At 59.2% G+C, this 57,671-nt stretch carries 47 protein-coding genes, 1 tRNA gene and 3 pseudogenes (1 of these 51 cut by a window edge); 29 read left to right on the forward strand and 22 right to left on the reverse strand.

The features are described from left to right. Positions 1–495: 495 nt before the first annotated feature. Positions 496–870, reverse strand: coding sequence for a hypothetical protein (locus AC1RT6_RS06590; protein ID WP_472791326.1), 375 nt, complete (start codon positions 868–870; stop codon positions 496–498). A gap of 215 nt (positions 871–1,085) precedes the next feature. On the opposite strand from AC1RT6_RS06590, the gene AC1RT6_RS06595 reads away from it, so the two are divergent. Together AC1RT6_RS06595 and AC1RT6_RS06600 are read left to right on the forward strand one after the other, a co-directional pair. After that, a complete protein-coding gene (locus tag AC1RT6_RS06595; protein ID WP_472791325.1) occupies positions 1,086–1,352 on the forward strand; it encodes a hypothetical protein in 267 nt (88 codons plus the stop codon). A gap of 137 nt (positions 1,353–1,489) precedes the next feature. Then, on the forward strand, positions 1,490–1,789 hold the full coding sequence (locus AC1RT6_RS06600) for a hypothetical protein (protein WP_493029324.1): 300 nt from the start codon (positions 1,490–1,492) through the stop codon (positions 1,787–1,789). A gap of 45 nt (positions 1,790–1,834) precedes the next feature. Here AC1RT6_RS06600 and AC1RT6_RS06605 read toward each other — a convergent pair. From AC1RT6_RS06605 to AC1RT6_RS06635, 7 genes and pseudogenes are all read right to left on the reverse strand, one after another. Then, positions 1,835–2,681, reverse strand: a pseudogene (locus AC1RT6_RS06605) (SDR family oxidoreductase). 408 nt (positions 2,682–3,089) lie between these two features. Beyond that, positions 3,090–3,575: a low affinity iron permease family protein gene (locus tag AC1RT6_RS06610; protein ID WP_472791323.1), complete on the reverse strand. Its 486-nt coding sequence runs from the start codon at positions 3,573–3,575 to the stop codon at positions 3,090–3,092. A 108-nt stretch (positions 3,576–3,683) separates the two neighbouring features. Further along, positions 3,684–4,358, reverse strand: a complete 675-nt coding sequence (locus AC1RT6_RS06615) for a hypothetical protein (RefSeq protein WP_472791322.1) — start codon at positions 4,356–4,358, stop codon at positions 3,684–3,686. A gap of 284 nt (positions 4,359–4,642) precedes the next feature. After that, entirely contained in the window at positions 4,643–4,843 is a 201-nt protein-coding gene (locus tag AC1RT6_RS06620; RefSeq protein WP_472791321.1) for a hypothetical protein, read from the reverse strand. 41 nt (positions 4,844–4,884) lie between these two features. Then, positions 4,885–5,238, reverse strand: a pseudogene (locus AC1RT6_RS06625) (DUF3597 domain-containing protein). A 66-nt stretch (positions 5,239–5,304) separates the two neighbouring features. Next, entirely contained in the window at positions 5,305–5,793 is a 489-nt protein-coding gene (locus AC1RT6_RS06630) for a YciE/YciF ferroxidase family protein (protein WP_472791320.1), read from the reverse strand. A gap of 46 nt (positions 5,794–5,839) precedes the next feature. After that, on the reverse strand, positions 5,840–6,331 hold the full coding sequence (locus tag AC1RT6_RS06635) for a ferritin-like domain-containing protein (protein WP_472791319.1): 492 nt from the start codon (positions 6,329–6,331) through the stop codon (positions 5,840–5,842). A gap of 844 nt (positions 6,332–7,175) precedes the next feature. On the opposite strand from AC1RT6_RS06635, the pseudogene AC1RT6_RS06640 reads away from it, so the two are divergent. Together AC1RT6_RS06640 and AC1RT6_RS06645 are read left to right on the forward strand one after the other, a co-directional pair. Continuing rightward, a pseudogene (locus tag AC1RT6_RS06640) lies at positions 7,176–7,517 on the forward strand (DUF3147 family protein). 2 nt (positions 7,518–7,519) lie between these two features. Then, positions 7,520–7,963: a hypothetical protein gene (locus tag AC1RT6_RS06645; RefSeq protein WP_472791318.1), complete on the forward strand. Its 444-nt coding sequence runs from the start codon at positions 7,520–7,522 to the stop codon at positions 7,961–7,963. Positions 7,964–7,974: 11 nt separating this feature from the next. Here the strand turns inward: AC1RT6_RS06645 and AC1RT6_RS06650 are convergent, their stop codons facing one another. Continuing rightward, the gene (locus AC1RT6_RS06650; protein WP_493029476.1) at positions 7,975–9,003 is read right to left on the reverse strand and encodes an ATP-dependent DNA ligase; all 1,029 of its coding nucleotides are present in this window, start codon (positions 9,001–9,003) and stop codon (positions 7,975–7,977) included. A gap of 11 nt (positions 9,004–9,014) precedes the next feature. Beyond that, complete coding sequence (gene ku, locus AC1RT6_RS06655) at positions 9,015–9,866, reverse strand: non-homologous end joining protein Ku (protein WP_472791316.1); 852 nt, start codon at positions 9,864–9,866, stop codon at positions 9,015–9,017. A gap of 75 nt (positions 9,867–9,941) precedes the next feature. Between ku and ligD the strand changes: the two genes are divergently transcribed. Beyond that, entirely contained in the window at positions 9,942–12,623 is a 2,682-nt protein-coding gene (gene ligD / locus AC1RT6_RS06660; RefSeq protein ID WP_472791315.1) for a DNA ligase D, read from the forward strand. 383 nt (positions 12,624–13,006) lie between these two features. Then, complete coding sequence (locus AC1RT6_RS06665; protein WP_493029477.1) at positions 13,007–15,112, forward strand: ATP-dependent helicase; 2,106 nt, start codon at positions 13,007–13,009, stop codon at positions 15,110–15,112. Positions 15,113–15,124: 12 nt separating this feature from the next. Here AC1RT6_RS06665 and AC1RT6_RS06670 read toward each other — a convergent pair whose 3' ends face one another. Continuing rightward, positions 15,125–15,712, reverse strand: a complete 588-nt coding sequence (locus AC1RT6_RS06670) for a cupin domain-containing protein (RefSeq protein WP_472791314.1) — start codon at positions 15,710–15,712, stop codon at positions 15,125–15,127. Between the two features lie 792 nt (positions 15,713–16,504). Then, a complete protein-coding gene (locus AC1RT6_RS06675) occupies positions 16,505–17,224 on the reverse strand; it encodes a hypothetical protein (protein WP_472791313.1) in 720 nt (239 codons plus the stop codon). A gap of 190 nt (positions 17,225–17,414) precedes the next feature. On the opposite strand from AC1RT6_RS06675, the gene AC1RT6_RS06680 reads away from it, so the two are divergent. The 6 genes from AC1RT6_RS06680 to AC1RT6_RS06705 all read left to right on the forward strand — a co-directional run bounded on the left by AC1RT6_RS06680 (position 17,415) and on the right by AC1RT6_RS06705 (position 23,319). Continuing rightward, the gene (locus tag AC1RT6_RS06680) at positions 17,415–18,731 is read left to right on the forward strand and encodes a site-specific DNA-methyltransferase (protein WP_472791312.1); all 1,317 of its coding nucleotides are present in this window, start codon (positions 17,415–17,417) and stop codon (positions 18,729–18,731) included. A 59-nt stretch (positions 18,732–18,790) separates the two neighbouring features. Next, complete coding sequence (locus AC1RT6_RS06685; protein WP_493029328.1) at positions 18,791–19,213, forward strand: DUF5681 domain-containing protein; 423 nt, start codon at positions 18,791–18,793, stop codon at positions 19,211–19,213. A gap of 24 nt (positions 19,214–19,237) precedes the next feature. After that, positions 19,238–20,401, forward strand: a complete 1,164-nt coding sequence (gene terL / locus AC1RT6_RS06690; protein ID WP_493029329.1) for a phage terminase large subunit — start codon at positions 19,238–19,240, stop codon at positions 20,399–20,401. A 566-nt stretch (positions 20,402–20,967) separates the two neighbouring features. Continuing rightward, entirely contained in the window at positions 20,968–21,309 is a 342-nt protein-coding gene (locus AC1RT6_RS06695; RefSeq protein WP_472791309.1) for a DUF3489 domain-containing protein, read from the forward strand. Beyond that, positions 21,306–21,803: a DUF2924 domain-containing protein gene (locus AC1RT6_RS06700; RefSeq protein WP_472791308.1), complete on the forward strand. Its 498-nt coding sequence runs from the start codon at positions 21,306–21,308 to the stop codon at positions 21,801–21,803. Before AC1RT6_RS06695 ends, AC1RT6_RS06700 begins: the two co-directional genes overlap by 4 nt. Further along, on the forward strand, positions 21,793–23,319 hold the full coding sequence (locus AC1RT6_RS06705; RefSeq protein WP_472791307.1) for a recombinase family protein: 1,527 nt from the start codon (positions 21,793–21,795) through the stop codon (positions 23,317–23,319). Before AC1RT6_RS06700 ends, AC1RT6_RS06705 begins: the two co-directional genes overlap by 11 nt. Before the next feature lie 216 nt (positions 23,320–23,535). On the opposite strand, the gene AC1RT6_RS06710 is transcribed toward AC1RT6_RS06705, so the two are convergent. Beyond that, entirely contained in the window at positions 23,536–27,966 is a 4,431-nt protein-coding gene (locus AC1RT6_RS06710) for an NACHT domain-containing protein (RefSeq protein WP_472791306.1), read from the reverse strand. A gap of 397 nt (positions 27,967–28,363) precedes the next feature. On the opposite strand from AC1RT6_RS06710, the gene AC1RT6_RS06715 reads away from it, so the two are divergent. Next, positions 28,364–32,959 (forward strand): hypothetical protein, encoded by a 4,596-nt coding sequence (locus AC1RT6_RS06715; protein WP_472791305.1) that lies wholly within the window; start codon positions 28,364–28,366, stop codon positions 32,957–32,959. Positions 32,960–33,831: 872 nt separating this feature from the next. Here AC1RT6_RS06715 and AC1RT6_RS06720 read toward each other — a convergent pair. Next, positions 33,832–33,906 (reverse strand) — tRNA-Gln (locus tag AC1RT6_RS06720). 260 nt (positions 33,907–34,166) lie between these two features. Here AC1RT6_RS06720 and AC1RT6_RS06725 point away from each other — a divergent pair. From AC1RT6_RS06725 to AC1RT6_RS06760, 8 genes are all read left to right on the forward strand, one after another. After that, positions 34,167–35,951, forward strand: coding sequence for an acyl-CoA dehydrogenase family protein (locus AC1RT6_RS06725; RefSeq protein WP_079445775.1), 1,785 nt, complete (start codon positions 34,167–34,169; stop codon positions 35,949–35,951). A 29-nt stretch (positions 35,952–35,980) separates the two neighbouring features. Beyond that, complete coding sequence (locus AC1RT6_RS06730) at positions 35,981–36,739, forward strand: enoyl-CoA hydratase-related protein (protein WP_079445774.1); 759 nt, start codon at positions 35,981–35,983, stop codon at positions 36,737–36,739. A gap of 190 nt (positions 36,740–36,929) precedes the next feature. Continuing rightward, complete coding sequence (locus AC1RT6_RS06735) at positions 36,930–37,859, forward strand: histone deacetylase family protein (protein WP_079445795.1); 930 nt, start codon at positions 36,930–36,932, stop codon at positions 37,857–37,859. Positions 37,860–37,925: 66 nt separating this feature from the next. Beyond that, positions 37,926–38,174 carry an exodeoxyribonuclease VII small subunit gene (locus tag AC1RT6_RS06740; protein ID WP_079445773.1) on the forward strand — a complete coding sequence of 83 codons (249 nt, stop codon included), beginning with the start codon at positions 37,926–37,928 and terminating at the stop codon, positions 38,172–38,174. A gap of 531 nt (positions 38,175–38,705) precedes the next feature. Then, a complete protein-coding gene (dxs, locus tag AC1RT6_RS06745) occupies positions 38,706–40,634 on the forward strand; it encodes a 1-deoxy-D-xylulose-5-phosphate synthase (RefSeq protein WP_079445772.1) in 1,929 nt (642 codons plus the stop codon). Between the two features lie 197 nt (positions 40,635–40,831). Next, positions 40,832–41,587: a TlyA family RNA methyltransferase gene (locus AC1RT6_RS06750; RefSeq protein ID WP_079445770.1), complete on the forward strand. Its 756-nt coding sequence runs from the start codon at positions 40,832–40,834 to the stop codon at positions 41,585–41,587. Positions 41,588–41,709: 122 nt separating this feature from the next. Then, entirely contained in the window at positions 41,710–42,948 is a 1,239-nt protein-coding gene (locus AC1RT6_RS06755; RefSeq protein WP_079445769.1) for a class I SAM-dependent RNA methyltransferase, read from the forward strand. A gap of 136 nt (positions 42,949–43,084) precedes the next feature. Beyond that, entirely contained in the window at positions 43,085–44,143 is a 1,059-nt protein-coding gene (locus tag AC1RT6_RS06760; protein ID WP_079445768.1) for a class I SAM-dependent methyltransferase, read from the forward strand. Positions 44,144–44,280: 137 nt separating this feature from the next. Here the strand turns inward: AC1RT6_RS06760 and aroC are convergent, their stop codons facing one another. Next, a complete protein-coding gene (aroC, locus tag AC1RT6_RS06765) occupies positions 44,281–45,387 on the reverse strand; it encodes a chorismate synthase (protein WP_079445767.1) in 1,107 nt (368 codons plus the stop codon). Between the two features lie 129 nt (positions 45,388–45,516). Then, the gene (locus AC1RT6_RS06770) at positions 45,517–46,110 is read right to left on the reverse strand and encodes a histidine phosphatase family protein (RefSeq protein WP_079445766.1); all 594 of its coding nucleotides are present in this window, start codon (positions 46,108–46,110) and stop codon (positions 45,517–45,519) included. Between the two features lie 612 nt (positions 46,111–46,722). On the opposite strand from AC1RT6_RS06770, the gene AC1RT6_RS06775 reads away from it, so the two are divergent. The 3 genes from AC1RT6_RS06775 (at position 46,723) to AC1RT6_RS06785 (ending at position 48,461) form a co-directional block, all read left to right on the forward strand. Further along, on the forward strand, positions 46,723–47,448 hold the full coding sequence (locus tag AC1RT6_RS06775; RefSeq protein ID WP_079445765.1) for a helix-turn-helix transcriptional regulator: 726 nt from the start codon (positions 46,723–46,725) through the stop codon (positions 47,446–47,448). Between the two features lie 78 nt (positions 47,449–47,526). Next, positions 47,527–48,159, forward strand: coding sequence for an acyl-homoserine-lactone synthase (locus tag AC1RT6_RS06780; protein WP_079445764.1), 633 nt, complete (start codon positions 47,527–47,529; stop codon positions 48,157–48,159). A 95-nt stretch (positions 48,160–48,254) separates the two neighbouring features. Further along, positions 48,255–48,461, forward strand: coding sequence for a hypothetical protein (locus AC1RT6_RS06785; RefSeq protein ID WP_079445763.1), 207 nt, complete (start codon positions 48,255–48,257; stop codon positions 48,459–48,461). A gap of 191 nt (positions 48,462–48,652) precedes the next feature. On the opposite strand, the gene AC1RT6_RS06790 is transcribed toward AC1RT6_RS06785, so the two are convergent. Together AC1RT6_RS06790 and AC1RT6_RS06795 are read right to left on the reverse strand one after the other, a co-directional pair. Then, positions 48,653–49,609: a DnaJ C-terminal domain-containing protein gene (locus AC1RT6_RS06790; protein WP_079445762.1), complete on the reverse strand. Its 957-nt coding sequence runs from the start codon at positions 49,607–49,609 to the stop codon at positions 48,653–48,655. 121 nt (positions 49,610–49,730) lie between these two features. Next, a complete protein-coding gene (locus tag AC1RT6_RS06795) occupies positions 49,731–50,210 on the reverse strand; it encodes an RT0821/Lpp0805 family surface protein (protein WP_244553408.1) in 480 nt (159 codons plus the stop codon). A gap of 41 nt (positions 50,211–50,251) precedes the next feature. Between AC1RT6_RS06795 and pdxH the strand changes: the two genes are divergently transcribed. From pdxH to AC1RT6_RS06810, 3 genes are all read left to right on the forward strand, one after another. Continuing rightward, entirely contained in the window at positions 50,252–50,893 is a 642-nt protein-coding gene (gene pdxH / locus AC1RT6_RS06800) for a pyridoxamine 5'-phosphate oxidase (protein WP_079445761.1), read from the forward strand. After that, positions 50,890–51,681, forward strand: coding sequence for an SDR family NAD(P)-dependent oxidoreductase (locus AC1RT6_RS06805; RefSeq protein ID WP_079445760.1), 792 nt, complete (start codon positions 50,890–50,892; stop codon positions 51,679–51,681). Before pdxH ends, AC1RT6_RS06805 begins: the two co-directional genes overlap by 4 nt. 94 nt (positions 51,682–51,775) lie before the next feature. Next, complete coding sequence (locus AC1RT6_RS06810; RefSeq protein WP_158081494.1) at positions 51,776–51,961, forward strand: hypothetical protein; 186 nt, start codon at positions 51,776–51,778, stop codon at positions 51,959–51,961. 200 nt (positions 51,962–52,161) lie between these two features. On the opposite strand, the gene AC1RT6_RS06815 is transcribed toward AC1RT6_RS06810, so the two are convergent. After that, entirely contained in the window at positions 52,162–53,142 is a 981-nt protein-coding gene (locus tag AC1RT6_RS06815; RefSeq protein WP_079445759.1) for a magnesium transporter CorA family protein, read from the reverse strand. Positions 53,143–53,279: 137 nt separating this feature from the next. Beyond that, entirely contained in the window at positions 53,280–53,519 is a 240-nt protein-coding gene (locus AC1RT6_RS06820) for a hypothetical protein (RefSeq protein ID WP_493029335.1), read from the reverse strand. A gap of 119 nt (positions 53,520–53,638) precedes the next feature. Between AC1RT6_RS06820 and AC1RT6_RS06825 the strand changes: the two genes are divergently transcribed. After that, entirely contained in the window at positions 53,639–54,304 is a 666-nt protein-coding gene (locus AC1RT6_RS06825; protein WP_079445758.1) for a L,D-transpeptidase, read from the forward strand. Between the two features lie 199 nt (positions 54,305–54,503). On the opposite strand, the gene AC1RT6_RS06830 is transcribed toward AC1RT6_RS06825, so the two are convergent. Next, complete coding sequence (locus AC1RT6_RS06830) at positions 54,504–55,556, reverse strand: extensin family protein (RefSeq protein WP_079445757.1); 1,053 nt, start codon at positions 55,554–55,556, stop codon at positions 54,504–54,506. A 128-nt stretch (positions 55,557–55,684) separates the two neighbouring features. On the opposite strand from AC1RT6_RS06830, the gene AC1RT6_RS06835 reads away from it, so the two are divergent. Further along, on the forward strand, positions 55,685–57,313 hold the full coding sequence (locus AC1RT6_RS06835) for a fatty-acid--CoA ligase (protein WP_079445756.1): 1,629 nt from the start codon (positions 55,685–55,687) through the stop codon (positions 57,311–57,313). 79 nt (positions 57,314–57,392) lie between these two features. Here AC1RT6_RS06835 and AC1RT6_RS06840 read toward each other — a convergent pair whose 3' ends face one another. Continuing rightward, a protein-coding gene (locus AC1RT6_RS06840; RefSeq protein ID WP_079445755.1) for a hydrolase crosses the window boundary here: on the reverse strand, positions 57,393–57,671 show its final stretch. 363 nt of this gene lie beyond the right edge of the window; the window shows 279 of its 642 coding nt (coding positions 364–642); the start codon falls outside the window, past its right edge; it ends in the stop codon at positions 57,393–57,395.

Consider the following 57,671-nt stretch of genomic DNA (forward strand, 5'->3'; position numbering starts at 1 on the left):
CGGCATCGCCGTCGTAATCGTCACGTTAACCCGTAAGCGTGGCCGCGCGCTGGCAGAGACGGATCACGCAGCCCTGTGCAGGCGCTTGATCTAATCCGAATTGGCGTCGTTCGTCATTGTCGGAATGAGTCTGCCTCGATCGACGCGCAGCCCCCTCCAAAATTCTTCCAGGGTGTTGCCGCTGGGCGGGAAAAGGTCGCCGTAGTCTCACGTGCGTCGAATGCGACCCGTTTCGAGATGAGAAGGTAATGGGCTGGCTGGCTGGCGATTTGAGCCGAGATCTGCCGAAGATATGGATCTTCGTAGTGCGTACCACCGGCTGCTAACTGACGCCTCAGTAGTGCCGAGAACCTTAGCGATAACGGCGATGGGTTTTCCGCATTTCTTCATATGGCAGAGCTTCCGGTCATCATCGGTCGTCCATTGTCTTGCCATGGCTGAGACGCCTATCGTTTAAAACGAGACGCCCCCGATATTTCGGGAGCGTCGCACGCGTTACCTCGGGCTGGAGGGGCTGGACGACCCTGTCCCCGTTTGGCCCGATGAGCGTGTGGATCCCGAGCCTTGTTCACCCAGCGGCTGACCGAGTCGTCCAGGTGCGCTGTCGGTCGAAGTGCCAGGAGTATTGGTGCCTCCCATGCCACCGGTGCTCGTGCCGCCGGTGCCGGCGCCACCCGTCATGCCGCCAGTACGGGCCGATCCTCCACCCGTGCCAGTATTCGCACCAGCACCGCTACCGCCTGTTCCAGCACTTCCGCCACCGGCGCCACCTGCCCCACCACCACCTCCGCCGGCCTGCGCGAAAGAAACTTGAGCGGTACCAAGAGCCAGCATGAATGCCAGCGCCGTCATTACGATTATCTTTTTCATGGTTCTCTCCCTGACTCGATTTTCGCGCGAGTCAAAGTCATGCCGGCCGGCTCCGTTCCAAAATTCCCTGCGATCAGTTGCAGTCAGTCGACTGTCCGACCTGGACTTTTGGGTACGCCCTCGATCACCAAGTTGGCGGCTATCTTGCAAAGTCGTCATCGAGGCCCGCGTGGACCCGCGATTTGTATCAAACCAGTGCAGCCAGGAGTATTCAAATGGCACAAAGCTTCGGTTCTGGGACGACGGACGGCATGTTAGATGCGGCACGGGTAGCGTCGTTGATCGGCGACCTTGATAGGACACTTCGACAGTTGGATTTCGAGATACGGGCGGAGGAACAACGAACCAAGTCGTTCGATCCCGACAGCATTGCTTACCCGCCGCTGGCGCGATCGCTACGTATACGGCGTGGCAATCTCACAGCAACCATTGCCACGCTCGAACTGAAAGCTGGTTCACCCGCGATCCAAACAGCCGCCTGATGATTGAGGGCTAGCTTTCTCGGTTCCATTTAAGAATTCGTAAACTATCAATGTTTTCTAAATGTATAGATTCAAATCATCGGCTGTTGTCGTGCCCTAGCCCGCCTACAACCAAAAAGAAAATGGGGATCGGCACGATGCAGCAATATTCGATTCACAAGACGGAAAGCCTGGGCGGGCTTCAAGACGCGAAATCGGCGGGGATTGCCGATGAGTCCTCACCTCGCAGCAATGCCGATGTGCTCGCAAAGGTGCTTTTGGATATCAAGCTCATGTTGGACATTGAGAGGGTGCTGACCGAGGAGCTCGATCTCGAAATGCCTCGAAAACGGCGACCGGTTCATGATCAGATATTGAAGATTATCGATGAGGCTGGCGCTGTCGGTGCCGCCGAGCGAATACAGCGGGGCTTTCGCGGTCTCAGAGTGGTGGAGTAACTTCAAGCCAGATACGATCTTCCGTCGAAGCCGGCACTGCTTCGCTTACAGCAGCGGCTTTCCGCCCGTGACCGGATAGATCCCCCCGTTCATGTAGCTGCCCTCATTTGACGCGAGCAGGACAAAAATGCCCGCTAGCTCACTGGGCTGACCGACGTGGCCGAGAGGCGTGTCCTTGCCGAAGTTCTTCACTTTCTCAGGCGGCATGGTCGAGGAGATCAAAGGCGTCCAAATCGGACCGGGTGCTACCGCGTTGACCCTGATGCCCTTGCTGCCCAACATCTGAGCCAGTCCCGCAGTGAAGTTGGAGACTGCACCCTTTGTCGCGGCATAGGCCAATAGCATCGGGTTGGGCTTGTCCGACTGGATCGAGGTCGTGTTGATGATCGACGAGCCAGGTCCCATGTGAGGCACCGCGGCTTTTGCCGATAGAACATCGCTGCGATATTGGTCTTGAAAGTGTAATCCCACTCTTCTTCGGAGATCTCATCCAACGACTCGTAGGTGCGCTGGAACGCTGCGTTGTTGACCAGGATGTCGATGCGTCCGAACTCGGTCACCGCCCGGTCGACGATCGCCCGGCAATGAGCCGCCTCACTGATGTCGCCGGACATCAGCACGCAGCGACGCCCCGCAGCTTCGACGTGGCGCGCCGTCTCCCTGGCGTCTGCGTCCTCTTGCTCGTTGAGGTAGCTGATGAGGATGTCCGCGCCCTCCCTCGCAAATGCGATAGCCACGCCCGGCCGATGCCGCTGTCCCCTCCTGTGATCACAGCCACCCGCCCGGTGAGCTTGTCACAACCGCGATAGCTCTCCTCGCCGTGGTCGGCCTGGGGCGTCATCTCGGCCTCAGTACCCGGCGGCTCTATTTGGTCCTGATCAGCCTGGCTCATTCGACGCTCCTCTTCGGAACGCAACAAGCGCGGTTCTCGCCGGAGGTTCCAATTTCTCGGCAGATAGCGGTGCCACTAAGGGCTTCCAAACGATCCGAGGCTCGCGAGGCGGCTCAAATCAGTAAGCCGACGGCCAAGCAGCGACGTTGCTGCTGCCGCTATCTTAATGAGATGTCAGACAACAGCTCTGTCATAAGCTGATCGATTTAATTGTTCTCATCCGGCTCTTCATTCCGGCCGATCTCTGCAACGATCAGTGCGCACACCATCAAGTCTCAAACGTCGTTGCGCCCAGCCGCTGCAGCCGGAGACTTAGAACGTGCCAAAGCGATGCTCGGAGCGCGGTCCTCGGTGGACAGCATTTCCTCCGAAGCGCTTTCTCCCGCTGTCAATCAACACCGTACCGGTTTAATCGCTAACCCGGTCGGCGGCCTGTCCGGCTTTTTTACCGGTCAGTTGGACCGCCCTTTCGCTGATCTTTTCAGCCTTAGCGAGATGCTCGCATCGCGCTCGGATCTCGTCTAGTTCCTCATCAGTCAGATGCTCAATGCCGACGAACGAATTTCTTGCCGTACTCACGCGGATCAGCTCATCCAATTTGGCTTGAATGGCCGCGCCGTCCCGATTCTGAGAGTTTTGGATCAAAAACACCATCAGGAAGGTGACGATGGTGGTGCCGGTATTAATCACGAGTTGCCAAGTGTCGGAGAAACCAAACAACGGACCGGTGATAGCCCAGATAAGGACAACAGCGACGGCCGCGACAAAGGTCGGAGCGCGGCCCGCGGCTCGTGACGTAGTGTTTGCGATCTCGCCGAACAGCTGCGAGCTTTTGCTGCGCTTGTTTTCCTGACACTGACCCTCTGCCTTCTCTGCGCGCGCGGTTCTAGCCATTGGGCACCAATCGTTCCACTGTGGTTGCGGACAGAATGACGCACCACCGGATGGGTAGGTTCCTGCGGAACCGCATGAACGATCAAAACGAGGTAACAAATGTGTCGTCTACAATTGTTCTGTCGATGCGAGTGGGACGCACCGCATAATCTGCCGCTCCCGGACAGTGAATCTATTAACAGCAATTCGGTCAGGAATGACTGGCTTTCTATGCCAAGGCCACCAAAGCACAACGCCAGCTCCAAGCGTCACGGAAATCACCAGAACTACGAGCAATGCGGAGGCCTTAATCCACGCAATCGCCGGAACGCTGAGGGCCATCACGAGTCCTAGGAGGCAAATCTGCCAAGAAGCAACATGGATGCCGGCGGTAACAGTACCGAGCGCTAACAATGTAAAGATGGCGATCCCAGTTACGCTGGCATTGAGGATTCTCTGAGCGCTAGGAAGCAGTATCATGTTCATCACGAGCAGAAATGCAGCCCAATGCAGTACTTGCGTTGAAAATAATCGCAATCGCGCTTCTTTGTCATTCGCGGTCTGCCATCCGGTTACGATACACATAACGCTAATCGCGAGCGCCAGAAACTCCCAATAAATAACAAGGGGCTCATCCGATAAGCTGGTATACGCGACGCCGATAAGGGTCAGAACGAGAATCAGGGTATAGGGTAGCTCTTTGATCCAAATGCTAGTCTTTCGTTGACCAGCCGTTTCAATTCCGGGATCTGCTGGTGGCACGTGATGATGATCAGTCTCTATTCCGGATGGATCATCGCTCATATGGATCACCCGAGGTGATAATCGCCGCGCCTTAAATGGATTGTAGGGCCCGATTGGGCTTAACTCCGAACCTCAGTTCCCAGTTCCACTCAGCCACGAAATAGGAAGGTTGGTCATTTTCAATGACTGCTGCCGAGTTGGCGTTCCAATCCATATTGAGCCACCCAACTAAACCGCTCAGCCGGATTGCGGTCCTTGGGAGTAGACGCGCTTTTTCAGCGCACCCGGTACCTGCTGCCACCCTTTGTCGGCTCGGTGCGGAATGCTAGAGTCAGCATTTCTCGCTAAGCTTCCTCGGAAGGTCGCGAGAAGATAATGAGGAAAAAGCCGACCACCGCCATGCCCGCACCGTAATAGATCCACTCGGTGTGCCCGACCATGAGGCTGTTGTTGCCCGATAGGGAGAAATAGCGAAACCCCTGCCCCATAAAACCCAAACCCGCGATTAGAATGATGATACCGACAATCCTCAGTAAAGCGTGCATGAAGATATCCTTCTCGTTTTATGTTCGCCTCGCAGCTTTCGTCATTGGCTTATGTCAGCCGGCAGACGGCCTCCGTTAGCTGAGAGCTGCGCTATCATCTGCTTTGTGAAGTCAGATGTTCACTGCCGCAGAGTCATCGAGACCGCCCGGATATCTGAGCTCCTTCGCCAGTTCCTTGCGAGCACAAAAACTAAAGTCACCATCAAGCGCCTTCATTAGATCGACGATAGAGGTCCGCCATGCCTTCTACGGGCAACGGCCTTGTCGAGAATGACCGCGACGTCGGCCTCCGCTTTCGATGAGGATGTGACATCGCCGCTCGCCTCAGGCGCCGGGGTCGCTGCTTCGGCGTGGCTCCCAAAGATGGCACCCATAATTTTTCCAAATAAACTCATTGCCGCTCCGATGAAAGTGACCCGGTCGATGGCTAGAGCGATTTTCGTCTATGTCCTCGTGATGCATCATCCAGCTTCAGCGTTCACCGCTGTTTCAGCAATCTTTGTCAGGGTGTCGTCGGTCTTCTTCTCTTCTGTGAGCGTCTGATCAAGCAACTTGGCTGCATCTTTCATTCCGAGCTTAGTTGCCCAAGCTTTTAGCGTGCCGTAGCGCGAAATTTCATAATGCTCGACTGCCTGCGCTGCAGCCAGAAGGCCAGCGTCAAGCGCGGGCTCGTCTTCGTACTCCTCCATAATTTCCTTGCCTTCGTCTAAAATACCCTCGATCGCATCGCACTTTTTGCCGCGCGCAGGTTTACCGAGAAGTTCGAAGACTTGTTCAAGCCGTTCGATCTGTCCTTCCGTTTCATCGTGGTGTTTTTCGAAGGCAGCGCGCAGGTGCTCAGACGCTGCAGCTTTTGCCATTTTTGGTAAGGACTTATAGATTTGCTTTTCGGCGTAATAGATGTCCTTCAAAGTATCGAGAAACAAGGCATTCAAATCTTTCGCGGGCATGGTGGCTCTCCTTTGTGAGAAGTTAAGGCTCCGACAATCTGCCTGTCTAATAGGCGCTCAATCGGTTGAGATATTCGCGCGTCAAGATCGGCAGTTGGCGCTCCAAATCGGACGCCATCGCAAGCTCTTCCTGCAAGATACGCTCGCAAACAGCTTTGGTTTGCGTGTCGCCGACGGCTTCGGCAGCAGCGATCAAGGCGCGGTAGGCCGCCGCCTCCATGTGTTCGAACGTGTAGCTTGCCATAGCCCCTTTGACGATATCGTCCTCTACGAACATTCCGCTTATGCCTTGGCCTAAAGCGACAATCTTCGCGGCCACGTCCTTCAAGGTTGAAGTCTCACCGCCGCGGCGCTTGATGCACTCCTCCAGCGCTTCAATCTGCCTGCGCGTTTCAGCCAGATGGCTCTCGACACGAGTCTTGACTTCGGGATAGTCGCGAGTCCGGCTTGCCAAGCTCGTCAACATAGTTACGGCCTGCTCCTCCATCGCGTGAGCGTTATGAAGCCACGCCATGAAGTTCTCCTCGATCTTGCTCATTTTGAAAACTCGCTATGCGCCTCAAATGGAACGGCGGAATGGGGAGCCGGAGGATGACAGTTGCGCACGTCCTCGGACGCTTCAATGCCGGCGGTCGAGGAACGTTCCATTACCGACCACTACGAACAGTTTGGTTGAGCCAGCCGGCTCTCCTCTTCCACGTTGAGGCCGATGTTCCCGGAACGAGGGCCTTGGCCGGAACTAATTTGTGCGACGGCGAATTGGCGGGTATTCTTTGATTACGAGTGGATTGGCGTGATGGTTTTCTTTCGCGTGAAACCCACATCGGTCGACGAAGACCTTGCGAACGAGATCGCGTCGAAAGGCGAAACCGGTGCCGGAAGAAGTTGCTGGGGTTTTGACCTGGGGCGCGGACGAACATCTAATACTGGGCTGTGCGGCGGCGGCATGGATCGCCCTGACGATCAGCCGATCGCCACTTCGCCCGGCGAGCAGCCACTTGCTCCTGGTCGCGGCGGCGAGTGCCGCACTCCCGCACGGATTGAAGCTTGTCTTCGATCAAGTTCGTCCTGATCGAAAGACATTAAGAGGTCATCTCCAGGGCATCCCATTGTCCGGAGACGGCCTCGACGCACTTCCGTCGGGCCATGCGGTTCATATGGGCGCTCGCTTCGGTCGCCTCAGTGCTTCCCCCACGTTACAAGCTACCGATCTGGGGCGTTGCCGTAGGGCTGTCCGCGACGAGGGTCGCGATTTCTTGCTCATTGGCTCTCTGACGTTGTCGTCGGTTTCACGATCGGCGCCGTTCTGGAGCGCGCGGCTCGTCGCTTCACCGGCTACCGGATGCATACTTCCGTCGTGTTCTTTCGCGGGGGCGGAAGCGATGACCGAATATATGGTGCGCTTTATCGTTGGCGGCCTCTTAGTCTCGCTGTTCGCCATCATCGGAGACGTTGTTCGACCCAAGAGCTTTGCGGGACTATTCGGCGCCGCTCCATCCGTCGCGCTTGCCACGCTTGGCATCGCCTGGGCTCAACACGGCTCCCTGTATGCCGGCGTTCAGGAAACCTCAATGGTTTTCGGAGGCATCGCCTAGCTCTGCTACAGCATCGCTGTTTGCCAGATCTTGATGCGTACCTGCGCCGGTGCCCTGAGAGCAACACTGGCCTTGCTTCCGCTCTGGCTGATCGTTGCCCTTGGATTACATGTGGTTATTCGGGGATAGTGATGCAGATCCAGCTCTCGACATCATCGCTTTCCGATGGACGGTGGTACGAATATCTCATCCGCTTCGCGTTGGGCGGAGTCGCCACTGTGCTCACCGGACTTATCAGCTCCGCGTTTGGCGCCTCAATTGGAGGCCTCTTCCTAGCACTTCCGGTGATATTCTGCGCCAGCGCAACGTTGATCGAGCGACATGAAATTCGTCGCAAGCGGAACGCGGGAGGCCGCGGAGAGTGCCGGGGCCGGAAAGCCGCTGCACTGGACGCCGCAGGCGCTGCGCTCGGCAGTGTGGCGATGGTGGCCTTTGCCATGGTTTTTCTAGCCGTCTCGCCTTATGGCGCGGTGGCCGCGTTTCTCTGTTCGGGGATTTTGTGGATCCTGACCGCGGTCAGCTTATGGTACGCGAGATGGGGATTGAAATCTTTGGTGCGGCGGCTCTGTTCATGATCCGGGGTGAGCTATGGGATAATGATGGCCATCAGCCGACGGTCGATCTTTTGGTCGAGCTGTTCGAAGGTACATTGACGCGGCTTCTTGTCCGGCCGCCATCTCAGGATTGACGTGCCGTGCCGAAAGCGTCCGCCGGTGAAGTGATCATAGGAGATTTCAACCACATATTTCGGTTTCAGGGGCTGCCATTCCGACGAACGCTTTGTGGACCATCGGCTCGGGCCACCTGGGGCATTTCCCGTAAAACTCCGATCAGTTGCGACGGCCTCGAGCTTGTCGGTAAGCGCGGGCTTATCCTTTGCTTTGATGCCAGACGAAAATCCCACGTGGTGGAGCAGGCCCCCGTCATCGTACAATCCGAGCAGTAAAGATCCAACGACCTTTCGACCACCTTGGAGGTTTTCTCCGTATCGAAACCCGCCGATCACACAATCAGCACTACGATAGCACTTTATCTTCTGCATACCGTCGCGATTGCCGGCTTGGTATGGAAGATCTAGCCGCTTCGCGATGACGCCGTCGCTTCCGCCTCCTGCCGCCGCAAGCCAGCGTTCGGCGTCCTTCAGTTTCAGGCTGGCCGGCGAAAGGCGAAAGAGCTTGTCGTTCGAGAAATGACTGTCCGCGAAGCCTTCCAGTCGCGAACGTCGCGCCGATAGGAGGTCATCGGTGAGCTCAGTCTTGCCTTTCTTTAAAAGATCGAACGCCAGAAACAATGCCGGCGTTTGCTGCGAAAGCTTCTTTACGCGGCTGGCAGCTGGATGAATGCGCTGCAAAAGAGCGTCGAAAGAGAAGCCCCTCCCATCGGGGACGACGATCTCACCGTCGAGCACGAAGCGCTTCTCGCGCAAGGAAAGTGCCGCGGCGACCACTTCCGGAAAGTAGCGACTTAAATCCTGCCCTGACTTCGAATACATGGCCACAGTGTCGCCGTCCCGCGACAACAGGCAACGAAATCCGTCCCATTTGGGCTCGTACTGCCACTGTGTGCCTGTGGGAATCATATCGACGGAACGCGCTTCCATCGCTTCAACAGGAATGCGGCTCGTCCTCACGCGGCTTTTCGCTTGCGGCTGCGGCGCGCCGATGTCCGCTTCTTGGCTTTGACCGGAGCCGGCCTGGCTTTCTTACCGCTCAAACTCTGTTTCAGCGCATCCATCAGGTTGATGACGTTGCTTTCCGGCTCTTTCTCTTCCGGCACTTCAATCGTCTTGCCGGCAGCCTTGCGCTTGACCAAGGCCTTCAGCGCAGCCTCGTACTTGTCCTTGAATTTGTGCGGATCGAATTTCGAGGCCTTCTTGTCGAGGATATGAGAAGCAAGTTCGACCATGTCCTTGGATATACGGGGGCTCGGAATGTCGTTGAAATAGTCATCCTCGTCCCTCAACTCGTAGGGATAGCGAAGGGTGGTTCCCAACAATCCCTTGCCCAGGGGCTTCAACGCAATGACATGCTCCCTGTTGGCAAGCACAACGCGCGCCAGCGCAACCTTGTCCTTTCTCTTCATCGCGTCGCGAATGACGACAAACGCATCGACTCCTGCCTTGCCGTTCGGAACGATGTAGTACGGCTTGTCGAGATACCGCTCGTCAATCTCATCAACGGGTACGAAATCGTCGATCTCGATGGTATGAGTGCTGTCGAGTCTCAAAGCCTCGAGCTCTTCCTCCTCGATCGCGACGTACTTGCCCTTCGAGAGTTCGTAGCCTCTGCCCTTATGTTCCGGGTCAACGACCCTACCGGTCTGTTCGTCGACCATCTGCTGTCTGAGCCGATGGCCCGACTGGAGGTTGATCTGGTGGAAGTGAGTTCTTTCCGCCTGGGTCGAAGCCGGAAAGAGCGCGATCGGACAAGTCACGAGCGAGAGCTTGAGCGAGCCCTTCCAATAGGCACGAGGCGCCATTTGATCCTCCGTGATAGGCGGAACTTTAACCGAGCCGGTAACTTTCAGTTCCGTGGAGATTGGAGCGAGGTGCCTATGGCCAAAAAGCTGCTGGCAAAATACCGCGCCAAGCGCGATTTTTCGAAGACGGCCGAACCGAGCGGAAGCGCCACGGTCAAGCCTTCAAATGGGCTTCGCTTCGTTATTCAGAAGCACGCAGCATCGCATCTCCATTACGATCTGAGGCTCGAACTCGATGGCGTCTTCAAATCGTGGGCGGTCACCAAAGGGCCTTCGCTGGATCCGCACGACAAGCGGCTCGCTGTTGAGGTCGAGGATCATCCCCTCGATTACGGCGACTTCGAAGGCACCATCCCGAAAGGCCAATACGGCGGCGGCACAGTCATGGTTTGGGATCGTGGCTACTGGGAATGCGACGACCCGAAGCGGGCATACGAGAAAGGCAAGTTGGACTTTACCCTGACGGGTGCAAAACTTCACGGCGGCTGGATCCTGACTCGGATGCGGAAGCGAGAGGGAGAGAAGCGGACCAATTGGCTCCTAATCAAACATCGAGATGAATTTGCTCGGGAAGGGACGAAAAATAATATCTTGCAACAGGATACGTCGGTGGCCTCGAGCCGGTCGATGGCGCAAATCGCGACTGGCACAGGCAAACGTCCAAAGCCTTTTGTTGCGGCCATGAGATCAAGAGCGCCGGCAAAGGCCGAATGGAAATCGAACCGCGCTTCGGCTCAAGCATCAAAGCCCCGAAAGAGGTCAGGTCCCGACACCTCTCGGAACAAGAAAATTGGAACGAAGGGCAAGGGGAATGCTGACCGCAGCATGCCAACTTTCATCGCGCCTCAGTTATGCTCTTCGGTCGAGCGTCCCCCGACCGGTAGCGAGTGGATCCACGAGATCAAGTTCGACGGCTACCGCATTCAGATGCGGGTCGAGAGGGGCGAGGTGTCCTTGAAGACCCGCAAGGGCCTAGATTGGACGCCAAAGTTCGGCGCAATTGCGAGAGCCGCGGAGCAATTACCCGATTGCATCGTGGATGGGGAAATCGTTGCGCTCGACCATAGAGGCTCGCCTGATTTCGCGGGCTTGCAGGTCGCCTTGTCGGATGGAAAGAGCGACGACCTCGTCTTTTTCGTCTTCGATCTCTTGTTCTTAAAGGGCGATGACCTCCGCCCGCAGAGTCTCGCCGACCGCAAACTGAAGTTGAAGACAATTATCGAGAAGAACTACGGGCACGATCAGGTCGAAATTCGATACGTCGAGCATTTCAAAAACGGTGGAGAGGCCGTGCTTAGGTCGGCTTGCCGAATGTCGCTCGAGGGTATCGTTTCGAAGCAAGCTGCCGCCCGTTATGTATCCGGGCGAACCAACTCCTGGTCCAAAGCCAAATGTCGCGGAGGGCACGAAGTCGTCATCGGCGGCTGGAACAGTAACGGCAACCAATTCAAATCCCTGATGGCCGGCGTGTATCGGGGTGATCACCTCGTCTACGTGGGTAACGTCGGGACCGGCTACGGGGCCGAGAAAGTCGCGAACCTGATGCCAAAGCTCAAGGCCGCCGCTTCGCAGACAAACCCGTTCGGGGGCAAGAATGCGCCTCGCAAAAAGAAGGAAATGCGTTGGTTGAAGCCCGAATTGGTCGCGGAAATCGAGTTCGCGGGATTCACCGGCGCGGGCATGATCCGGCAAGCGGCCTTCAAGGGTCTCCGCCAAGACAAGCCTGCAAAGGAGGTTGAGGCCGAGACGCCGGCGCCAGCTGACAGCACCGGCGTCGCAAGGCCTGTACCGACGCAGCGGTCCAAACCCGCTATCAGCCGCCCCTCCGCAGCTCATGGCGGCATCGTCATGGGTGTGCCTTTGAGCCGGCCGGATAAGGTCCTGTGGCCCGATGAGGGGCAAGGTCCGGTCACCAAGATCGACCTCGCTTTGTATTACGAGAGCGTCGGCGCCTGGATGATGGAGCATCTCAAGGGTCGTCCCTGCTCGATCATCAGGGCTCCGGACGGTATCGGTGGACAACGCTTCTTTCAGCGCCATTCGATGAAGGGCGGCTCCAGCCTACTTGAGGAGGTCACGGTCTCCGGCGATCGAAAGCCCTATGTGCAGATCGATCGTATCGAGGGTTTGGCCGCCGTAGCGCAGAGTGCGGGTGTCGAGCTGCATCCTTGGAACAACCAGCCCGGCGACCCTACCCTTCCCGGACGGTTAGTCTTCGATCTTGATCCCGCGCCGGACGTGGACTTCGGGGTCGTGATCGACGCCGCAAAGGAAATGCGCGACCGCCTGTCCGAGCTTGGCCTCGTCTCGTTCTGCAAGACCACCGGTGGCAAAGGCCTGCACGTCGTTACCCCGCTCGCGCGCCCGAAAAGAGGACAACAGCTGGACTGGGCCACAGCGAAGCAGTTCGCCCGCGACGTTTGCAGCCGGATGGCTCGCGAAAGTCCGGACCGATATCTCATCAACATGAGTAAGTCGAAAAGAGTGGGAAAGATATTTCTCGACTATTTGAGGAACGATCAGTTCTCAACCGCGGTGGCACCTCTCTCTCCCAGGGCGCGCGCGCATGCACCGGTGTCGATGCCGATCACGTGGGTTCAAGTCAAACACGGCCTTGACCCCATGCAATACACCATCGGTACCGTGCCCCAGCTTCTCAAGAAGTCGAAGGCCTGGGTCGATTACTGCGAAGGTGAACGCCCGCTTTCGGAAGCGATTGCTAGACTGGCAAGACTATCGACAAAGCTGGCAGCTTGATGCTTCCTCGTTTAAGCAACGAGCGCCTGTCGAACCGTCCTTGGGGCGCCAGTACCACTCTCGGAGACGAATAGCCGGAGCGGTTCTTCGCGGCATAGGAGCCTCCCAGGCACTCCGCTTTCAAATTTTGCCAAACTCAATCCCGTGAATGCAAAGACCCCCGCGATCGATCTCGTCGATTACCCCAACGATGAGACGACTCTTGAAGACAATTTCCAAAGCAGAGTGCTCCGGGATCGCTGCCGAAACCGGCATCCAAGGCACCTGGCGATTGCGACAAGCCGAGGCAGTTCTCGGCAACCACGGTTCGTGTAGCAGACGGGGTCGACTTAAACGCCAGTTCATGATTTGTACTGTAGCCTCGAGATTCGGGGCAAGTGGAAATGTTGCAGCAGGTCAACACAAGTTGCCAACATGACGCCGGGGATACCGGTTATCTGGCTGGGCTGAATCCGCAGCAACGGCGCGCGGTCGAGCATGGATGCATTGACCTAAATGAGGCCCCGCCCCTCCTGATCATTGCCGGTGCCGGCTCCGGCAAGACCAACACGCTGGCGCATCGCGTGGCGCACCTGGTTGTTTCAGGCGCTGATCCGCGCCGGATCATGCTGCTGACTTTCTCGCGGCGCGCCGCAGTCGAGATGCAGCGCCGGGTCGAGCGGATCATGACGAAAGCGCTTGGGCTGAACGCCGGCGCGATGGCTGATGCGTTGGCCTGGTCGGGAACGTTTCACGCGATGGGCGCGCGGTTGTTGCGCGAATACGCGTCAGACATTGGGCTGGACGCGGCCTTCACGATCCATGACCGGGAAGACTCCGCCGACTTGATGAATCTGGTGCGACACGATCTCGGCTTCTCGAAAATGGAGAAGCGCTTCCCTATGAAGGATACGTGTCTGGCGATCTATTCGCGTGCCGTGAACGCGGAACAGCCGCTTGGTGAGGTTCTCGGCAGCGTCTTTCCTTGGTGCGCCGAATGGGAGGCCGAGCTGCAAAGGCTGTTCGGGGCCTATGTCGCGGCCAAGCAAAATCAGAACGTGCTCGATTACGATGATCTGCTGCTCTACTGGGCGCAGATGATGATGGCGCCCGCGCTGGCCGACGATCTCTCCGACCGCTTTGACCACGTGCTGATCGACGAATACCAGGACACGAACAAGCTCCAAGCGTCGATTCTGCTCAATTTCAAGCCGACCGGCCGCGGCCTTACGGTCGTCGGAGACGACGCCCAGTCGATCTATTCATTTCGTGCAGCGACGGTGCGCAATATTCTCGATTTCCCCGGTCACTTCACGCCGAAGGCCGAGCTAATCACGCTCGACCAGAACTATCGCTCGACCCCGCCGATCCTCGAAGCCGCCAACGCCGTGATTGATCTCGCCTCTGAACGATTCACCAAGAACCTCTGGTCCGATCGCGCATCGTCCGACCTGCCAGGGCTCGTCAACGTCGCTGATGACCACGCACAGGCCGGTTACATCGTCGAAGCCATCCTCGCCAATCGTGAAGCCGGTCAACGACTCAAGTCGCAGGCAGTCCTGTTCCGCACGTCGAGCCACAGCGCGACACTCGAAGTCGAACTCACGCGCCGCAACATCCCATTCGTGAAATTCGGCGGCCTTAAGTTCCTCGAGGCGGCGCATATCAAGGACGTGCTCGCCGTGTTGCGCTGGGCGCATAATCTGCGTGACCGCGTCGCCGGGTTTCGGGTGGCGCAGCTTCTGCCCGGCATCGGACCAAGCACGGCTGCGAAACTTCTCGATGGCATCGCCGAGAGCGGAAGCGCAGTGTCGGGCATGGAGGGTTTCCGCCCCCCGGCTGCGGCGGTCGCGCACTGGAAGGGTTTCGTCGAGACGATGAGCACGCTGCATCTCGGCGTGGCCGGATGGCCCTCCGAGGTCGATCTCGCCTGCCGCTGGTATCTGCCGTTCATGGAGCAACGCTACGAGGACGCGTTACAACGGCAGGCCGATCTGACCCAGCTTGCGCAGATCGCAGCGAGCTATCCAACCCGTGAACGCTTCCTGACAGAGCTGACGCTCGACCCGCCTGACGCCACCAGCGACCAGGCCGGTCCGCCGCTGCTGGATGAGGACTATCTGATCCTCTCGACCATTCACTCCGCCAAAGGTCAGGAATGGTCCTCGGTGTTCGTCCTCAACGTCGTGGACGGCTGCATTCCATCCGACCTCGGCGTCGGCTCGACGCCGGAGATTGAAGAAGAGCGGCGGCTGCTCTATGTGGCGATGACCCGCGCCAAGGATCAGCTTCATCTGATGGTTCCGCAGCGGTTCTTCACGCACGGCCAGCGCCGCCTCGGCGACCGGCACGTCTATGCGCAGCGCACGCGCTTCATCCCGAACGCGATGACAAAGCATTTCCAGAGCCGTTACTGGCCGCGACCGCAAACAGATTCTGCTGCAACGCGATCGACGCGCGCGCCGATCGACATGAAGGCGCGGATGCGGGGCATGTGGGGACGCAGCTAGAGACGAAGCCGCCTACCAGAGCGGATGGTGGCTTCCATAGAGTGGATGCTGCTTCGGCACAGCCACCCGGCCGATGGCCTTGATCGCCTGGTTGCGCTCCTGAAAGCTGCCGCGGCATTCATTGTAAGTGCCGGTCGGCGGATAGGCGCCGACCACCAGGAACGTTGCACTCGCTTTCAAACATTCATGGCCAACACCGGCCGGAACGACGATGACATCGCCGGCGCCAACCTTCACTGTCTTGCCCTTGTTGCCGCCAAGCTGCAGTGTGGCGGAGCCGCGAGCGATCCCAAGCACCTCGTGGATCATCGAGTGATAGTGGACGTAATCATAAACCCCGTTGCGCCAGGCCTCGCCCCAGCCGTTGACGTCGAACACCCTCTCCAGGACACCGCCGGGATCGTGCTTGCGCCCGAACCGAAGGACTTTCCGGTAGTAAAGCATCGGAAACTTAGGGTTGTTTGGGATATAGCCGTCGTCGCGGAACTTCATGTGCAAGGGATGGACGTTCCGCACGCAGGCGAGCGCCTCCTCCCGGCTCGGGATGCCGATGCCGGTCGTCCTTTCGGCCAACCGCTTGACGGGTTCGATGATGTCCATGCTGTTGCTCAACGCGCAAAACGACGAAGAGTTGCGCGGGCCGGCGATGACCACCTATTTTTGAGACGACACGTCTTCCTGGAGAAACTGCCGACAGCCATATATTTCCGTCGAGGAGGCCCAATTTTACGTGGCCAGTTCAGACTGTCTCGCAGCGTTTTCGCGGGTGCGGCGTTCTATATCAATTTCGCGGAATACACGAACAGCTGCGACTTGACGATCGTGGCGCACTCCGCAAATGGAAGCCTTCACGTTACACGATGCTAAGCAAGCCTCGCTGCCGTTTCCGGGGACCGGGGTGGTGAGAGGTGGTCGCGGCTGACCAACGCTGCACTGATCCTGGCGAACTGGCCTTACGCGGTGTGGAATAATGGATGCCGATCAATCGCGACCTGCAAACATTAAGGTGATGCACGACTCGGCATCTTCGTTCCATAACGCCTATCTAGCGAATCAATTTCGTGCATTATCATTTTAGGCGTTACCGGCAGAGTTCGGATTCAGTGTCCAACTCTTCTCAGAACTTGGAGGCTTGGTTGCGATGAGCGTGGGCCAATACGTTTGATGTCTCAATATGGCCGGGTCGGATGGCAAGAGGCTGAGCGCGGTGACAAGAATTCATTAAGCCGCGGGTTCTCAGCGAATTTCCAACCAGTGCGCGTCGGTCCCGGTGTCCGACTTGACCGATCGAGTGTTGCGTTCCTCGCTTGATGGCGAGCCTCACGTTCTTCGGCTCGGCAAGATGTGATGTTTGATCCCAGCTTATCTTCGGAGTGGAAAGATACTATTCCCCTAAGAAACCGTTGCCGCCTTGCAGAGACTATACGATTTCGGATTTCTTTTACCGGTTGTGTATATTCCTAAATTTTTGAGAGTCTCAGAAATTTTGGAAAGCGTTGGCGCTCGCTCATTCTCATACTTGATTGAATAAGCGGTTTGGATCTCTTTCAGAGAAGGGATTCCAATAGATGGACGAGCCAAGCGCTTGTAAAGAGCACTGAAGTCGAGGAATTGAAAATTCGGAACGCCTTTCCGATCAGACTTAGGAACGCCTTTGCGCAAAGACTTGAAAACTTTGCGCTCTCCTTTGATCATTTCAATGAGAACAGTTCGAACTTGTTGATCCACTTCGCTGAATTTTTTCGGCAAGGGGGTGGGTACAGGCTCTATTCCACGAACTCTCATGCCATTTTTGAGAACGGCCACTCCGTTTGAATTGACGAGTGCTCCATCAAAATCCTCAACCTGGAAAGTCCCGACCGTTGAACTTCCTTCGCGGATGGCCTGCACTTTACTGCAGGCGGGCAGCAACACGGCGTGAGTAATATCATGTTCCTCAATCTTCAAATTCAGACAGAATGACTGAGTCCGCTTAGCTATTGGTAGAGGCGGACCGACAGAAATGACGGTATCGCATTCTGCGACCACATATGCTCTGAGCAGATCAAGCGCGTGCGCAATGGTCCGGGGTCTTCCAACAGCAGGTTCGGGGACAATGTGTATGCTGGACATCTTAGCCTCCTACTGATCGATGGAAACTGGTACCGTGTCTGACTGCTTTTTCAGACTGCGGGCGACAGACACGGGACCGTGACTGGGGATTAAACGAGTTTTCGTCACAATTGCACTTGAATCACACTTGATGCAATCGTCTCGAAGATGGTGAATATAGAGAGCTTCATTCGAACCGAGTGGAGCTCAAATGTCTTTGCATCAAATTCTTGAAGTAGATCTCGCTAAGCTTCATCCCAGCCGCCGCAATGCGCGCGTGCACTCAAACAAGCAAGTCGAGCAGATCGCGGCCGCTATCCGCCGTTTCGGATGGACCTATCCGATTCTTGTAGACGAGCACGGCAATATCCTTTGCGGCGCCGGCCGTTGGCTGGCCGCGCAAAAGATTGGACTCAAGAAGGCGCCAGTCATTACGCTCCTGCACTTGAGCGATACCGAAAAGCGCGCCTTGATGTTGGCAGATAACAAGATCGCCGCCAATGCAGGCTGGGATCGCAAAATCCTCGCCAAGGAGCTCGGCGAGCTCTCCGATCTTCTTCCTGAGATCAATCTGGATATCGAAATAACCGGGTTTTCAACGGCGGAGATCGAGCCTTTGCTCGTCGATCTGGTCGACGGCGAATGCGACCCAGCCGATGATGCTCTCCCGTTAGCCAAAGAAGCCGTCTCGCGCAAAGGCGACATTTGGCTACTCGGCGACCACCGCCTCATTTGCGCGGATGCCTGTAGTCGCAAGGCATACCGAGCGCTCATGAAGGGTTGTTTGGCTTCCGTGGCGATACCCGATCAACCCTATAACGATTCGATAGCCAAGATTGTCGGCCGAGGAAAGACGAAGCACCGAGAATTTGCCCATGCTTCTGGCGAGCTCTCACCGGAACAGTTTGTGACTTTCCAGCGAAAATGGATGGAGCTGTGCTCCGAGTTTTCCAAGCCTGGCTCAATTCATTTCGTGTTCATCGATTGGCGTCATCTCACCGAAGCGCTAACGGCGGGGCAAGCGATCTACAGTGAGCTGAAGAATGTCGTAGTCTGGTGCAAGACAAACGCCGGACAAGGCAGCTTCTATCGCTCGCAACATGAGCTCATTCTTGTCTTCAAGAACGGTGATGCTCCACACCAGAACAACATTGAATTGGGTCGTCACGGTCGCAATCGTTCCAACGTGTGGACCTATGCCGGCGTCAACACCTTCCGCGCCGGACGGATGGACGATTTATCGGTCCATCCAACCGTCAAGCCGGTCGCAATGGTGGTGGATGCGATCAAGGATTGTTCGCGTCGCGGCGACATCGTCCTCGATCCTTTCATGGGGTCGGGAACGACAATTCTTGCTGCTGAACGGGTTGGCCGACGCGCGTTCGGCATCGAGATCGATCCGCTCTATGTCGACGTCGCGATCCGCCGCTGGCAGCAATTTACCGGGCGGGACGCAATCCTCGAAGCCAGTGGCTTAACATTTCACGAGATGGAGGCTGAACGATCCACCGATGGAGGTGGCATATGAGTAAGCGCGGCGACGACAGTTCTAAACGGCCGGCGTCTCTGACCAAAAAGCGTCGGTCAGTGATACGCGAGCGCATACTGCGCAAGCCCAAGAATCCTGAGGTCGGCTACGGCCGGCCGCCGCCCGAGCACCAGTTCAAACCTGGTCAGAGTGGCAACCCAAAAGGCCGACCGAAGGGACGAAAAAGCGAAGCGAAGATGCTCGATGAAGTTCTCCAACGCAAGGTTGCGATAAGGGAGGCACAGGGTAGGCGCAAGATTACCGTTCTAGAGGCAATCCTGCACCGCTTCGCTGAAGACTCTCTCAAAGGCAACACGAAGAGCGCTGCATTCTTATTGGGTCGCTATGCAGCGACAACTGCAATCGGCCAAGATGCACCAGAACTCAGCGCGGACGACAAGGCCGTCATGGATGATTTCCTGAAGGATTTCCTCGCAGCAAACGGAGGGAAGAATACAAACGGAGGGCAAAGCGGTGAATGATATTGAAATCTTCAAGCTTTTATCTTGGGCCGCGATCCAAGGCGGCGGATCATTTGCCTGAGCTATGGCGCAGAATTGGCCGCAAAGCATGCGGCCGACTGTCGGGCCATCATAATGTCGGACTGGTTTCGCAGAGCGTTCCCGCAAATGATCGTGTCGCGGACGGCTGACTCCCACATCTACACCTCCAAACATGGCTTTCGTAAAACCAGCTCGGTCGGAGGCGCCCTCACCGGCTTAGGAGGCGACCTGTTTATTATTGATGACCCTCAGAAGCCTGTGGAGGCCCAATCTCAGCCTTTACGAGATCAAATGAACCAGTGGTTCTCCAATACGCTGATATCTCGCCTGGATAATAAGGAGAAGAGCGCCATCATTGTTGTGATGCAGCGCGTCCATCTTGGCGACCTGACCGGTTATCTCACCGAGACCTCCGATCGATGGACTGTTCTCAGTCTTCCGGCCATCGCTGAAGTCGACGAGCGCATTCAAATCGGTGATTCAAAATTCCACCACCGCCGCGCGGGTAAAGCGCTGCACGAAAGTTATGAATCGTTGGCCACTTTGGAGAAACTACGTCGGGAAATGGGGACGGAGGCCTTCAATGCGCAGGAGCAACAGGCCCCGGTTCCGCCGGGCGGGGCAATGATCCAACGGCGATGGCTTCGTTATTACGACACTCCACCCGAACGCTCGAGTAGCGCACGGATTATCCAGAGCTGGGATTGCGCGGGTAAGGAAGGCGCGCAAAACAGCTGGTCGGTGTGCACAACTTTTCTGCATGATCGGGACAATTACTATCTATTGGATGAGGCGCGAGGCCGTTTCAATTATCCAAAGCTTCGCCAGACGGCGCTCGCCTGCGCAGAAAGATATAATCCGACGGTGATTCTCATCGAGGATGCGTCTGCCGGCATCGCGCTCGCTCAGGAGCTCCGCGAGGCAGGCCAGTTCCGTGTTCAATCAATCCCTGTCCATCGTGACAAGGAAACGCGCCTGTATGTCCAAGCGGCCAAGTTTGAAGCCGGCCGCGTTTACTTCCCCAAGCACGCACCCTTCCTAGCTGAATTCGAGGCAGAACTGCTGACGTTTCCGCAAGGAAAGCACCATGATCGGGTCGACAGCTTAACGCAGGCGCTCGCGTTCGATAATTACGGATATGATGAGTCGCTTTCCTGGGTCGGGTAATAAACCCAGGCGCAATGCCGACCGCTGCGTCGCAGACCATAGGATAATCCTGATCCTATGGTCCCCTTCGCCCACCAGGCGTTGCGACACCTCATCGAAACAGCCGCTGGGCGCTTGCCCTCGGATCTTCGATCACATCGTGATCCAAGGCTGAAGATCTTCGCCATAAGATTATCCAGCTTCCGCTCGACTTCCCATGGCCGCAGAGCGGTAGTAGGTCGACTCTTAAGGAAAACTCGAGGAGGGCTCCAATAGATCCAGCAATCAAGTTCTTTGTTAGGAACATCATTCGCGCCCGGCAATGGCGACGCGGATCGCCGATTGGCCGAGGCCTGTGACGCCGCCATTGGCAGATTACCTTGAGCGTCTCCCAGATTATCGAGCAAATGATTGATGAGGTTGGCCGGAGCGATGACGAAGCGTCGCAGCGCAGCCGCATGAGGCAAGAGCAGATAGATCGGATTTAGGATTGGGGCCTGCCCGCGCTTCCTCTGCGCCCCGCAAATAGCGGGGCTTGTGTCCGTGGCACATCGCTTAATGGTGCCGATGACACAGAGGAGCTCAAAATGTCCATCAGCGAACCAAAGCCGAACGCGACCAAGGCTCGTTCGAGTCACACCAATCCACGGAAGCGCAAAGCTGGTTCGAAAGCTCCATCGGCGAAGGCATCTGCCGCTGGCCGAAATCGCTCCTTCCCGTTTGCATCAAAACAGGAAGCGGTACTTGCACTGCTGCAACGCGCGAAGGGCGCCGCGATCCCAGAGATCACCGAGGCCACCGGTTGGCAGCCGCACTCGGTGCGCGGCTTTCTGTCCGGCGTTGTCAAGAAGAAGCTCAAACTCAAGGTCGAGTCGCGGAAGGACGGCCGTGATCGAACCTATCGCATCAAGACTCGGGCCTCGTCATGATCCGGCCGGTACGTCGTGTCGGTAGCGATCGGATTGTCGAAGCCGAACTGGCGAAGCTCCTATTGATGCCAATTGCGAACTTGAGAATGCGATATCGCGAGCTGTTTCGGGCCGATCCGCCCAAGGCTTTCGGTCCGGACCTATTCCGACGCTCAATCGCACAGCGGATTCAGGAGCGCGCCTATGGCGGGCTGTCCGGGGAAATCGCTCGATTGTTGCGGCAGTTGGTCAAGGCGGCGAGAAGCAAACCGAACGGCAAGCTGGAACTGCCCCGCAGGATTAAGGCCGGCTCGGAGCTGGTGCGAACCTGGCAGGGCACGACCTACCGGGTGAAAGTCGTGGCGGATGGTTTTGCTTTTGAAGGCGAGACCTATGCCAGCCTGTCCGAGATCGCCACGAAGATTGCGGGCACCCGATGGAATGGTCCGCGCTTCTTTGGATTGCGGACGTCGACGGCGCCATCGGGTTCGGAGGATATGTCGAATGGCCAGTGACCGAAGAGGCGTCCTGCGCTGCGCCATCTACACCCGCAAATCCACCGAGCATGGGCTTGAGCAGGAGTTCAACTCGCTCGACGCCCAGCGGGAGGCCTGCGAGGCTTATATAAAGAGTCAGGCCTCGCAGGGCTGGCGGGCAGTTCCCACCCGCTATGACGATCCGGCCTATTCCGGTGGCAATCTCGAGCGCCCTGCCTTGAAACGCCTCCTTGCCGATATCGAGGCCGGCAAAGTCGACGTGGTCGTGGTCTACAAGATCGACCGCCTGACCCGGTCATTGGCCGATTTTGCCAAGCTGGTCGAAACTTTTGACGCCCGTTCGATCTCGTTTGTCGCGGTGACCCAGCAGTTCAATACCACGACCTCCATGGGTCGCCTGACCCTGAATGTGCTGTTGTCTTTTGCCCAATTCGAGCGGGAGCTTGCCTCCGAGCGGGTCAAGGACAAGATCGCCGCCTCCCGCAAGAAGGGCAAATGGACCGGGGGCACGGTGCCGCTCGGTTATGAGATCAAGGACAGGAAGCTCGTTATCAACAAGATCGAAGCACAAACCGTTCGGGCCATCTTCAAGCTCTATCTGCAGACAGGGTCACTCAACAAATTGATCCCCGAACTCGACAAGCGAAAGATCGTCACCAAGCGCCGCAACACCGAGATCAAGAAATACCAGGGCGGTATCCCCTTCACCTATGGCCCCCTCGCCTATCTCCTGAAGAACCGGATCTACCTCGGCGAAATCCATCACGGCGGCAAATGGTTCAAGGGCGAGCATCCGCCGATCCTGGATCAAAGCACCTTCAATCGGGTCCAGGACCAGCTCAAATCGAACACCGTCAATCGACCGAAAGGCCAGTCCGCCAACGACGCGCCCCTGACAGGCAAACTGTTCGACGACCGCGGCAATCGGATGGGGCCGAGCTTCAGCAGGAAAAACGGCGTCCGATACCGCTTCTACATCAGCACGGCCCTGCGCGGTCGAAGGCATCTCGCCGGATCGGTCAAACGCGTGCCGGCAATCGAGATCGAACAACTGATCGAGCAGGCCATTCGGAAGCAGCTCAACCTTGCCCATACCGCGCCAATCGACATCTTCGACGGCATCGACCGCGCGGTCATCAACGCCAAACACATCCGGATTACCATGAAGCCGGCATACACCGGACGGCCCATCGAGATTCCCTGGAGACTGGCGAAAACCAACGCCGCTACAGTCATCGAGCCCACGGGCCAGGGTAAATCCGATACCAAGCTTCTCCACGCAATTGTCCGCGCCCACGCCTGGCTCAACGACCTTAAGTCTGGGCGCTACGACTCAATCGAGGCGCTCGCTAAAGACGTCAAGCTTCATCCCAAAATCATCCGACAGCAACTGCGTCTCGCGTTCCTGGCGCCGTCAATTACAGAAGCGGCGCTTACAGGCGAGACTGGAAACATGCCGACCCTGGTGGCGATCCCTAAAACGTTGCCACTATCGTGGGCGAGGCAGCGGAAAGCGATAAAAAATAGGCTGTGACTAATGGCCTGAATGACTGCTTTGCGCCCGCATCTCGGTCATTGATCCTAGTAGCGGCTGCGGCCCAGAAGCGGACATGAGCGAGGCAGGGCAATTGGCATCTTTGCGCCAAAAGCGGAGGCAGGCGAGGCATCTCCGGAGCAGCGAAAGCTTAGAAAGCCTCTGCCGGGAAAGCCTCGGCTGAATGCGAAAACGATCCTGGGCGTAAGCCGATGCTCAGGCAGCTGTGGGGGGTACAAGTGGCCACGGCTGGCCGGCAGAAATATCGGGGTGGCGTGGCTCGGTCTCGACGGTGCCATCTTCGTCACGCAGGCTATCAAGATGGGTGAGACACTCCTTACCAAACGTTGCTTGCGCAGCGTCCTGACCAATGGTCATATGGAAGAGTGCCCGCCTCAACGTCGAACAATCGGCGGGCTGAACCTCACGGGTTACAAAGCCTGCATCGGACGTGTTCTCGCTAACAACCGTTGTCGCAAAGTTGCTCATCCGCATCGCGTGGCTTCGTAGAACTACGTCACGACCGAGAGGGTCGGCGGCAAGGAACAGGAAAATCTCCTCGGTTCCGCGCGCCGCGAGGATTTGAGCTTGGAGGCGCCGCGTCGGGCTTGAGGCATCGGCAAATCGTTGCTTAAGCCATTCGATGTCCGTCTCAGAAAGCTGGGGGGCGATTTTGTCGGTGTAGTCCCAGGCCGCACCATTGAGATCGGCGGCCCCCCGGGGACCCGCTGTGGCCTCGAGGACGGAAAATATCTCCTGCACCGGCAGCATCAAGGTCGCGTCATAAAACTCGTGCTGGACTCGCAGCTCAGGCATGCGTTGCACTAGCCCGATCAAAATGGCCGAGAGGTCGGCCGGAGCGATCGATTTCAGGGTGGGCAGCAGATCACGGACACTCCAAACCGGAAATCTCACTGGGTTGGGCAGGCTCGCGATGGCGGACAACAGGTCGCGTGGACGGTCTGACAGGGCATACAATGCGAGCCACTGGCGGAGCACGTAGTGGTCGTTTCCGAGCTGCCATGGCTCGGTCGCCGCGAGGTCTAGCAACTCAGGCAAACCGGCGTTGATATCGTCGGCGCGAAGAACGTAGCCACCTTCCCCCATGTTGGTCAGAAGGTTCTGGCGAGTGCGCGTGCCGAGATCGGCATGAAGAAGACCCTCTAGGAGGTCGCTCTGCTCTCCGTGTGGGATAAGAACCCCCAGCGCGGCAATCGAAGCTGCCCTCCGCGAATTTTCGGGATTTCGCCCTTGGCCGAATACTGTGCGAACAGCCTCGAAAATGGTCTGGCCTGCCGGCGAGGTCGCTGCCGGATCCGCTGCTCGGCGAAGGCGATTGGTGTTCGCTCGCTCGCGGTAATTGCGGCTTGTAAATGGGCCGGTCGAGGTACTAGGTACCGCGAGGCGCACAAGCCCTATAGCCGCGTCTGGGCCAAATCGATCGTCCAACAAGAAGGAGGAGAGAACCGCCTCCGCTTCTGGAGTTCCAACCAAGCTCAGCGCGTCGCGATAGCTCCAGGCGTAGCTCATCTGCATGCGCTGACGTAGTGCCTGATTGTTGGGTTCAGCCCTGCGCCGCACAACATCTGCCTGGTACAGCGCAAGATCGGCGCTGAGCATGTGACGAAGAACCGGCACGTGCGAGGGATGCGGGAAGCGCTTCATAGTACCGGCTAGTTCACCCAATGCATTGCGGTCAGGGGTTGCTGCTGAAAGCAGTCGCTGCGCCCACGTGTCGAGGCACTCAGCGAGAGCATCGAGAATAACTTGGCTCACAGGATCGGGGCGGCGGCGGTCTTGCTGGGAAGACAAGAGGTTTGCCAACCCTCTGATATCTTCTGCGTCTTCGCTTCCGGCATAGGTCGCGACGACGGACAACAGTACTTCGCGCTGAACACGACCGATGACATCTGCGACGTGCTTGACGGGGGCGTACGCCGCCTCAGTCCGGACACCGGTGGCGCGAAAGGCGCGATAGGTGGCTAGATAACGGTCACACAGCGTCTTGACGAGCTTTGGCCCAGCAAGCGTAGCTGCGTTTCGACTTGCATCGGAATTCAGGTCCTCGCGCGTTACGAGGGCATGGACAGGTCCATCATCTACTGTCCGCCCATAGATCAGGTAGTCCTCTTCGAACTGCCATGGGAGTTCTAAGCCCTGCTCTACACGGATTCTAAGTGCCCGGTCGACAACATCGGGATGGCGGCGAGCAATTTCAGTGATCATGCGGCCTTGGTCGGCTCGGAGGTCAGTCGCGGGATCGCTGAGTAAGCGCTCAATTACCTCGCCCTGCTGATCCATTGGGAGATAGTTGAGTGCCATACTGGCTTTTCGAAGCGGATCGGCCTCTTGGTCAAATGCCGACCGTCGCAATCCCTCAATACGTTGGATCAGATCGGGATCATTCAATTCATCGGTGTATCCTCGGCGCGCGATCGCATCGGCCGTATCGTTCCAGGACGATCGCAGTAGGGTCTCCGCGGCCTCGATGGAGCCCTCGAACAAGAGGGACTCGATCGCACGGATGCGCACTTCTGCACTTGGGTCACGCCCGGCAAGCGCCGCCGCCTTCTCTTCCTCTTCGATGCCGCCCGAATGGATCAGTTCCGAAATCAAACTCTCGCGAACTTCCTCCGTTAATCCCGAAAAATCACGGTCGAGGTGGTGCCCCAAGATAGCCATGTCAAAGCGCCCGCCACCGCGTAAAGCCGTGAGACGCACCTGGCTGTTCACGTTCGTCACGACGGGCCAAACAAGATCAGCGAATTCGGGTCGACCCGTCTCGATCATAAACGTGATTGCGCGATCTGCATTTGGCGGCACGTGCCACCGGCGAGCCCAAGCGAGCACCGAAGCGGAGACGTTCCACACGGCTTCCGCGCTGCGCCGAATGATCGCTGCGGCCAACATCGGATCAAGCTCAAGCGCCACGAGAACAACATGCGCAACGATCGCGCTCGCATTTTCTCTCGACATTCGCTCGCATGCGAAGAGGATGGCTTCCTCCCACCGTCGGCCGTTGACGCGCCCGGTGACGAACGGATCGGTCAGGGCGAACGGCGCATCACCGTGAGCGAGGAGGTCGCGCTCAATCGCCTTTGAGGCGTACCACTCCTGAAACTGATGATGTTGAAACTCGTATGTGCACCCAGAGTCAGTTTGGAGGGCGTGTGTATTCACGAGCACATCGAGGACATGGGCGGGGTTTGGGGGAGTCTGGACCTGATAGGTCGCGATAAGTTCAGCATTGGTGCGGCCGACCGCAATTGTCGCAGTCGTCGAACTGATGGCCGTGTTGCCTGAAGTATGGGCGTCAACCGCCAGTGCCACAAGATATGAGGCGTGTTGGTCGGACAGCTCGCGGCGCAGTACTTCTGCACGGATGTGATCTGCTTCATGGGTGCTCACAAACGACCGTAAAATTTCCTCTCTCGTTTCCGGTAGGCGACCATCGGTCGCGGTCCTCAAAAGCGTTGCAAGGTAGAGAGGGGTTGCCATTAGATCGCGCAATCCCCTGTTAGCTCGCGCGCGATCGAGAGTGGAGAGACCATTTTCCCCACTCACAGCCTGGGCTAACTCACGCTGCTGCGCGCGGTTTAGTGGCAGAACTCCCACACGGGGCCCGTCAAGTGGCACATCAAGCACCTGCGGCCGCGTGCTGAGCGCGATCGATAGCAACGGCAAATCGCGCCGAAGGCCGTTGATCTCGGTCATCGCGCGACGACGTGCATCCGATGGAATTTCGTTCCATCCGTCGAGTACCAATGAGGCTTCGCCGTGATTTGCGAGGAAGCGCAGATGGTTTGCGGTTAGGCCGGCGAACCATTGCCTGTTGGCGAGCCAGCCCAAAAAGTCGAGATTACTCTCCGCCCACTCCTGCAGCGGTACGATCAGGGGGATGGGTCCCGCGGCCGTTAGTAGGGAGCGCGCGATACCGACCATGGCCGTCGTCTTGCCGGTACCGGGGGGAGCAATCAACGCAAGCTCGCCAGAGCTTTGAAACGCCTCCGCGAGCCGGTCAACGTTGTAGGTTGGACCCGTTGCTTTGGCGCGGTTCTGAAAGACGAGCGGCACTATGTGCTGTGGCCATCCGTCGAGGCCTTCAAACGATTGAAGATGGTTCGTGGCGGATACGAGAGCCCGCGCCTTAACCCAATCGAGATCGTCATCCTGCGGGAGACCAAGATCGCTCCGCAGTGATGCGAGCTCGGCCCGAAGGTCTTGGGAGATTCTTTCGATCCGAGCAGGCCCTTCGCCGCTTGCCAGCTGCTCAAAGGCGCGCCCCTCCGCCTCTGCCTTCCACTTTTCCAGAAGGGCGACCGTGAAATGCTGCTCGTCGTAGTCGATTTGGTGAGCGTGGGTTTGGCAAAGCCAAATCCCATTGTGGAAGGACTTCCGCTCTTCCTTGGTCTGGGTCGCATCCCATCGCGCAAAGCCAGGAGATGCCGCCTTGATATGCGCAGCTACCCCAACATTGTTAGCGCCAGGCTCGCCCATGCGGGGGCCAATGGTCGAGCGCTGACAATCAGGATTTGAGCAAAGCCAGCCGACACGCTGCGCCAGTAAGGTTCGTACTTTGGCTGGAAAATCGTCGCGCTGTGGCGAGCGACTCTCAGATGGCTCGGCGGTCTCCAGCGGCGGTGGCATTAATGCAACTCCAAAACGCGAAGGAAAGCGTCTATCGGCGAAGTATAAGTTCATCATTGAATGATATTGGGCTATCAACAAAGGCGAGCCGTTGGCTACAACGCCGTCCTACCCGAATTTTGGAATAGCTACGACGCGCCACAATACCCCGAACTACGGTGCTTCACCGACGACAAAATCAATCTCATTTTCCTGCGCTACCAATGGAATATTGAGACTAGCGGCAGCGCGTATGAATCGCGAGGTGAGAACCTGTCCAATATCGACTTTATACAGCACTAGAAGAGTCGCCAATGTGGAACGTGCTTTTCGGGCTCAAGGGGGGGCGGCGCGGCGCCAGAACCGGTCATGCATAGAATGCTCTCGGCGCGGGCGGCGAACCGTGTAGAATTCGGGCATGGATTCGCGCGCCAAGCATCTCGATGATCTAAGGCTGGCAATCCGGGAGCTTGATGCGACCGGACAGACTGGTTTTGAGGGGTTTGTCGCGGCTGTTCTTCAAGCGATCACTGGTCAGCCCTTTCGGCTCGCCAGCAGCGGCGCGCAGCGCGGGCGCCATGGCAACTCTGCCTTCGACCAGGGCGCGACTTACTTTGAGGCGAAGCGCTACGAAGACGAAGTCCCAAAGAAGGACGTTACAATCAAGCTCGCAGAACTGGCCGTTGATGACCGGGGTCAGGTTGATTTGTGGGTCTTAGGTAGTACCGCAGACACTTCAGCGCAGCATGCAAAGGATTATGAGGAACTGGGCGCGCAGCACGGTATCGGAGTGCTCCTCCTCGACTGGACGGGAGATTTTCCAACGCTGGCCCTTGCCGCGCAGCTCGCCAGAACGCAGGCAGGTGCATTTCTGAAAGCCAATCTCACTAAGCCCGGCGGGACGGCACTGGCAGATGCCGCCATCACCGCCCTCGATACGCTTGGAACAGAGCCGGGGTGGGGTGCGGCAGCCAAATCCCTACAAGCCAAACTGAGCGATGCGAATGTGGGCCTTGGCCTCGTAAAGGCCGCCAACAGCAAATGGCTGCGATCGTTGTTCGCAGATCGCAAGAAATCACACATCGAGTTCGGGCAGGGTTTGGCTCCTCTCGCCGGGGAGGGCAGCTATCCATTGCAGAGCCGTCCGCTGGTGAAGGAGCTCGCGAGTGCATTTTCCGGGACGTGCACTTACGACTTCCATGCCGTTCTTGGCGAGGAGGGCGCCGGAAAGTCGTGGCTTACCGTTCAAGCTTGGCTCGAGAGCTATCCTCAGTGTCTTTTTGTTGTCAGCACCGCCGATCAGTTCACCGATGACGTTCACAACGACATTGATGGATTCCTGATCAGGAAGATTGCCCATCAGATAGGCGCTGCCGACACGGAGGCCTTTAGGACACGCTGGCGCCGTCGTTTTCGTGGCTGGCGCGAAAACGACGATCCCGAGAATGTCCGCATAGTTTTGTTCATAGACGGGCTAAACCAGGCACCAAACATCTCTTGGCGACGGCGGCTCGATCCGCTGGCCAGCACGCTTCGCGAACTGGGCGGCCAACTCGTCATTACAACACGAACGGGCCACTTCGCGCAGTTTCGGCAATCCCTCGCCAACAACCCAAAGCGCGTGGTGGTACCGGATTGGTCACCGGACGAACTGAGAGTGGTGCTTGTTGACCGAGGCGTCAACGCAGATGCTCTGAGCGCGGATGTGTTTGCCACGCTCCGAAACCCTCGCATCCTCTCCATGGCACTGGAGCTTCTTGATGCGAAAGAGATCGAGCGGATCGAAGAATTTAGTGTCGGTAGGCTTCTGTTTGAGTATATGCGCAGGTCCGATCACGGCAACGCCGTCGCCATCCCGGCACGTGAGTTTGAAAGGACACTGCGCGCTATCGCAGACCAGTTTGTGAGCCGGCTCAAGAGTGAGGACCACGACGATCTGCAGCGGTTCGATGCAGCGAATGATGCCAAGCTCGCTGCCATCGCATCAAGCCGCTACTTCGTCCAAGACCCAGGAGATACGGACCTATATTCCATTCGTGACGAGGGATTAAGCCTCGCCCTCGGCCTCTGGCTAGTCAGCGTGCTTGAAAAAGAGGACCGGCATTGCCGAGATCCCGGCGCCAAGCTCGTCGAGGTGGTGGGACCGATCGCTGCGCTCGATCAAGCAGCGGAAGTGGTTGCAAGCGCTGTCCACGCGTCCTGCTTAAATGAGGCATGCCCAACCTCTGTCAGAGCCGCGCTGATAGAGCACTTTCTGGGTTTGCAAAATCTTCCCGACAATGGCTTTGATGCCTTTGCCGCGCTGAACCGAAAAGCACCGGATGCGTTTGTGCTGGCTGCCGAACGTATCGCGTTGACAATATCCCACGTGCCGAGCGGTGATTGGGTTGGAGAAGCGCTCACCCGCTGGCGCGACGATCCTGCCGTCGCGGCCGTGCTCAAAAAAAAGATTCCTGAATGGCTCTCGCTCTATTCGCTGGCGCCCGAGCGTATGATGTTCCGCCAGGCCGGCCGCGACACGGAGGAACAGGTCCAAGAGGAGCGTGCGCGGCGCGGAGGAGATATCCAAAGGCATATTGGCGCGCTTACAGACATGGAGCGGGGCAAGATGGCGCTGCTGACGGAAGCGCCAGAGCCGCACTTCGGTGACCTGCAAAGCCTCGCCCTCCAACTCCTCGCCGGCTGGCCGCTCGCTGAGTTTGCCCCCGCGCTCGTCAATTGGGCCTTCTCCGATGCTCTTGGCAGCAGCATCCACACACCGCGAAAAGAGTTCGAGTACCTGATCCGGTTCAACCATGAAGACTGGGCGCAGACCCGCGAGGCTTTGCTAAACGCGTCGGTATGGCTGGAGGCGGACAAAGATCGATCATGGGTCGGCGGCTGGACGCTCGTTCATATACTGCGATCAACAGGCGCTCCCGATGATGCCGCGAAGGCGGAGGATCTCGCCGACTGGCTGACACGCGACCGCGAACGCTATGGTGGGTGGCGGAGCGTCGAGGACTACTGCGCCTCCGATCCGTGTGACCCCGGTACCGGCAAGCCGGAGAATGTCGAAGTGACCGCCGCCAAGTTTGACGAGCTGGCAACCAGCCAGCTGTCAACGCAGCTCGGTAAGACGTTCGAAGATCACTTCCTGACCGATGCCTTGCCGGGCATAGCCCGCTTCCGGCCAGACGCTGGCATATCGCTTCTACGTCGCCTCGCTCAGGAGGTGCTGGCGCGCGAAGCCTTCGCGAGGCGGCAAGGCGTGCTGACGCTGCTTCCCCACAGTGCCGCACTTGGCGAAACCATTGCCCGTGAGTTTCTGGTCGCAGGGCAAGCTAGCGAGAATACGCTGCGCTCTGATGAGGCGGGCCGGGATGCCTGGCTCACCGCGCAGTATTCGCTATCGATTGCTATGCCCTATCTCACCGGGGACCAGCAGCTTGACGCGATCGCTGGCTCTAGGGGCAACCTGCTCCTCTTGCAGATGATGGAGGCCCTGAGGCCCGCTTCGCCAGCCCGCGCGCAATTCTGGCTGGAGGCCGCAAGCGAAAGTGGGGACTCGAATTTGCAGACGCGCGTTCTCGGTGCGCTTCATTATTCGGGTACTGAGCTGCTACCGGAATCCTACAGACTTGTCGGCAGTTTCCTCAGATCATTAGATCATCTGGTCCACACGCAGGCGCTCGGCATCCTCTCGCGCGGCACTCATGAAGGCGAGCTCGCAAAGTTCGTCGATAGTGGGTGGACGGCGCGCGCTATCTCGCTTCGCAAGAAGTGGTTCGAGGTATGGTATGGCTCGCGAGCCTTATTGGTGGCTGCTTCGGCCGGACTCATCTCCGCTGCCGATGCAATCGACCGTCTGCGGCTCAGTCATTTTGGGTTTGCCGCAACAGAGCTCGGACCTGACGGCGCGCGGCTTGCGGGAGACCTCATTGATGTCGCCCTCGCACGCGTGCTGGCCTACAAGGGGAGCAGCGACCTGCCGGAGATCGAGTCACCGGGTTCAATCGAGCTAACGCAAAGCCCACCTATGGTGTCTCTCGATGAACGTATCGAAGAGCCCAAGAGCCCGCAGGAAGCTTTCGATCGCATCAATGAGTCCCCGGCCGAGTACAGCGCTCGCCAAAAGCGCGCCGGTAAGGCATATGAGCGGTTCGCGAAGGACATTGAGGCCGCCGACGCCGATCTCGCCGTGGAGGATCTAACAAGAGCCGGAGTCACCGCGATCGCGGCTGCTGCGCCGGACAAGGCGGCGCAGTGGTTACAGCGCCTAGTGGGCGCGGCCGACGAGCCATTTAGCAACCTCTACCATTTTGCTCATCAACTTGCTCACGCTCTGGCGACGATCGATTCCAACGCGGCTGAGACGATCTTTCGGCGCCTGGAGACTGCGCGGCCGACGATTAACCGGGTTGTCGGGCCTGCCAAGGTGCCGTCCGAACTCCTTTCGCTCTGGTCGCTCGCGGAGCACCCCCCGCTACGTGATCTGGTATTTGAGCGACTGGACCGTGCCGGTACGGACGCTGAGATCGCCGAACTGGTCCTCGCTGCGGAAATGACGGGGCAGAGTACTGTCCTTGATGAGTATGTGATCACTCGGCGCGCTGTCGGCGAGCCGGCGGTGATCTGCCGAGCCTTGATGGTTTGCGGTTATGCACGCGAAAGCGCAGACCGCGCTGCGATCTTGTCGCTTTACGAAGGAGCCAAGGGCTTCATCGGCACGGCAGCAACAGCCGCGAAAGAGGCCTACGAGCGAAACATCTGGGCGCAGCACTGGTACAAGGAGATGCTCAACGCGCCAAGCGAGATGGAGTTCTGGCGCTGCTCCGTGCTGCTAGCCAAGATCGTCGATGGGAGATTTTCACTCTGGGAGTACCCTGCCGAGGGCGCCACTAAAATCTTCTCGCGGTTTCTGCCGACGATTAAGGCCCACATCAAGCGGCGGATCGGCAAGTGGAAGGATAAACGCAAGAAAACGCTATTTGGGGGAGACGTACCAGATGACCACTACCTAAGGTGCACCTAGCGGAAGCAGATCACGCCCACCGAGCTGCCGCCGGTGACAGTTTCGTTCCCCAACGAAAGCTTCGTGTTGATATGTAGGGCCACCTGAAAAAGTACGTGGGCCGGAAAAGCACGACGTCGTAATGATGCAGAGTGTTGCAACCGTCTTTGGCTGAAGTTGTGTTCTGCCGCGCGACGAGCGCTTGCCTTCTCCGGTGCCTGCTTTGGGCAAGTTCCGGTCCTCGACATTCATCGGCGATATGTCCGCTTCTCGCTTGAAGCACCCAATGGCGGACAGTCTGCCACCGGCCCCATTTCGGATATTCCACCGCACAACGTTGATGCCTGCTTGTGGCCAATAACTGATGTTCACTTCCAGCAAATTACATAGCCCGCTTTTCATCGACGCGGCGACGCCACGAGTACCACTCGAGAAGGACCTCTCCGGAATAGACCCCGCAAAAATGCAAATGCAGCGATCCGATATTCTTTCAGCTCTTGTCTTTACAGCGCCCGCAACCGGATCGAGGGATTCTCTAGCCCAACTCAAGCAACGCCGTCGGGCATCAACGTCACGACAAGTGCGTCGCCCACTCGTCCAGTTTGTGCCCCCGGCTGTGGCTCCGAATTGATGAGATCCACGCCCGAACAGAGCGACTTCATTATTAGAGGAATGGACTGCCACCGGCGGGCGGCAGTCTGGATCGAACTATGTCTCTAGGCTCGGCTTCCCAAAAACGGGAATATTCGGGGCGACAACCGGAGACTTTTGCCATTTCAGGCGCCTCCGAGCATGAAAGGAGACACACGGAACCGAAAGCTGAGCACACAAAACCCGCCATTGGCGGGGCTTTTCGCTAATCCTTTGGAGATTCTAGAATATATCAGACTGCATGGCTGGGGCGGGAGGGATCGAACCTCCGAATGGGGGAATCAAAATCCCCTGCCTTACCGCTTGGCTACGCCCCAACGGCCCGAAAATGCACGGAACATAGTCTCGCAGACTTTCTCGAGCCCTGCCGGTCTACAGACAGTGCCGTGTCTTTTCAACCGGCCGGCGACGCCTGAAAAGGTTGGACCCATTTCAAACCCCTTCCCGTCAGCGCGGGACCGCATCCCGCCTTCCTGGAAAGGTTGAGAGCCGCGCGTTTTGGTGGAAAGACTGCTCTCGACTCATAATATGACAGGAGGCCCTCTCCCTGTCAGGCCCTTGCTCCCGAGGCACCGTCATGACCTATCGCGCTCCGATCAGCGACATGCTCCTTGCACTCAACCACGGCGCCGGGCTGAAGGACGCGGTCGGGGCTGGTTACTACGGAAACTTCGATATTGAGATCACGGCAGCGATACTGGAAGAGGCGGGCCGGTTCGCGAGCGAGGTTTTGGCGCCGCTCAACCGCGCCGGAGACCAGCATGGCGCGAGGCTGGACGATGGGCACGTGACAACCGCGCCCGGCTGGGCCGACGCCTACCGGCGCTGGACGGCGGCGGGCTGGAACGCCGTCTCGGGGCCGGAGGATTTCGGCGGACAGGGGCTACCGCTTGCGATCAACGCCGCCTGCACCGAAATCTGGAGCGCGGCGAATATCGCCTTCGGCCTGTGTCCACTGCTGACACTCAGCGCGATCGAAGCGCTGCACACCCATGGCAGCGACGCGCTGAAGGCGATCTATCTCGAAAAACTAGTGTCCGGCGACTGGACCGGCACGATGCAACTGACCGAGCCGCAGGCGGGCTCGGATGTCGGTGCCCTGCGCAGCCGGGCCGAACGCGCCCCCGACGGTAGCTACCGCATCTTCGGCACCAAGATCTTCATCACCTATGGCGACCACGACATGACCGAGAACATCGTGCATTTCGTGCTTGCACGACTGCCCGATGCGCCCGCCGGAACCAAGGGAATCTCGCTATTCCTGATTCCGAAATTCCTCGTCAACGCCGACGGCTCGCTCGGCGCGCGAAACGACATCCACGTTAGCGGCCTCGAGCACAAGCTCGGTATCCACGCTTCACCGACCTGCACCATGACCCTGGGCGATGACGGCGGCGCCGTCGGCTATCTGATTGGCGAGGAAAATCGCGGCATGCGGTGCATGTTCACGATGATGAATCAGGCCCGGCTCGCCGTCGGACTCGAGGGCGTCGGCATTGCGGAACGTGCTTACCAGCAGGCGCTCGCTTATGCGCGGGAGCGCAGACAGGGACGCGCCGTCGGCGTATCCGGCGACAGCATGGACGCCATTATCGTACATCCCGACGTCAGGCGCATGCTGATGCAGATGCGCGCCCTCACCGCCGCCGCCCGCTCCATCTGCTACGCCACCGCCGTCGCACTGGATGTAGCGGCGCGCGCGACCGATCCCGAGGTGCACGCGGCCGCCGTCGCCCGCGGCGCACTTCTGACGCCGATCGCAAAGGCCTTTTCGACGGACACCGGCAACGAGGTGGCCTCGCTCGGCATTCAAGTTCACGGCGGCATGGGGTTCATCGAGGAGACCGGCGCGGCGCAGCATTATCGCGACGCGCGCATCACCTCGATCTACGAAGGCACCAACGGCATCCAGGCGATCGATCTGGTGACACGCAAGCTGGGGGCGGACGGAGGCGCTGCGGTGCGCGCTCTTCTCGACGAACTGTCCAAGATCGTCGCGCGCGTCGAAGCCTCGAACGATCCCGCGTTCGGCACGGCCGGTACAAGACTGCGCGATGCGCTTGGGTCGCTCGAACGCGCGAGCAACTGGATTCTGGAGCGGCTGACCTCCTCGCCAAACGATGCGCTGGCCGGCGCAACGCCGTATCTGCGGCTGTTCGGGTCGACGCTCGGCGGATGCAAACTTGCGGAAGAAGCTCTCGCAGCGCGCGATTCCAGCGAGGGGTTCGGCGACCCTTTGCGTTACGTTACGCTGGCGCGCTTCTTCGCCGAGAATGTCGCTGTGCAGGCTCCAGCGCTGGAGCGCACGGTGATCGACGGCGCAGAAGCCATCAACAGCGCCGAGGCAATCTTGCTGGACTGAATTCCCGCGACACCGACAGGCTCGAACCCATGGGACATCTCCTGGTCAGCGACAATGACGCCATCCGCGTCATCACTCTGCAACGCCCCGAGAAAAAGAACGCGATCACCCGGGACATGTATCGCGCGATGAGCGGTGCCATCGACAGCGCGCAGAATGATCCGGTGATCCGCTGCATCGTCATCACCGGCAACTCCGGCGTGTTCACGGCAGGCAACGACCTCGACGATTTCCTGAAGGACGGCACTTCTGGCGGCGGCGATGAACCCGCTTCCGATGCGGTGAAATTCCTCTACTCGCTAGTGCAGAATACCAAGCCGCTGATCGCAGCGGTGGAAGGTATCGCCGTCGGCATCGGCACCACCATGCTGTTCCATTGCGACTATGTTCTCGCCGGAAGCTCGGCGACGTTCTCGACTCCTTTCATCCATCTCGGTCTGGTTCCGGAAGGCGCATCCAGCCTGCTCGCGCCACAGTCGATCGGTTATCAGCGCGCCTTCGCCATGCTGGTGATGGGGCACACACTCAACGCGAATGAGGCTCGCGAGGCGGGATTCGTCAATACCGTGGTCACGCCGGGCGAAGCCGCGGCCGAGGCCGAAAAGATCGCCCGCGAAATCTGCGCACTGCCGGCGGAAGCCGTCGCGCTTTCGCGCAAGCTTCTGAAACCGCAGCCGGAGGAGTTGACGCGCCGGATCGACCTGGAAAGCCGTCTGTTTGGGGAGCGGTTGCGCTCGGAGGAAGCGATCGCTGCATTCCAAACGTTCTTCGCCCGCAAGAAGCGATGACGAGCGATAGCGAGATCCACGAGGCTCCCGCCTGCATGGAGGACGAAAGCGCAAGCCGCGGTTCGCCCTCGCTCTTGCCGCGTCAGCCATGGTACCATGAGGCGCCAACGCGCACTTTCGGAACCTCGCCCGACCCGATACCATCGACTTTCACTGCCCCGCGATGCCGACGTGGCGGCCAGGATACTGCATGACAACGCTGGTTCTCACGCATGCTGCCAGTTTCGGTCATCTGACGCCGCCCGGTCACCCGGAGCGGCCGGATCGGATTCGTGCCATCGAGGAGGTGCTGACCGGAGATCGCTTCAGGAATCTGACGCGCGGCGAGGCCCCCGAAGGATCGCTGGATTCAGTCGCTCTCTGCCACAACGAGCATTATATCGGAGAACTCCGGCATCTCTCGCCGACAGATGGTCTGGTTTATCTCGACAGCGACACCTCAATGTCGCCGGGGACATGGGAGGCGGCGATGCGCGGCGTCGGCGGCGCGATCGCGGCAACAGAAGCCGTCATCACCGGCGATGCGAGCAACGCGTTCGTCGCCACGCGCCCTCCCGGACATCATGCCGAGACCGGTAGAGCGATGGGCTTCTGCTTGTTCGACCAGGCAGCCATCGCGGCGAGGCATGCCCAGCGCAAGCACGGGATCGACCGCGTGGCGGTGGTGGACTTCGACGTGCATCACGGTAACGGCACGCAGGATATTTTCTGGGCCGACCGATCGGTCATGTACTGCTCGACGCACCAGATGCCGCTGTTCCCGGGCAGCGGCGCCATCAGCGAACGCGGCGATCACGACACCATCGTCAATGCGCCGTTGGCGTCCGGCGACGGTGGGGCCAAATTTCGTTCCGCGTTCGACAACTTGATCCTTCCTCGGCTCGAGAAATTCGCGCCGGAACTCTTGGTAATCTCCGCAGGCTTTGACGCGCACAGTCGCGATCCATTGGCCAATCTCAATCTGTCCGCGAGCGATTTCGGATGGGTGACCCGCAAATTGATGGATATCGCTGACGCGACGGCAGGCGGTCGAATTGTTTCGGTGCTCGAGGGCGGCTATGATCTAAAAGGATTGCAGGATTCGGTGGCCGCGCATGTCGCCGCACTCATGGGTGCGTGACAATGTGCCGCGATATTCCCGAAAAACGTCATAATCCGCCCAAACAATCGAGTCGGAAAAACCCAGATGGCCGAAAATGCCCCTGCTGACGTGAAGACGCTTTCCTTCGAGCATGCCATTGAGGAACTCGAATCGATCGTCAAGCGCCTGGAGGACGGCAAGGTCGCGCTCGAGGAATCGGTCGCAATCTATGAGCGCGGAGAAGCGCTGAAACGGCGCTGCGAGGAGTTGTTGCGCCGGGCAGAAGCAAGGGTGGAGAAAATTACCACGGATGCTTCCGGCCAGGTCACAGGCACCGAGCCGCTCGACGTATAGTGAAGCACCGCGCGTCGCGGGAAGTCGGACGGATCGCTATGGCATGCTCTTCATATGGTCTGTCAAAAGGTCAGCGTTATAAGAGGTATTAAAAACCCTTGAATGAATTGTCATTTTATTGTGGTCCCGCGAGGGCTTCCAAGGCTGCAACCTACGCTCCTCGACCACGTTAACATTTCAGTAGCCCGGTTCAGGAACTCTTGAACCTGCGGCAGAGTCACCTCTACTCGAGTGAAAGGGGGTGCCCGTTGGCTTTAGCGGCGGGTTTGGTGTAAATGCTTCTGGAACGATGCGAACCGGCTCCGCCGTTGGCGCTCAAGTGGAGTAAGTGCTTCAAGCAGCTTGCAAAAATGATTGGACTACGCGATCCGACACATAGTGACGCCTATCATAATTCCCGGCCGGAGCATCAGGTAAACTTCGGACTCACGTTTCTCAGCGCGGGAGGTTTCGTGGCTCTTGGACGCTTTATGCGTGACCACGCCAGCGTCCGTTTGCCGCTCCCGGACATGCAAGATTGGAAATGTCGCAGTGACCGCTTTCAATAAGACCCCGCTTCTCGACACCATCCGCACCCCCGCAGACCTGCGCAAGCTCAAGGTGGAGCAGGTCCGGCAGATTGCGGACGAGTTGCGCCTGGAGACGATCGACGCGGTTTCGGTGACGGGGGGGCATTTCGGTGCCGGTCTCGGCGTGGTCGAGCTCACCACGGCCATCCACTACGTCTTCGATACCCCGCGCGACCGGCTCATCTGGGATGTCGGCCATCAGGCCTATCCGCACAAGATCCTGACCGGCCGTCGCGACCGCATTCGCACGCTGCGCACCGGCGGCGGCCTATCCGGATTCACCAAGCGCACCGAAAGCGACTACGACCCGTTCGGCGCCGCGCATTCCTCGACCTCAATCTCCGCCAGCCTCGGCATGGCGGTGGCGCGCGACCTCTCCGGCGGCAAGAACAACGTCATCGCCGTGATCGGCGACGGCGCAATGTCCGCAGGCATGGCGTATGAGGCGATGAACAATGCCGGCGCGATGAACTCGCGGCTGATTGTCATTCTCAACGACAACGACATGTCGATCGCGCCGCCTGTTGGCGCAATGTCCGCTTATCTGTCACGGCTATACTCCGGCAAGACCTATCGCTCGCTGCGCGAGGCGGCCAAGCAGCTCGGCAAGCACCTGCCTAAAATGATCGCCGACCGCGCCGAGCGCGTCGAGGAATATTCGCGCGGCTTCATGACCAACAGCGGCACGCTGTTCGAGGAACTCGGCTTCTACTATGTCGGCCCGATCGACGGTCACAACCTCGATCACCTGTTGCCGGTGCTGAAGAACGTCCGCGACATGGAGAACGGCCCGATCCTGGTTCACGTCGTGACCCAGAAGGGCAAGGGCTATCCGCCAGCGGAGGCCGCCGCCGACAAGTATCACGCCGTGGTCAAGTTCGACATCTCCACCGGCGCGCAGTCCAAATCGAAACCGAACGCACCCGCCTATCAGAACGTATTCGGCCAGAGTCTCGTCAAGGAAGCCGAGAAGGACGACAAGATCGTCGCCATCACCGCGGCGATGCCGTCCGGCACCGGCGTCGACATCTTCAACAAGGCTTTCCCGAAACGCACCTTCGATGTCGGCATTGCCGAGCAGCACGCTGTGACGTTCGCCGCCGGCCTCGCTACCGAGGGTTTCAAGCCGTTCTGTGCTATCTATTCGACATTCCTGCAACGTGGGTACGATCAGGTGGTGCACGACGTGGCGATCCAGTCGCTCCCGGTGCGCTTCGCCATCGACCGCGCCGGCCTCGTCGGCGCCGACGGCGCGACACACGCCGGCTCGTTCGACAACGCTTTTCTCGGCTGCCTGCCGAACATGGTCATCATGGCGGCGTCCGATGAGGCCGAGCTGGTGCATATGGTGGCGACGCAGGTCGCGATCAACGACCGCCCCAGCGCGGTACGCTATCCGCGCGGCGAAGGCCGCGGCGTCGAAATGCCGGAGGTCGGCGTTCCACTTCCGATCGGCAAGGGCCGCATCGTCCGCTACGGCAGCAAGGTCGCGTTATTGTCTTTCGGCACTCGTCTTGCCGAATGCGAAAAGGCGGCCGACGAACTTGCAGCGCATGGCCTGTCCACCACCATCGCCGACGCCCGTTTCATGAAACCGCTCGACGTTGACCTGGTGCTGAAACTCGCGCGGGACCACGATGTGCTTGTCACGATCGAGGAAGGCTCGGTTGGAGGCTTCGGCTCCCACGTGTTGCAGACGCTGACGGATAACGGCGCGTTGGACAGCGGCCTGGTGCGGGTACGCTCGATCATCCTGCCCGACGAGTTCCTTGACCACGATACCCCAACCGCGATGTACGCTCACGCCGGGCTTGATGCCAAAGGCATCGTCGCCAAGGTATTCGAGGCACTCGGCAAGGACGTCAGCGCCGAGACCGTCAAGCTGGCCTGAGCATCACATGATGCGCTCGCCGTTATTGCACGCACGCGACAAAATTGGCCCTTGCCAATTTTGCGCTGGGCCAAGCAATCCAGCGTTGCACGCGAAGACCCGATTGCTTCGTCGCAAGTGCTCATCGCAATGAAGACGATATAAATCGTCCGCGCATCGGATCGGTTTCCAGCCGGTCTCCAGGCTTTGAGCTCACCATGGCGAAGCGCGACAATACCGGACCCCACGCTCGCAAGCGAGCCGACGTTCTGCTGGTCGAGCGCGGCCTGTTCGAAAGCCGGGCGCGGGCTCAAGCCGCGATCGAGGCCGGGTTCGTTACCGCCGACGGAAAGGCGGTGACAAAAGTTTCCGAGACGATTGACGTCAATGCCGCGATCGAGGCGCGACCCGCGCACCCTTACGTATCGCGTGGCGGCGTGAAGCTTGCCGGCGCGCTCGCGAAGTATCCGATCGAAATCGAGAACCATATCTGTCTTGATGTCGGCGCCTCGACCGGCGGCTTCACCGAAGTGCTGCTGAGCGAGGGTGCGTCGCTGGTGTTCGCCGTCGATGTCGGCCGCGATCAACTGCATCCGAGCCTGCGCGGTCATCCCCGGGTGGTGTCGATGGAGTCCACTGACATCCGCTCGCTGGAGGGCACGCGGCTGCCGCAACGGCCGAACGTGGTGGTGATGGATGCGAGCTTTATTTCGTTGAAAGCCATCCTTCCGGTCGCATTATCGTTGGCGGCAGCGCCGATGCATCTGCTCGTGTTGATCAAGCCACAATTCGAGGCGCCGCGTGTCGCGATCAAAAAGGGCATCGTCCGCGATGCAGCGGTGCATCGTGCGGTGTGCAACGATATCGCTGCCTTCGCGGCGACTCTGGGATGCAGCGATATAGAGATTTTCCCGTCCCCGATCCCAGGCGGCGACGGCAACATCGAATTCTTCCTGGGTGCCAAGCGTGGCTGAACACATTGCCGTCATTGCGAGCGCCAGCGAAGCAATCCAGATTGTCGTAGCAAAAACTGGATTGCTTCGTCGCAAGTGCTCCTCGCAATGACGACGTCTCTCTTCCAGAACTCGTGCACCGCATGACCAAACACCTGACCATCGATCACGTCGGCCATCGCGGCGACGGCGTCGCCCAGACCGATGGCGGCAACGTCTATGTCCCTTACACACTGGGCGGAGAAGCCGTCGAGATCGAACCGCTCGCCGGCCATGGAGACCGCGCGCGCCTCCTCCGCATCGAGACAGCGAGCCCGGATCGGATCGCGCCGTTCTGTACTCACTTTGGCGCATGCGGGGGCTGTGCGATCCAGCACTGGCGGCCGGAGGCCTACCGCGCCTGGAAGCGGCAGATCGTGATCGACACGCTGGCACAGGCCCGCATCGACTGTGCGGTGGACGAACTCATCGACGCGCATGGCGCCGGCCGCCGGCGGATCACCCTCCATGCCCGGAGCGACGACGGCAAGCTGCGCGTGGGCTTCGCCGCACCGAACAGCCATGCCATCGTGCCGATCGATGCGTGCCCGGTGCTCGACCCTGCCCTCCACGGCGCGATTGATGCAGCGCGTGAGCTGGCCGAAGCGTTGAAGCCTGCGAACAAGCCGCTCGATATCCAGGTGACCGCGACCTGCAATGGCCTCGATGTCGACGTCCGCGGCTCCGGACAACTGCCCGCCGCGTTGGTCGCAACACTATCGCGTATCGCAGAGGCGCACCGGCTGGCCCGGCTGACCCGCCACGGCGAACTGGTGCTGATGCGCGCGCCGCCTGTGATCGAGATCGGCGCGTCCCGGCTTGTCCTTCCGCCGGGCTCATTCCTACAGGCGACGGTCGCCGGCGAAGAAACGCTGGCGGCCCGGGTCGCCGCGCATTGCGGCAAGGCCAGGCATATCGCCGATCTGTTCTGCGGCGTCGGCCCATTCGCGCTGCGCCTGGCGGCCCGAGCGCGGATCGCGGCCTTCGACAATGACGCAGCCGCAGTGGCGGCGTTACAGAAGGCGACAGCAGTCCCCGGGCTGAAACCGATCAAGGCCGAGATTCGCGATCTATTCCGCCGCCCGTTGATGGCCCAGGAACTGCGTGACCTCGATGCGGCGGTCTTCGATCCACCCCGGAAGGGCGCAGAGGCACAAAGCAAACAACTCGCAGCCAGCAGGATTCCCGTCGTTGTCGCTGTGTCGTGCAACACAGCGACATTTGCGCGTGACGCGCGCATCCTCATCGATGGGGGCTACAACCTGGAGACTGTAACGCCCGTCGACCAATTCCGACATTCGCCGCACATCGAACTGGTCGCGAAATTTTCACGCCGGCGGTGAACCGTTCGCGGCGTACAATGACCCACGACCGAGGGGCTCCGTTTGTCATCCGGAGGTATCGCTTCCTCCAACGCCATGGCTCGCGCGTATCAAGGCAGGTCGATGGACCCAGGATGAAACTTCACAGGAGGCTTTCATGGACGTGAATATGGATCGACTGCATCAATTCATGGGCAAGATGGTCACCGACATCGGCGCCGCTGCCAATGCCGCCCTGATCCGGACCGGCGACCGCCTCGGGCTCTACAAGGCGTTGGCGAACAAAGGCCCGATGACATCAGCCGAACTGGCGCAAGCCACCGGCACTACTGAGCGTTACGTGCGCGAATGGCTGTCGGCGCAGGCTGCATCGGGTTACGTCGAGTATGACGCAACGACGAAGACGTTCTCGATGCTGCCGGAACAGGCGATGGTGTTCGCCGACGACGACAGCCCGGTGTTCATGGGCGCGATCGGCGACATGATGGCCGCGATCATGCTCGATGAGCCGAAGGTCTCGGAAGCCTTCAAGAGTGGCAAAGGCGTCGGCTGGAACGACCGCGCCGAATGCCTGTTCTGTGGCACCGCGCGCTTCTTCCGTACAACCTACAAGCATCATCTGGTGCAGGAATGGTTGCCCGCGCTCGACGGCGTGGTTGCCAAACTCGAACGCGGCGCCAAGGTCGCCGATGTCGGCTGCGGCCATGGCATTTCGACGCTGCTGATGGCCAAGGCTTATCCGAATTCGCATTTCTTCGGCTTCGACGCCCATCCGGGCTCGATCGCCGCCGCACAAGCCGCCGCAGCCAGCGAGGGTTTGAGCCAGCGCGTCACCTTCGCAGTCGCCACCGCCAAGACGTATCCGGCCAACGACTACGATCTGGTATGCTTCTTCGATTGCCTGCACGACATGGGCGACCCTGTCGGCGCGCTCAGTCACGTCCGGGCGACGCTGGCGAAGGACGGCACCTGCATGCTGGTCGAGCCGTTCGCCCAGGACAAACTGGAAGACAACCTCAATCCGGTTGGCCGGCTGTTCTACGCGGCGTCCACCATGGTTTGCACGCCAGCGTCGATGGCCCAAGAGGTCGGCCTCGCGCTTGGCGCGCAAGCCGGCGAGACCCGGCTCCGCGAGGTCGCCAAGGCTGCCGGTTTCTCTCAGTTACGCCGCGCGGCGGAAACACCGTTTAACCTGGTGCTGGAGGCACGAGTCTGAGCCGACAGATCGGCTCTTGTCCTGCGGGCCACGTGTGTAGCGATTTTGAGCGAAGTGGATACCGGTTCGCGTGAAGAAAACGCGTCAAAACAACAATCTGGAGCTTCGCTTGTGATTCAATCAGAAGCGGAAAGGCTCTAGCGCGCGCCGACCTGCCCTCGGTGACGCAGGAAATGATCCGCCAGGACGCAGGCCACCATGGCCTCTCCCACCGGTACGGCGCGGATGCCGACGCAAGGATCATGACGGCCCTTGGTGAGGATATCGGTATCGGTGCCGTTGCGATCGATGGTTTTACGCGGCGACAGGATGGACGAGGTCGGCTTCACCGCGAACCGCGCCACAACGGGTTGGCCGGTGGATATACCGCCGAGAATGCCGCCGGCATGGTTCGAGGTGAACACCGGACCATGGTTGCCCATATTGGACGAAGAACTGCGCATCTCGTCGGCATTCTCTTCACCGGTCAGCGCGGCCGCACCAAAGCCAGCACCGATCTCGACGCCCTTGACCGCATTGATGCTCATCAGCGCCGCGGCAAGGTCGCCGTCGAGCTTGGCATAGATCGGCGCGCCGAGTCCTGCCGGCACCCCTTCGGCCACCACCTCAACCACGGCTCCGATGGATGAACCACTCTTGCGGATGCCATCGAGATAGCTCTCGAAGAACGCGGCCTTGTCCTTATCGGGACAGAAGAACGGATTCCGCGCGATCTCGTCCCAATCCCATTTCTCACGATCGATCTTGTGCGGACCCATCTGTACCAGCGCGCCGCGCACGGTCATATTGGGGACGATCTTGCGCGCGATCGCTCCGGCCGCGACCCGCATCGCGGTCTCGCGCGCCGAGGAGCGCCCACCCCCCCGATAGTCGCGCAGACCGTACTTTGCCTCATAGGTGAAGTCGGCATGGCCGGGGCGAAACTTGTCCTTGATGTCGGAATAATCTTTTGAGCGCTGGTCGGCGTTCTCGATCAAAAGTCCGATCGGCGTACCCGTCGTCACCTGCTGACCGGTCTCGGGATCCGCCATAACACCCGACAGAATCTTCACCGCATCCGGCTCCTGCCGCTGCGTCGTAAAACGCGACTGGCCGGGACGGCGGCGGTCGAGATCGCGCTGGATCTCCTCGACCGTTAGGGCGAGCTGCGGCGGGCAACCGTCGACCACGCAGCCAATTGCTACCCCGTGGCTTTCGCCAAAGGTCGTGACCCGGAACAGATGACCGAAGGTATTGTGAGACATCGATAATCCAAAGCGCGAAACCGCTACTTCTCGTAGCGGCATGTTGCGCAAATCGCAACTTTCCGGCTTGCGGTTCGGCCGCTCTATCACCTCAGGCTATGGAACCGCCGGGGGAGCGCGGTTTCTTGCTTAACTATGCTTGGCCAGCCCATCCTCGCCGAGCACATACACCGCACCCTGCTCGATGCGCAGACTGGCAGCTGCTTTCGCAGTCTGAAGCCCCATCACGACCATCAGCGCCCGCGCCGTGCCGCTATGCGCGACCGCGACGGTGGCGGACCTTAGCGAATGATACCAGTCGTGCAACCGGGAGGTGGCTGAGGCGTAGCTTTCGCCGCCCGGCGGCGCCACGCTCCATTTATCAGCCTCACGGGCAGCATAGACATCGGGATTGGCGATCCTCATCTCCGCCAGGGTCAGACCTTCCCAATGCCCGTAACCGACCTCGCGCAACCGATCGTCGACGGAATAGTCATGAAGCGGCAGGTTCAATACGCCGCGCGTCAGTTCCATGGTAGCGCGCGCGCGGACAAGCGGGCTGGTGACGAAACCCAATCCGACGGGATCGCGATCCTCACGCGCAAGCAGCTTGCGCAGAATGTCCCCGGCTTTCGTCGCCTCGGCGCGGCCGAGATCATTGAGCGGAATGTCCTGGAGGCCCTGGAAGCGGCCGAGGGCGTTCCATTCGGTCTTGCCGTGACGGATGTAATAGATGGTGGGCATATCAAGGGCGGCTGGACTGACAACCGATTAGAATCAACGAAGTCATTCCATGTTTTCACTTGCAAGGCCGTGAGGGCCGTTGACGCCCGACCCGAGGTCGGACAGGCGGTGATGGTTGATGACCGCATATACACTATTGGTTCAGCGGAAATACAGAGGCTATGAAGCCGCCTGCCAATATCGCATCCCGGACCGCAAGGGGCGTTTTCAGGTCATCGGCCTGCCGCGATATCACTACCCATTCGTAACGCCCCGTACTAAAATAAATTCCGTGAGTTTCGAAAAATGCTCCAATATTGTCCCTACCGAATCGCGGAACTGCAAACCGTCGTCGACTGGCTCAAAACATCGCTTCCAAATTCAACTAAGGTCGGACAACACGGTTGACCCGCGCAGCGAATCAGAACCGCTAGATTTGGACAACGATCAAGGCGAACGGATCGCGAAGCTGATGAATCTAGGGAACTTTGAGGAAATCGCCAAGTTACCCGGGCAGCCAAGCCCTAGCTGTAGCGGCCGTAGCGACACGCCGCATCATACAACAGTTGCAATTAATCCAAATGTCGCTCGATAGTGTACTCAGCCGCCTATATAGGCAGTTCGGGGGCCGGAATGTCGCGACAGACGCTGGACGATACCCTAACTTGTATTGCGAGACTTGATAAGGCTTCGACCCTGGCACAGATAGCCGATGTCGTTGTTGACGTCGCGCGCCCGTTCGGCTTTTCGCATGTGCTCGCAGGCATCATTCCCGTTCCAGGGATGACTGCAGAGCAGCAAATCTCAAATGTCGTTTTGCATCAATGGCCGCAAGCGTGGAGCGAGCGCTATTTCACGCAAGGTTATCTTTTCGACGATCCCACCATCCATCGGGTCAACACATCCACGGAACCATTTCTATGGTCCGAGCTTGAACCAACGTATCGGAACACACCAACGCCGACGCGCATCATGGGGGAAGCGCGCGAGTTTAATCTCGGGTGCGGATTCACTGTTCCGATGATCACCCTTGACGGTCAAACGGCCGGTTTCTCCCTGGCAAGTGAGCGTGCTGAAGTCCCCCCCAAGGTGCGGCGACAGCTACAACTCATCGCCATGCACGCTTTCGCGCGAGCCCTCGCGCAAAAATATAACTCAGCCCCAGTGAATCTGACTCCGCGAGAAATGGATATCCTGCAGTGGATGGCGGAAGGAAAAAGTGATTGGGAAATCGGTGTTATTCTGAAGGTCTCAGAACACCTCGTCGACAAGATCGCACGTCAGCTTCGCGCCAAACTGAACGCCACGAACCGCACCCAGACCGTCGCGACCGCGCTCAGACATAACCTTATCCGATAGGTCAAGGTACGGATTCCCGTACTTGTTCGCCGCCCTTCCTTCGCCCTAACTCGGCGTAGACATGGGCGGAGAACTTCAATGATTCACATCGTAACGGCTGAGAATATCGGTGCCTATCAGTGCGAGATGGAACAGGCCTATCGATTGCGTCACAATGTTTTTGTCGACGAAATGGGGTGGGAAGATCTGCGCAAGCCTGACGGCCGAGAGATCGACCAGTTCGACGACGGGCGCGCACTCCACATGCTCTACATCGAAGACGATCGCGTCCTTGGATATCAACGGATGTTGCCATCGATGCGCCCACACCTCCTCACGGAGGTGCTTCCGCACTTGTGCGAAGGCGACTTCCCTGTAGGACCTCATATTTGGGAATGGACGCGCTATTGCGTGACGCGAGAACATCGCGATCGCGGACGCATTTTGAGCCCGGCCGGAAACCTGCTTTTGTCGTCTATCGTCGAATGGGGCCTAGCGAGCGGCGTCGGAAAGATCATCATCGAGATGAATCCGTTATGGCTTCTTCGCTTGGTGCAATTGAACTTTCGCGTGACCCCCCTCGGATTGCCGCAGCAGATCGGGAAAGATTCAATTATTGCCGTTACCGCGGCGTTCGATCGACGCACGCTGCAGAAACTTCAGGAAATGCGGGGCAATGTCGCCCAAGCCATTGTTGCCCAACCTGAAGCGGATCAGCGGCTTCGTGCGTAGCCAAAAAACTCAGGCCCGTTTCGGTGCCGGATGTTCGGCGGATTCGATCACTAGCAATCATTTTTTATGGCCATACCCGTTGGAGCGGCACGACAATGTTAGTTCGTCTCGAAAGATATGCAGCGGTTGAGCAATTGATCGATGACGCTTGGGAAATGTCCTGCCAACTCGATCTCGGCTTGGTGAAACTCCTCCTGGAAATGGCGAAACTTGAACTTTATGAGGAGATGCAGGCCGCGATCGGTTCAAACGAGATTAAGCGTTCAGAAAGGCGAACGGGGGCTCGTCGACAACTGCAATAGAGCCGACAGTCACAGAACGTTGGGTTTTGCAGCTATCCGCCGCAAAAAAAACGCCCTCCCACCGGAGCGAGCAGCGTGGCCAGTTGAGGAAAGACTTAAATGGGCCGAGCATCCTCGGGCACGGTAGCGCGACAGCCGGATGAAAATCCCGGCCAACGCATCGCGTGATCAGGCTCCCCGACGCACACGCGCTAACCGAGATCGCGACGGGGGCTGTAGGAGCGCGCCTCGCGCCACTTCTCCATGAGCGCCTCAAGCTCGGCGTCATTGCCGTCGGGCAGGACGATTCGCGTCGTAACGAACAGATCGCCGGAGGACCCCCCCTTCGGGATGCCCTTGCCCTTGAGGCGAAAGGTGCGACCGCCCGAAGTGTTCTTCGGGATCGACAGTTCAACTGCGCCGCCGAGCGTCGGCACCCGCACCTTGCTGCCCAGCACCGCCTCATAGAGCGTGATAGGCAACTCGGCGCGCAAATCGCCCCCGTCGATCTTGAAGAACGGATGCGGGGCGACCGTCACCGTGATCAGGAGATCACCGGGGCGATGTCCGGGCACGGTGTCGCCCTGCCCTCTCAGCCGAATCTGCTGGCCCGACGTTACGGCGGCCGGAATTCTGACATTGAGTTCCTTGCCGCTGGGCAGGCGGATGCGTTTCTCGCCACCTTTGACCGACTCCTCGAGCGTGACTGTCATGGCGATATTGAGATCGAGATCAGGCGAACCGAACGTGCTGGACTCAAAATCAAACGCCTGCGCGCCCGGCCGGCGTCCACCCCGCGCGCCGCCGAACATGCTGTTGATAATGTCCTCAAACCCGCCACCATCACCCCCGGGGCCACCGCCACCGCGGAAGCCGTACTGCTCGAAACCGCCGCCCGGCCGCGCGCCAGCGCGACCTCCACCGCCCGGGAAACCCTGAAAGCGCGGCTTGCCGTCTGCGTCGATCTCGCCCCGGTCAAACTGCTTGCGCCTGACCTCGTCGCCTAGGATCTCGTTGGCGGAATTCACCTCCGCGAACCGTTCGGCGGCCTTGGGATCGTTCGTGTTGGCGTCAGGGTGGTGCTTCTTCGCGAGCTTGCGAAAAGCACTTTTAATCGCCGCGGCGCTGGCGCCCCGCTGCACCCCCAAGACCTCATAGGGGTCGCGCATCCGTACCGTCTCCTTCAGGAATCTGGACAATGAGCCCCCGGACCCACCGTGCCTATCATTTGGGGTATCCGTGGCATTTTTGCAACGAGGTGGTTCAGCTATTCGCAGCTGCCGTTCTGCATCAGCTTCGCCAGGGTTTGAGGGATTGGATTTCCCACTGACCGCCGCGGGCTCTGCACGCCGCCCCCTGCAACCAACTTTCGGACTTTCCGTTAACGTAACTCGCCAAAAAATCACGGCAAGTGCGCCCCTCGGCGCTATAGGCCTGTGCCAGCGGCGTTACCGAGCCCCGCGCGCCGGTCGAGGGGTTTTCCCATGGCTGGCTCGCATCCTTATTCCCTTTAGTCAGCACGTCGGAGGCGGCTGTGCGCGCGAAAGCAAGATCGGTGTCCGTCGGACGCGCATGGGAGAGCGCTGCGATCGATCCGGTAGCCTCGTCGTCTCCCATCTGCGCGAACGCCGCTTGATTCCGTGCCATACTGCAGCCTCCGGTCGTAGCCCCAATCATGATCGCCGCCACGATGGCGGCGAAGGGTCCGATCGCGGATAGGCCAACGCGCAGACGTGCCCTATACAGGTTTGCCCTGTATAAGGACCGCAACGGACTTTCGACGATAGACCGGCGCAACCTGTGGACCCCGTATGAACGACACCACGGACATCAAGAACACAAGCCAGTTAACGTCCGGTGATTTCACGGAAGCCCAGGATCCTTTTGCCCTCTTCGCGGCGTGGCTCGCGGAAGCCGTCGCGTCAGAACCAAACGACCCCGATGCCATGGCGCTCGCTACCACAGACGCCGACGGCCTGCCTGATGTGCGCATGGTGCTGATGAAGGGCTTCGATGCCGGGGGCTTTGTGTTCTACAGCCACATCGCCAGCGCCAAGGGCCGCGAACTCGCCGCAAATCCCAAAGCGGCATTGTTGTTTCACTGGAAGTCGCTACGCCGGCAGGTCCGTGTGCGCGGGCCCGTGACGCCCGTCACCGATGCGGAGGCCGATGCCTATTTCGCCACGCGTCCGAAGCAGGCGCAGATCGGCGCCTGGGTCAGCAAGCAGTCGCAGCCGCTGGAAAGCCGTTTCGCGTTCGAGCAGGCGATCGCGAAGGAAGCCGCAAAATACATCATCGGCGGTGTGCCGCGACCGCCGGGCTGGAGCGGCTGGCGGATCGCACCGACGCAATTCGAATTCTGGCACGACCGCCCATTCCGGCTGCACGACCGCATCGAATTCCGCCGCACGGCGCCTGATGCTCCGTGGACCAAGACAAGGCTGTACCCATGACCCCCGACAAAGCAAATCCTCGAACCGAGATGGCGACGGCGGTCGACCCCAACGCGCCGCGCCGCACATTGCTGCTGACCGGCGCGAGCCGCGGCATCGGCCACGCGACCGTAATCCGGTTTTCCAGCGCGGGATGGCGGGTCATCACCTGCTCGCGGCATCCGTTTCCGGAACAGTGCCCCTGGGATGCCGGCCCCGAAGACCACATTCAGGTCGACCTGTCCGACCCCGAAAACACGATGCAGGCCATCCAGGAGATCCGATCGCGGCTCGAAGGCGGTAAGCTGCATGCGCTGGTCAACAATGCCGCGATCTCGCCGAAGGGCGAGGGCGGCGCGCGGCTTGGCTCACTGAACACCGACATGGAGACCTGGGAGAAGGTATTCCGTGTCAACTTCATGGCGCCGATCATGCTGGCGCGCGGACTGATCGGCGAACTGAAGGCTGCGAAAGGCTCTGTTGTGAACGTCACATCGATCGCCGGCTCGCGCGTGCATCCGTTCGCGGGCGCGGCCTATTCAACTTCAAAAGCGGCGCTGGCCTCACTGACCCGCGAGATGGCGGCGGACTTCGGCCGCCTCGGCGTACGCGTTAATGCAATCGCGCCGGGCGAGATCGACACTTCGATCCTGTCGCCTGGAACCGAGAAGATCGTCCAGCGCCAGATTCCGCTGCGTCGCCTCGGCACCCCGGACGAAGTCTCAAAAATCGTCTACGTGCTCTGCACGGAGACGAGTTCATATGTCAACGGCGCGGAGATCCACATCAACGGCGGCCAACACGTATAGACCGGACGCGGACAAGCACCATTGGCACGTATCATTTCCGGAATCGCAGTCGCCGTCGGACTCCATAGCTCCCGCCATGGAAATCCGAGCTCACGTGAAATCGCGTATCCGGGATGAGGACGCTAAGTTCAATCCGCGCAAGACCTTCGTGATGGCGCGCGCGCTATCGGCGCAGCGAGACCCGCGCTGGAACAATCGTCGTCATTCTCACCCTCGAGCAACGCTGCACCGCAATGCCGGCATGTGCGTATGGGAGCGACCGCAGCATTGTCCGCACTGAATCTGCGCAACCGTTGATAGCTGCGAAAATCGAGGATGTTGCGATCCCTTGTTACGACTTTCTCAACCATTGTAACTCCCGCGATGTCATGCACGGGTTATGGCAGCAATTTTTCTTGGAAAGCGTTCAGGCGAACATTCAAATTTTACGGGGAAAATTGTGGCAAGCCCTGTCGCAAGGCCGGTGCTCGAGAGTTGGTCCTACAACCACTTCTTCCATTTAAAGATCATGTAGGGCAGCACCGCAGCAATCACCATCATGGTGAGCGCGAACGGATAGCCGTGCGACCAGTTCAACTCAGGTATTATCTTGAAATTCATGCCGTAGATCGAAGCGATCAGCGTCGGCGGCATCAGCACCACAGCCATTACCGAAAACAGTTTAATGATATTGTTCTGCTCGAGATTAACAACTCCAAGCATCGCATCGAGCACGAAGGTGGTCTTGTTCGACAGATAAGAGGCGTGATCGGAAAGCGAGGCGACATCACGTTGCATCGTCTTGAGCTGAGCGAGCATGTCCTTAGACCATTTGATGCTGTTGGATTCGGTCGCGACGAAGGTGACGAGACGGCCTATCGAGACCAGGCTCTCGCGAACTTTCGAGGTGAGATCGCCCTTGCGGCCGATTACGATCAGGATTTCGGAATAGCGTTTGGCACGGCCAGTGCGCGCGGATTCGTTCGGCTCGAAAATGTCGTGGCTGACTTGATCGATGTCGGCGCCGGCGCGCTCCAGAATGTCGGCGCAGCGATCGATCACGGCATCGAGCAATTCGAGCAACACCCCCTCGCCGGTCAAACCCTGTGCAGCCGCGCGCGCAAGCTTGTTCTCCACCAGAGCGAACGGTTTTAGCGCGTCGTAGCGCACGGTGACGAGACGATGGCCGGACAGGATGAACGTGACGGGGGTGATGCGGGGGCGGTCGGTTTCGCTGCCGCACATCAGACTGGCCGTCATGTAGCGCGCGCCGTTCTCGACATAGAGGCGGCTGGAAATCTCGATCTCCTGCATATCCTCCCGGGTTGGCACCGCAACCCCCGCGAGCCCCTCCACGGCGCGGTCCTCGCTCGGCGTCGGGTTCTCGAGATCGATCCACACGGCGCTGTCGGGCAGCGCGGCGGGATCGACCGGACCGGTCTTTCGCAGCGCCATGCCATCTGGCGCGAAGATCGAGAGCATGGCCCCTCCGAAGATAACGGCACCGACTCAAGGTGTGGACACGAACAATCTGAAGTGACGCTGGTGGATTGAATTTGGCATTCGCCAGCCACTTTGTAGCGAACCCGGCAAACGAACTTGAAAGTCTAGTAGAACGTCTAGTGGCCGATTGATCCCGACCTTTGCAAGGGCTTCCCCCGCAACGGAATGCAAATATTGGAATCGGAACCAATCGCAGCATTGAAAAGCAGGCAAGGCACCGCCGCTGCAGCGGATGCAGTTATTCCGATGCGCTGGGAACCAGCAATTACACGCTTCTTGCTACCGTCTTGAGATACTGCGCCGCTGATTTGCGGATCGGCATTTGCGGCAAAAATACCACAGGCGCGAGTTTGCATAGCGACAGAGGCTTCTAAGTGCTGGAATTCGAGGGAATTCCGACAATAATGAGTTTAGAAGATTCTTGGCTTCTGGGGTGCAAGTCGCCAGGATTTCAGTGGGCATTTGGAAAACAACGATGTCGTCTCTTCGGATTAAACTTGGGATTCTGGCTGCGGGCCTGATGCTGTCGGGCTGCATGCAGGCCACGCATTACGAGGCCACGAACGCCAACAACTTCAAGCCGCGCGACAAGGAGTTGCTGTCCAAGGTCTCCTACACGAGAACGCCGGTGGCTGCGCCGTTCCGCCGCGCGATCGTCGATTATCACCGTAAGGAAGCGCCGGGCTCGATCATGGTCGATTCCGACAACCACTACCTCTATTACGTGCTCGATAACGGCAAGGCGATCCGCTACGGCGTCACCGTCGGTGAGGAAGCGCTGGCGTTCTCCGGCGTGGCGAGGGTCGGCAACATGCGTGAGTGGCCGGACTGGATTCCGACCGCCGACATTCACAAGCGCATCGAGGGACTGCCGTCGCGCGTGGCGGGTGGGCCGGATAACCCCCTCGGCGCGCGAGCTCTGTATCTTTATCAGGGCAATAAGGATACGTTGTTCCGGATCCACGGAACCAACCAGCCGGAATATATCGGTGCCTCGATTTCCTCAGGCTGCATTCGCATGACCAATGAGGACGCCATCGATCTTTATGATCGCGTCAAGGTGGGAACGGTGGTGGTTGTGCTTGAGCCGAAACACGGCGCGAAGATGGCCTCGTGGAATGGCGGCGGCAACTTTAACTGATCGACCGATTTCTCAATCTGCAAAGCGCCGGTTCTCCGGCGCTTTTTTATTGCCGTCTGTTTCCCCCGGCGTGTCGGGCCGTACCAGCGTTTGATGGAATCAAAACCGATTTCCAGCTTTGTATTGGGAACGCTTCTTCATGCGAACCGGTGCGCATCTCGGGGCAAACTCGCGAATATGCTTCGCCTATAGCCGTCAATCAGTCGAATAGCGGTCGGAGGAATGGCGGAAGATTGCTGCGGAGCCTCCGTTTGCGTTTCACAGAGTCAGCGGCTGAGCGTCGCGTTGGCGGTTTTGAAGTCGACGGCGTCGGCCACTTTGCAACCTTACCCGCAGCGTCGGCGGCCGTAGGCCGCTTCTGGGGTTGAGGCACCATCTCCGCCGAGATAGCCGCTACAGATCCAGCTCGCGGGGCAGCGCGAGATACCGCGCGGCGCTCTGGTACCGCTTCAAACGCCTTGCCTTTTTCTTCCGCCATTTCACGCTGCGGCGCTTCCGCCGGGCGTTCGGTGGGCAGCAACGGCGCGACCGCCGGCACAGGGTCGTAGATTTCCCAGTGACAGATCCGGTAGCCGTTGCGGCGCTGAATCAGGTCGAGGTGAATATGGTTCTCATGATAGCCATCCGATCCAGGCCCCAGCACCGTGGTGAAGCGCGCGCAAACCGAGCCCAGCACCTTTTCGCGCAGATCCCGCTCCACCGCCCGATCCGCCAAATCGATCGTCCGTCCGTTTGCGAGCTTGAGGGCACCCACGTCGAGCGCATTGGCGCGCCCGTGTTCGGACAGCTTTGCTCCGGCGACCCGGTTGCGCCCTCGGCATTCAAACGAGTCGAGATTGTCGAGTTCGCTGACCCGGCTGCCGAGTCCCTCGGCCAGCGGCGCCATGTCGCTGCGAATCCAGTCCGCAATCGCGGACGCCATTTTGCAACGGAGGGTGGCGGCAGGCTTGACCGCTGCCCGGCCACCGTCGGGCAGCACCACGGCTTCAAGCCGGACCAGATCGTCACCGCCGCACTCGCCCGGCCCCGCAATCGCAGGAATGCTCGGGGCGATAGCGACCGAATCGGTCAACGCCAGGCGGCAGGAAGAAGGCTCCGGCGCAATCTCGGGCGTCGCGGGGCGATCCTCCTCCATCTGCGTGCTACCCTTGCCATCGGGAGCCAGCGCAGCGGCCGGACGAGGCTGTGGCAACGGCGTCCTGCTCCCAGCCAATGCCGTTGCCGGCATTAAAAGGGCTGCGAACGCTACCATGGCCCATGGGTCGCGGGCTAAAGCACCGCACAGCAGTTGGCCGCCTGAAATCCCCACGCCAGACTTCGTCATGGCAAATCCCCGCCAGGAGAACGATAAAGAGAGCGAGGATCAACAGGAAGGCTCGAATGCTCGGCTTGATGCAAGACTGGCCTCTGCTGTGTCATCGGATCATCGATCACGCGGCGAAGGTTCATAGCGGGCGCGAGGTGGTCACGCGATCGGTCGAAGGTCCGATTCATCGGACCAACTACGCCGAAATTCGCGGCCGCGCGCTGAAACTGGCGCAGCGACTCGATCGCCAAGGCATCAAGCTGGGAGACCGCGTCGCTACCATCGCCTGGAACACCTGGCGTCATCTCGAGGCTTGGTATGGCATCATGGGCATCGGCGCGGTCTGCCATACCGTAAACCCTCGCCTGTTTCCGGATCAGATCGCCTGGATCATCAACCACGCGGAAGATCGCATCGTGATGACCGATATCACCTTCATCCCGATTCTGGAGAAGATCGCCGACAGGCTGCCAAGCGTGGAACGCTACATCGTCCTCACCGATAAGGTGCATATGCCGCAGACCGCGCTGAAAAATGCGGTCCCATACGAAGACTGGATCGCGGAAGCCGACGGCGACTTCACCTGGAAAACCTTTGACGAGAACACCGCAGCCGCGATGTGCTACACGTCGGGAACCACGGGCAATCCGAAAGGCGTGGTGTACTCGCATCGGTCCAATGTGTTGCATTCGATGATTGTCAACAGCGCTGACGCGCTGGGTGCGGCATCGAAGGATACAATGCTGCCGATGGTCCCGCTGTTCCATGCCAATAGTTGGGGAATAGCGTTCTCTGCGCCATCCATGGGCACAAAGCTCGTGATGCCCGGCGCCAAACTCGACGGCGCATCGGTTTACGAACTGCTGTCGAGCGAGAAGGTCACCTTCACAGCGGGCGTCCCTACCGTGTGGCTGATGCTGCTGCAGCATATGGAAACAAACAACCTCAGGCTGCCGGACCTCAAGGTGGTGATCTGCGGCGGCTCGGCGGCGCCGCGCTCGGTGATCAAGGCTTTCGACGACATGGGCATCGAGGTTCGCCACTCCTGGGGCATGACGGAGATGTCGTCGCGCGGCACTGCCGGCGCGTTGCAAGGCAAGTTCAGCCACCTCAAGGGAGACGCCAAGCTCGATCGGCTGCAGATGCAGGGATACGCGCCCTTCATGGTCGAAATGAAGATCACCGACGACGCCGGCAACGAACTGCCGTGGGATGGCACGACCCCCGGCCGGCTCAAGGTGCGAGGCCCCGCGATCTCCGGCGCCTACTACCGCGTCAATGACAACATCCTCGACGGGGAGGGCTTCTTCGATACCGGCGACGTTGCCACCCTCGACGAGTACGGCTACGTCCGGATCACGGACCGATCAAAGGACGTGATCAAATCGGGGGGCGAATGGATCTCGTCGATCGATCTGGAAAATCTCGCCGTTGAACATCCCAAGGTAGCGGAAGCCGCCGTAATCGGCATACACCATCCCAAATGGGGCGAACGCCCGCTATTAATTCTCCAAGTCAGGAAAGGCGAGAGCGCGACGCGCGAAGAGATTCTCGGTTTCATGGATGGCAAGATCGCCAAGTGGTGGATGCCCGACGACGTCGCATTCGTCGACAGCATTCCCCACACCGCCACCGGAAAGATTCTGAAAACGGCGCTGCGCGAACAGTTCAGGGGATACAGCTTTCCTAACGCCGCGGCGTGACATTTCGGCGCTGAACCAACGAATGCCTGGGCCGTGAGGCCAAGCATTTTCATGCAACGAAGTGAGGCATCGCGATGGTTCAACCCTGTTTGTCGTAAGAGAATTGAATACCGGCCGTTCCACCCGTCTCGATGAACAAATTTATGAAGGCCGGAACGGTCTCAGCACGCTTCCAGTCGCGTTGCAGTTCGCAGAAGAGCTGCGGCACGCTGCTGAGCTTTGCGCCGGCCTGTTCGATGCGACGCAGGGCCGCCTCATGAGCCGCGACCGACGTCCCGCCGACGGCATCGACGAGCACGTACACCTCGTAACCCTCCTTAAGCGCATCAAGCGCCGGAAAGGTCAGGCAGGCCTCGGT

This window comes from Nitrobacter sp. MLSD-S21, from assembly GCF_058809865.1.

Bases quoted from the DNA above. Each gene is read 5' to 3' on its own strand.
- AC1RT6_RS06590 (WP_472791326.1), bottom strand. From the start codon at position 870: ATGAAAAAGATAATCGTAATGACGGCGCTGGCATTCATGCTGGCTCTT.
- AC1RT6_RS06595 (WP_472791325.1), top strand. From the start codon at position 1,086: ATGGCACAAAGCTTCGGTTCTGGGACGACGGACGGCATGTTAGATGCG.
- AC1RT6_RS06600 (WP_493029324.1), top strand. From the start codon at position 1,490: ATGCAGCAATATTCGATTCACAAGACGGAAAGCCTGGGCGGGCTTCAA.
- AC1RT6_RS06610 (WP_472791323.1), bottom strand. From the start codon at position 3,575: ATGGCTAGAACCGCGCGCGCAGAGAAGGCAGAGGGTCAGTGTCAGGAA.
- AC1RT6_RS06615 (WP_472791322.1), bottom strand. From the start codon at position 4,358: ATGAGCGATGATCCATCCGGAATAGAGACTGATCATCATCACGTGCCA.
- AC1RT6_RS06620 (WP_472791321.1), bottom strand. From the start codon at position 4,843: ATGCACGCTTTACTGAGGATTGTCGGTATCATCATTCTAATCGCGGGT.
- AC1RT6_RS06630 (WP_472791320.1), bottom strand. From the start codon at position 5,793: ATGCCCGCGAAAGATTTGAATGCCTTGTTTCTCGATACTTTGAAGGAC.
- AC1RT6_RS06635 (WP_472791319.1), bottom strand. From the start codon at position 6,331: ATGAGCAAGATCGAGGAGAACTTCATGGCGTGGCTTCATAACGCTCAC.
- AC1RT6_RS06645 (WP_472791318.1), top strand. From the start codon at position 7,520: ATGCAGATCCAGCTCTCGACATCATCGCTTTCCGATGGACGGTGGTAC.
- ku (WP_472791316.1), bottom strand. From the start codon at position 9,866: ATGGCGCCTCGTGCCTATTGGAAGGGCTCGCTCAAGCTCTCGCTCGTG.
- ligD (WP_472791315.1), top strand. From the start codon at position 9,942: ATGGCCAAAAAGCTGCTGGCAAAATACCGCGCCAAGCGCGATTTTTCG.
- AC1RT6_RS06665 (WP_493029477.1), top strand. From the start codon at position 13,007: ATGTTGCAGCAGGTCAACACAAGTTGCCAACATGACGCCGGGGATACC.
- AC1RT6_RS06670 (WP_472791314.1), bottom strand. From the start codon at position 15,712: ATGGACATCATCGAACCCGTCAAGCGGTTGGCCGAAAGGACGACCGGC.
- AC1RT6_RS06675 (WP_472791313.1), bottom strand. From the start codon at position 17,224: ATGTCCAGCATACACATTGTCCCCGAACCTGCTGTTGGAAGACCCCGG.
- AC1RT6_RS06680 (WP_472791312.1), top strand. From the start codon at position 17,415: ATGTCTTTGCATCAAATTCTTGAAGTAGATCTCGCTAAGCTTCATCCC.
- AC1RT6_RS06695 (WP_472791309.1), top strand. From the start codon at position 20,968: ATGTCCATCAGCGAACCAAAGCCGAACGCGACCAAGGCTCGTTCGAGT.
- AC1RT6_RS06700 (WP_472791308.1), top strand. From the start codon at position 21,306: ATGATCCGGCCGGTACGTCGTGTCGGTAGCGATCGGATTGTCGAAGCC.
- AC1RT6_RS06705 (WP_472791307.1), top strand. From the start codon at position 21,793: ATGGCCAGTGACCGAAGAGGCGTCCTGCGCTGCGCCATCTACACCCGC.
- AC1RT6_RS06710 (WP_472791306.1), bottom strand. From the start codon at position 27,966: ATGCCACCGCCGCTGGAGACCGCCGAGCCATCTGAGAGTCGCTCGCCA.
- AC1RT6_RS06715 (WP_472791305.1), top strand. From the start codon at position 28,364: ATGGATTCGCGCGCCAAGCATCTCGATGATCTAAGGCTGGCAATCCGG.
- AC1RT6_RS06725 (WP_079445775.1), top strand. From the start codon at position 34,167: ATGACCTATCGCGCTCCGATCAGCGACATGCTCCTTGCACTCAACCAC.
- AC1RT6_RS06730 (WP_079445774.1), top strand. From the start codon at position 35,981: ATGGGACATCTCCTGGTCAGCGACAATGACGCCATCCGCGTCATCACT.
- AC1RT6_RS06735 (WP_079445795.1), top strand. From the start codon at position 36,930: ATGACAACGCTGGTTCTCACGCATGCTGCCAGTTTCGGTCATCTGACG.
- AC1RT6_RS06740 (WP_079445773.1), top strand. From the start codon at position 37,926: ATGGCCGAAAATGCCCCTGCTGACGTGAAGACGCTTTCCTTCGAGCAT.
- AC1RT6_RS06750 (WP_079445770.1), top strand. From the start codon at position 40,832: ATGGCGAAGCGCGACAATACCGGACCCCACGCTCGCAAGCGAGCCGAC.
- AC1RT6_RS06755 (WP_079445769.1), top strand. From the start codon at position 41,710: ATGACCAAACACCTGACCATCGATCACGTCGGCCATCGCGGCGACGGC.
- AC1RT6_RS06760 (WP_079445768.1), top strand. From the start codon at position 43,085: ATGGACGTGAATATGGATCGACTGCATCAATTCATGGGCAAGATGGTC.
- aroC (WP_079445767.1), bottom strand. From the start codon at position 45,387: ATGTCTCACAATACCTTCGGTCATCTGTTCCGGGTCACGACCTTTGGC.
- AC1RT6_RS06770 (WP_079445766.1), bottom strand. From the start codon at position 46,110: ATGCCCACCATCTATTACATCCGTCACGGCAAGACCGAATGGAACGCC.
- AC1RT6_RS06775 (WP_079445765.1), top strand. From the start codon at position 46,723: ATGTCGCGACAGACGCTGGACGATACCCTAACTTGTATTGCGAGACTT.
- AC1RT6_RS06780 (WP_079445764.1), top strand. From the start codon at position 47,527: ATGATTCACATCGTAACGGCTGAGAATATCGGTGCCTATCAGTGCGAG.
- AC1RT6_RS06785 (WP_079445763.1), top strand. From the start codon at position 48,255: ATGTTAGTTCGTCTCGAAAGATATGCAGCGGTTGAGCAATTGATCGAT.
- AC1RT6_RS06790 (WP_079445762.1), bottom strand. From the start codon at position 49,609: ATGCGCGACCCCTATGAGGTCTTGGGGGTGCAGCGGGGCGCCAGCGCC.
- pdxH (WP_079445761.1), top strand. From the start codon at position 50,252: ATGAACGACACCACGGACATCAAGAACACAAGCCAGTTAACGTCCGGT.
- AC1RT6_RS06805 (WP_079445760.1), top strand. From the start codon at position 50,890: ATGACCCCCGACAAAGCAAATCCTCGAACCGAGATGGCGACGGCGGTC.
- AC1RT6_RS06815 (WP_079445759.1), bottom strand. From the start codon at position 53,142: ATGCTCTCGATCTTCGCGCCAGATGGCATGGCGCTGCGAAAGACCGGT.
- AC1RT6_RS06820 (WP_493029335.1), bottom strand. From the start codon at position 53,519: ATGCAAACTCGCGCCTGTGGTATTTTTGCCGCAAATGCCGATCCGCAA.
- AC1RT6_RS06825 (WP_079445758.1), top strand. From the start codon at position 53,639: ATGTCGTCTCTTCGGATTAAACTTGGGATTCTGGCTGCGGGCCTGATG.
- AC1RT6_RS06830 (WP_079445757.1), bottom strand. From the start codon at position 55,556: ATGGTAGCGTTCGCAGCCCTTTTAATGCCGGCAACGGCATTGGCTGGG.
- AC1RT6_RS06835 (WP_079445756.1), top strand. From the start codon at position 55,685: ATGCTCGGCTTGATGCAAGACTGGCCTCTGCTGTGTCATCGGATCATC.